This window comes from Bradyrhizobium ferriligni, from assembly GCF_056837965.1.
Map to the genome: position 1 here is coordinate 57,553 of NZ_JBXEJO010000018.1, position 56,615 is coordinate 114,167.

Consider the following 56,615-nt stretch of genomic DNA (forward strand, 5'->3'; position numbering starts at 1 on the left):
GAGGATCGTCCAGTTTCACTCTTGCCGGTTCCGCGCTTGCCGATCATGCCTCAGTTGCCCGGCACCGTGGTGGCAAAAGTGGTCATGTCCCCCTTCGGGCGCTTGTCGGTGATCTGCTGGCCCTCGATCATGTAGAACACGGTCTCTGCGATATTGGTGGCGTGATCGCCGATCCGCTCGATGTTCTTGGCGCAGAACATCAGATGGATGCAGAACGAGATGTTGCGCGGATCTTCCATCATGTAGGTGAGCAGTTCGCGGAACAGCGAGGTGCAGATCGCATCGACCTCCTCGTCGCCCTTCCAGACGTTCATCGCCGCCGGCAGGTCGTGCGCGGCATAGGCGTCGAGCACCGACTTGACCTGCGACAGCACGAGGTCGGTCATGTGCTCGAGGCCGCGGATCAGCTTCAGCGGCTGGAAATCGCTCTCCAGCGCCGCGACGCGCTTGCCCATGTTCTTGGCGAGGTCGCCGATCCGCTCGAGGTCGGTGGCGACGCGCATCGCGCTGACGATCTCACGCAGGTCGATCGCCATCGGCTGGCGGCGCGCGATCGTCAGCACCGCGCGCTCTTCGATGTTGCGCTGCAGATTGTCGATCTCGATGTCGGCGGCGACCACGCGCTTGCCGAGCGCGACGTCGCGACGGATCAGCGCGTCGACCGACTCGGTAATCATCCGTTCGACCAGGCCGCCCATCTCGGCGACCAGGCGGGTCAACTCCTGCAGGTCGCTGTCGAATGCCTTGGCGGTATGTTCAGAAGCCATCGCTTGTCTCCCTCAACCATGTTCCCGGGGATCATGGTTTCGTGTCCTGAATTTTAGCATGACCTGATCGGAAAACCGGTTTCCACTTTTCCGGATCATGCGCCGGTCAACCGAACCGGCCGGTGATGTAGTCCTGGGTGCGCCGATCGCTCGGTGAGGTGAAGATCTTGTTGGTGTCGTCGAACTCGATCAGCTCGCCGAGATACATGAAGGCGGTCTTGTCGGAGACGCGCGCCGCCTGCTGCATGTTGTGGGTGACGATCGCGATCGTGTAGTCCTCGGAGAGCTCCTGGATCAGCTCCTCGACCTTGGCGGTCGAGATCGGGTCGAGCGCCGAGCACGGCTCGTCGAACAGGATCACCTCGGGGCGCACCGCCACGGTGCGCGCGATGCACAGGCGCTGCTGCTGGCCGCCGGAGAGCGACAGGCCGGAGGCGTTCAGCTTGTCCTTGACCTCGTTCCACAGCGCGCCGCCGCGCAGCGCCTTCTCGACCCGGTCGTCCATCTCGGACTTCGAGATCTTCTCGTAGAGGCGGATGCCGAAGGCGATGTTCTCGTAGATCGTCATCGGGAACGGCGTCGGCTTCTGGAACACCATGCCGACCCGCGCGCGCAGCAAGTTGAGGTCGAGCTTGGGGTCGAGAATGTTGGTCTGGTCCAGCATCAGCTGGCCGACCGCGCGCTGGCCCGGATAGAGGTCGTACATCCGGTTGAAGATGCGCAGCAGGGTCGACTTGCCGCAGCCGGACGGGCCGATGAACGCCGTGACGCGGTTGGTGCCGAGCGTCAGGTTGATGTTCTTCAGCGCGTGGTGCTCGCCGTAATAGAAGTTGAGGTTGCGCACCGTGACTTTCGGCGGCGCTTCCGGCAGCGGAACCTGGGGAACGTGGCCCGCGGCAGTCGTGGAGACGGAAAGCTCGGTCATTTTGCGGCCCTTTCGGCACCAAGGATACGCGCGCCGATATTCAACGCGAGCACGGTGAATGTGATGAGCAGCGCACCGCTCCACGCCAGCTCTTTCCAGTAGGCGTAGGGGCTCTGCACGAAGTTGTTGATGGTCACCGGCAGGTTGGCCATCGTCTTGGTCAGATCTAGGCTGAAGAACTGGTTCGACAGCGCGGTGAACAGCAGCGGCGCGGTCTCGCCGGCGACGCGGGCGGTCGCCAGCAGCACGCCGGTGATCAGACCCGATCGCGCCGCACGATAGGCGATCCGCTTGATCACCAGCGAACGCGGCAGGCCGAGCGCGGAGGCGGCCTCGCGCAGCGGATTGGGCACCAAGAGCAGCATGTCCTCGGTGGTGCGCAGCACGACGGGGATCACGATCACCGCGAGCGCGAGACTGCCTGCGATCGCCGAGAAGCCGCGCATCGGCACCACCACCGCACCATAGATGAACAGGCCGATGATGATCGAGGGCGCGCTGAGCAGGATGTCGTTGATGAAGCGGATCACCGAGGTCAGCTTGTCGTGCTTGCCGTATTCGGCGAGGTAGGTGCCGGCGAACAGGCCGAGCGGCGCGCCGATGCCGACGCCGATCGCGGTCATGATGACCGAGCCGACGATGGCGTTGAGCAGGCCGCCTTCGGTCGAGCCGGGCGGCGGCGTGTTCTGGGTGAACAGCTGCACGCTGAGGCCGGCGAGGCCGTTATAGAGCAGCGTGATCAGGATCAGCGCCAGCCAGGTGACGCCGAACAGCGCGGCGCCGACACAGAGTGCGCGGATGACGATGTCGCTGCGGCGGCGGGATTTGTAGATCGGGTTCATGGCGTTACTTCCCCGCCTTCTTTTCAAGCCGCATCAGCATCAGCCGCGCGCCGGCGAGCACGAAGAAGGTCAGCACGAACAGCAGCAGGCCGAGCAGGATCAGGCCGGACTGGTGCAGGCCGTCGCTCTCGGCGAATTCGCTTGCGATCGCCGCCGAGATCGTGGTGCCCGGCGCGAAGATCGACGACGAGATGCGGAACGAGTTGCCGATGATGAAGGTCACCGCCATGGTCTCGCCGAGCGCGCGGCCGAGCGCCAGCATGATGCCGCCGATCACGCCGACGCGGGTGTAGGGGATCACGACGCTGCGGACGACCTCCCAGGTGGTGCAGCCCATGCCGTAGGCGGCCTCTTTCAGCACCGGCGGCACGGTCTTGAACACGTCGACCGAGATCGCGGTGATGAAGGGCAGCACCATGATCGCAAGGATCAGCGCAGCGTTGAACAGGCTGAGATAGGACGGCGGGCCGGCGAACACCGCGCCCAGCACCGGGACGCCCTCGAAGATCCGGATCATGAAAGGCTGGAACGTGTTGGCCAGGAACGGGCCAAGCACGAAGAAGCCCCACATGCCGTAGATGATCGAGGGGATGCCGGCGAGCAGCTCGATCGCGATGCCGATCGGGCGGCGCAGCACTTGCGGGCAGAGCTCGGTGAGGAACACGGCGATGCCGATGCCGACCGGAATGGCGATCAGCATCGCGATGACCGAGGTGATCAGCGTGCCGTAGATCGGGCCGAGCGCGCCGAGTACCGGCGGATCGGCCGAGGGTGCCCAGCGCTGCGTCCAGAGGAAGGCGAAGCCGTATTCCTTCATCGCCGGCCAGGCGCCGACGATCAGCGACAGGATGATGCCGCCGAGGATCAACAGGACCGAAATCGCCGAGATGCGGGTGATCCAATAGAAGGTGAGGTCACCGAGCCTGAAGGCGCTGAGGGCCTTGGCGCGATCGTAAGGTCCCGCGGCTTCCATCACATCGCTCTGAACAGCCATGTCTGCCACGCCAATCCCCTCTTTAGTATGCAAAAGCCACGCAAACCGCTACGCCCCGAAGCGATCTTCACTGACGCATTTGGCCGGGCGTCGTCGTTCCAGCCACGCCCCTTGAGGCGCGAACCCCGGCCTCGATCCCGCGCTTGTTGCCGCGGTGATGGAGACCGGGTCTTGGTCGCTCAACCTGTGCCGCGATCGAGTCGGCACAGGTCCTGCCGCAAAGTTGGACTTAGCTCTTGATGTCAGAGGACCAGGTCTTCTCGATCAGCTTGACGACCGCGTCCGGCATCGGGATGTAGTCGAGCTCTTCGGCTGCCTTGTCGCCCTTCTCGAAGGCGTACTTGAAGAACTTGAGCGCTTCCTGCGAGGCCGCCTTGTCGGTCGAGTCCTTGTGCATCAGGATGAAGGTCGCCGCGGTGATCGGCCAGGAGGCTTCGCCCGGCTGGTCGGTCAGGATCACGTAGTAGCCGGGAGCCTTGGCCCAGTCGGCGTTCGACGCGGCGGCCTGGAAGGCAGCGATGGTCGGCTGCACGGTCTTGCCGGCCTTGTTGACCAAGCCGGTGTAGGTCAGCTTGTTCTGCTTGGCATAGGCGTATTCGACATAGCCGATCGCGTTCTTGGTCTGGCTGATGTTGCCGGCAACGCCTTCGTTGCCCTTGGCGCCGACGCCGACCGGCCATTCGACCGCGGTGCCGGAACCGACCTTGGACTTCCAGTCGGCGTTCGACTTGGAGAGATAGTCGGTGAAGTTGAAGGTGGTGCCCGAACCGTCCGAACGGCGCACGACGGTGATCGCATCGCCCGGCAGGGTCAGCTTCGGATTGAGCTTGGCGATCGCCGCGTCATTCCACTTGGTGATCTTGCCGAGATAGATGTCGCCGAGCACTTCGCCCGACAGGATCAGGTCGCCCGGCTTGATGCCTTCGAGGTTCACGACCGGGACGATCGCGCCCATCACCATCGGCCACTGGACGAGGCCGTCCTTCTCGAGCTGCTCGTGCTTGAGCGGCGCGTCGGTGGCGCCGAAGGTCACGGTCTTGGCCTGGATCTGCTTGATGCCGGCGCCGGAGCCGATCGACTGGTAGTTCAGACCATTGCCGGTCTCCTTTTTGTAGGCGTCAGCCCACTTCGAATAGATCGGGAACGGAAACGTCGCGCCCGCGCCGGTAATATCGGCAGCGAAGGCCGACGTCGAAGCGGCGATCATGCCGGCTGCGACGATTGCTTTGATGAAATTCATGGGTTGTCTCCATCCAGTGAGCGAAGCGCCGAATGCGCCCGATCGCGCTCACGCCGGTCCATCTAGGAGCGGTCGGTGCTGCTTTTACGAAGGTTGGATGACAGTTGGATGACAGCGCTAAGCAGCTGAAAATGCTTAGCTTTGGGTTGGCAACGGGGTCTTCGGCCGGGGAAAACAGGCGGTAAAAGTGGCGCCGTTCTTCGGCACGCTCTCGATCAAAAGACGCCCGCGATGACGGTTAAGAATATGTTTCACCAGCGATAATCCAAGGCCCGTTCCGCCCTGGTTACGGCTGTCGCCGACGTCGACCCGGTAGAAGCGCTCGGTCAGCCGCGGCAGGTGCTCCGGGGCGATGCCAGGGCCGAAATCCCGTACCATGACACGGATTTCGGGGGTCCCCTCGCCCGATGCACCCGAAACGGCCTGATTCAGCGACACTATGACGCGGCCCCCGGAGGCGCCGTATTTGAGGGCATTCTCGATCAGGTTCTCGAACAGGCGGAGCAGTTCCTCGCGGTCCCCGGCGATCATGACCGGGGCCTGAGGCAGGTCGACCTCGATCTCGACCTGGCGCTCGCTGGCCAGCGCCTCGAGCCCGTCGGCCACCTGGCGGATGATCGGCACGATATCGATCGAGGCCTCGGGCCGCACATGGGCCGACAGTTCGACCCGCGACAGCGACAGCAAGTCGTCGATCAGCCGCGCCATGCGGGTCGCCTGGGTGTGCATGATGCCGAGGAAGCGCTCGCGCGCCCGCGCGTCCTCGCGCGCCGGCCCCTGCAGCGTGTCTATGAAGCCGGACAAGGCGGCGAGCGGCGTGCGCAGCTCATGGCTGGCATTGGCGACGAAGTCGGCACGCATCTCCTCGACTCGGCGCAGCGGCGTCAGGTCGTGGAAGGTCATCAGCATGCACTTCTCGGTGCCGCCGAACTGGGTCGGCACCGGCACCGGCGTAATCACCAGTTCCATCCAGCGATCGACCGGAACGTGGTCGGTATAGGTGGCGCGGCGGGGCTCGGTGGTCGCGATCGCCTCGCGCAGCGCGGTGATGATCTCCGGCGAACGCAGGGCAAATTGCGCCAGTTCGTTCTTGCGCAGCGCCGGCGCGAGCTGCGCCGCGGCGGTGTTGAGATGGATGACGCGGCCGGCGCGATCGAGCAGCACGGCGGGATCCGGCATGCCGGCGACGACCGCGCTGACCGCGGCGGCCTCGACCGGATTGACGCCGCGGACATCCTCGCGCGAGGTTCCGGCATCATGCAGCCGCCATGGCACCAGCGCCGCGGCCGCGATGCAGACGAACACGGCGCAGGCGCGCACCAGCGACAATTCGCCGAGCGCGACCACCACGCTCAAGGCCAGCGCTGCGGCAAGCAGGATCAGCGCGGAGTGGCGCAACCGGTCTGGCCAGGGCGAGAAGATGGAGGAATGCGAATCGTCAATTGCCATCGCGGCGGCTTTCATCCCGTCGGTTCATGTCTCGCCCAGGCGCGGTCACATCGACCTACCCTCGGGAGGCATCGGGCCGCTTCATCAGACCCCGGAGTCACCGCGCTTGCGAACCAGAACCGCCTCATGGTGCGGCTCGGCGCGGGGACCCGAATCAGCCTGCGGCAGCCGTTTGAGTCGGGCGCCGACGATAACCTCCCGAAACGTCAGCAAGATTACAGATATGACGAACGGCGCAATATAGTAGAGCAGCCGGAACAGCAGCATACCGCCGAGCAGGTCCTCGCGGTCCATCTGCCAGAGGCCGACCAGCATGGCGGCGTCGAACACCCCGAGGCCGCCGGGGGAGTGGCTGGCGAAGCCGAGCAGGGTTGCGGACACAAAGATGACCGCGACCACGACGAAGCCGAGATTTGGCTCGTCCGGCACCAGGACGTACATCGCCAGCGCGCAGAAGCCGAGGTCGAGGATACCGATCGCGATCTGCAGCAGCGTCAGCGGGCCGCCCGGCAGGGTCACCGTCCAGGGGCCGCGGCCGACCACCCGCGGCTGGGTCCAGACCCAGACCACATAGGCGACCAGCGCGGTGATGATCGCGAATGCCAGCGCCCGGTTGAGCCAGGGCGGCAGCTGGTCGATGTTGGCGGCGGCCTCCGGGTGGTAGGCGATACCGAGCCCGAGCACCGCGGCATTGCCGAGCCAGAAGGTGAGCCCGGCGAGAAAGCAGATCTTGGCGACGTCGATCGCGTTCAACCCCCACGCCGAATAGATCCGGTAGCGCACCGCGCCGCCGGTGAAGACGCTGGCGCCGACATTGTGGCCGATCGAGTAGGAGGTGAAGGCCGCGAGCGCGTTGATGCGATAGGGCACATGGGCGTGGCCGATCGCGCGCACCGCGAACAGATCGTAGAAGGTCAGCGTGAAGTAGCCCGCCGCGACGAACAGTCCCGCCAGGGCAATCTGCCGCGGCTCGGTGCTCTTGATGGCCTCGAGCACCTCGTTGGTGTCGATGCCGCGCAGCATGTGATACAGGACGTAGCAGGCGATGCCGATGACGGCGATGCTGATGACAACACCCAGCCGATGCAGGATTTGCTTCTGGCGCAGAAACGCCATCGCCCTGCGTATTGCTTCCAGCATCTAGACCTCGAATTGCGATCCCGCGACGACGGCTCCCGGGCGAACTCCGCCGGCGCTTCGCTGTGCCCTGGCCCGTGTAGCGCGTTTTAAACCGGAGTGGAATTCGTCAAAAGACAATAAAACGCGCATCTTCAAGATATTACGGATGATTCATGACAGCGGGTGCACAAATATGCGCGTTTCCCGCCGCCTTCGACAAGACTTGACATGCGCGTGCGGCAGTTAGCCCGCCGAACGGTCCGCAAGGCCATCCGGGAAACTACGGTGAAGCATCGGCACGGCCGAATAAAGAATGATCTTCCGCTACCCGGCCGACAGGCGCTCCGCTGATCGTCAATCCCGCGCGGCCGTGACCGCGGCGACGATCTCGGCGGCATCGGGAAAATGTCCCCTGGCGCGCCTGGCGACAACCTCATCGCCAAGCTTGACCTCGAAGATGCCGCCCTTGCCGGGGATCAGCGTCGCGTCGACGCCAAGGCGCTCGCGCAACAGCGCCGCAGCCTCTTTCGCACGCTTCTCATAGCCGCATGGCCGGCAATAGGTGATCGAGACATTCGTCATGTCATGCCCTCCGTGCTCTCATGCGGCATGGCGCTGCGCGGAGGCGGCCTCGACGCCGGCGATCCAGCCGGCCACGGAGCGGCCGATCGCCTCCGGATGATCCTCCTGCAGATAATGCGCGCCCGCGCCGAGTTGAATGACCGCGCAATGCGTGAGCGTCTTGGCGAATTCGGCGGCAAAGGCCGGTGACACCAGCGCCCCGGGCGACCCAACGAACAGCAGCTTGGGATAGGTCGATGCCGCGAGCGCCGCATGCGCCACCGTGAGCGCCTCGGCGACATCGGCCGGCTCGCCCGCGATCGGCAGCTCGCGCGGCAGCATCAGGGTCGGCTTGCGGCTCTCGCGCGTCGCAAACGGCGCGCGGTAGGCGGCCATCTCCTCCTCGCTGAGCGTGCGCAGGATCGAACCGGGCAGCACGCGTTCGACGAACGCATTGTTGTCGAGGACCATCGCCTCGCCCACGCCCGGGGTACGGAATTTCCGGAACGTCTCCCGCGCGGCGTCGTGCTGGTGGAAGTCCGACCAATCGCGCATCGGGCGGATGAACTCCATGAAGGCGAGCCCGCGCACCAATTGCGGACGGCGTGCCGCGAGGTGGAAAGCGAGCGCCGTGCCCCAGTCCTGGGCGACGAGATAGGCCGAGGTAATGCCGAGCTCGTCGACCAGCGCGTCGAGATAGTCCGCCTGGTCGAGGAAGCGATAGCCGATGTCGGGCTTGCCGGACTGGCCATAGCCGATCAGGTCGGGCGCGATGCAGTGCCCGACGGGGGCGACCAGCGGCATGATGTTACGCCAGATGTAGGACGACGTCGGATTGCCGTGCAGGAACAGCACGTGCGGCGCGGCGCTGCGGCCGGTCTCGCGATAGGCCATCGTGCTCCCGAGCACGGCGCGATGATGCAGGCTGATATCGGCGGATATGGTCATGGCAACTCCTTGAACACGGTTTGGAATGCGATCGTCTTGAAACGCGTCAGCGCGGCTTCGCTGCGTTCGACCTTCATGCGCAGCATCGCGCCCTGCCAGGATGCGAGCAGGAAATCGGCCAACTGATCGGGATCGAAGTCGGAGGCGATCTCGCCCGTGGCCTGAGCCTCGGCGATGCAGGCCGCAAACGGCGCGCGCCATTCCCGGAAGATGTCGTCGAGCTGCTCGCGCAGCATCTCGCTCGAGCCCGACGCCTCGAGGCTGAAATCGCCGATCAGGCAGCCGCGGGTGAAGCCGTCATGCGCAAGCTTGCCGGTGATCAGATCGAGATAGCTTCTCAGCCTTTCGCGCGGCGTCAGTGTCGTGTCGCCGAGGGCTTCCGCGACCAGGCCACGGACATAGAGGAAGTAGCGGTCGAGCACCTCGGACGCGAACAGCTCCTTCGAGCGGAAATGGTTGGTGAAGGAGCCCTGCGGCGCGCCGGCGGCGGCGGTGACGTCGCGCACGCTGGTGCCGTGATAGCCGGTGCGGAACATTTCCTTCAGGCCGGCGTCGAGGATGGCATCGCGGAGAGAGGGTTTTGGCATGGACAGGATTTAATACGTACGTACGTATTAATGTCAAGCGCTAAAATGAATGCGGCTCGCCCGTGCGCTTGGCGGCGCCGCTCAGGCCCGTCGGATCAGGAGATTGAGGTCAGCTCGCGGGCTTGCTGCGCGAAACCACCCAGTCGCGCAGCCAGGAGCCGATCGCGCAGCCGACGAGATAGAGCGCGAACATGACCAGGAAGAGATCGAGCCAGTAGCCGAACCGGCCGGGCACGATCCGCGCGAACGACGCCGCCACCAGCGCGGCGGCGAGCAGTGCCAGCCAGCGCATCCAGACCTTCGAGACGCCCTGCGCCCGATGCACCACCGCGATCCAGCCCATGCAGAAGCCGAGCAGCGCCGCGCCGAGCAGCCAACCCCAGAAGAATGTCGCGAGCACGGTCATCGCTACTTCACCACGAATTCGATGCGGCGGTTCTGCGCCTTGCCGTCTTCACTCTCGTTGCCGGCCAGCGGCTGCGTGCTGCCATAGCCGATCGGCGTGAAGCGGCTGGCGGGCAGGCCGGCGCGCACGAGATAATCCACCACGGCCTGCGCGCGCCGCTCCGACAGCGCCTGGTTGGCGGCCTCCTCGCCGTCGCTGTCGGTATGGCCGGCGATCTCGATCGTCGCATTGGGGCAGCGCAGCGCGGTCTCGATCAGGCGGTCGAGCAGGCCGGCTGAATCCGGCACGATGTCGGCCTTCCCCGACTCGAAGCGGATCTTGCCCTTTGAGAGGATTTCGGAAAACAGCTGCTGGCACACCGTGGGATCGACCGGGGCCGCCGCCGGCTTGACCGTGACCTCGGCCTTGTATTGCCAGCCCTGCGGAAAATCCTTGCCGAGCCCGTCGCGGATCTGGCCGGCGGCGGCATCGTAGAGCGCATCACCCGACAGCTTCACCTCGCGGTCCGATACCACCAGCGTTCCGGTCGACAGCCGCGACAGCGCGCCGAGCGCGGGCACCACCGCGGCCGCGAAACCCGACGGCGCGCCGATGCTGGCCTTGAGATTGTCGACCACCTTCTCGCTGAAGAACTTGCGGCCGGCGGCCGCGACCAGCGCGGCATGCACGTTGTTGTCGGGGACGTAGCCGGTCAGCGTCAGCGTCACCGCGACCGGGTCCTTGTAGGCCTGGAACACGTAAGGCGGCGCCTTGATGTCGTTGGCGGCGATCGAATAGCCTTCCGGCAGGTTCTTCAGCGCCGCGGCGACCGCTTCGCGTCCGCCGAGCTCGCGCGCCATGCCGGCGAGGGCAACCTTGTTGTCGGTCAGCGTGATCTTGCCTTCCTTCAGCTTGCCGATCTGGTCGAGCAACAGCAGCGCCGCGGCGTCGAATCGCAACGGCGCGCCGCGGGCGAGCACCATCTGATCCACCACCTCGACACCGCCGAGACTGGCCTTCGCGGCCTCGGTCAACTTGCCCTTGCTCGACGGCAGCGGCGCATTGCCGCCGAGCGTGACCCGCACCACGTCGCGTTCGGCGGACCAGACAAAGGGCTTGGCTTCGGGAACAAGGCGTGTCTCGTCGTTCACCAGCCGCACGCCGGGGACGGCTTCGACCGACGCCACCGCGCTGAGGCGGCCGTCTTCGGAGAAGGCGTTGGCCGCGAACGTCACGTCGCGCCCGTCGACGCTGATGCGGCGCTTGTCGAGGACAGTGTCCTTCAGTGCGGTATTAGAGCGCGCGGCAAGGTCCGCTTCGACCGTTGTGGTGCTGGTCCAGGCCGCAATACCCCAAAGCACGACCAGTGGAATCACCCCCGGCCACCACTTGCTACTCCACTTGAAAAGTCCGTGCATTCAGCGTCCTGCGGGGTCGGGAACCAGAGAGAAAACAAACCCTTGGCTGACTGTCAAACCCCAAATGACGCCCATGGCGGGGGCGCCATGTCGGACCGGGATAACAGTTTCTTCAGTGGTCTTTCGCTAAGTTTGCCGCGGAATGCAAATCGGCCGGCCCGCGCCCTCATGAAACAACTCCGCAACACCGTGATCCGTGCCGGCATGGAGGCGTTGTATTTCTCGGGTGCGCATATCCTGCTGCGGCCGATCTTCGCCGGCGTCGGCGCCATCTTCATGCTGCACCACGTCCGCCCGCGGCGCGGCGATGCGTTCCAGCCGAACCATCATCTCGAGGTCACGCCGGACTTCCTGCGCGCGATGCTGACGCATCTGCGCGCGCTCGACGTCGACGTTATCAGCATCGACGAGGCGCATCGCCGTCTCAGCGAACGGAATTTTGCGCGACGCTTCGCCTGCCTTACCTTCGACGACGGCTATCGCGACAACCGTGATTTCGCGCTGCCGGTGATGCGCGAGTTCGGCGCCCCGTTCACGGTCTATGTCGCGAGCGATTTCGCCGAGGGCTGCGGCAGATTGTGGTGGATCGCGCTGGAGCGGGTGATCGCGGCGGCGTCCGCGATCGAGGTGCCGATCGACGGCACCATGACGCGGATCGACACCGCGACGGCACCGGCCAAGCGCACTGCCTTCGGCCGCATGCACGACTGGCTGCGTTCCCTGCCCGGCGAGCAGGAGATGCAGGCCGAGATATCAGCGCTGTGCGCCCGTCACGGCGTCGACGAGAGCGGCATCGCCCGCGAGCTCTGCATGTCCTGGGACGAGTTGCGCGGCTTTGCCGACGATCCGCTGGTGACGATCGGCGCGCACACCATCACCCATTGCAATCTCGCCAGGCAGAGCGAGACGATCGCATCGTTCGAGCTCGCGACCAGCCGGGCGCGGATCGAGGATGCGCTGCAGCGGCCGGCATTGCATCTCGCCTATCCCTATGGCGACCGGATCGCCGCCGGGCAGCGTGAATTCGCCCTCGCCCGGTCGATCGGCTTTCGGACCGCGGTGACGACGCGGCCGGGCATGCTGTTTCCCGAAAGCGCCGACCATCTGACCGCGCTGCAGCGGGTGTCGCTGAACGGCAATTACCAGGACACGCGCCTGCTGCCGGTGCTGACATCCGGTGCCGCCACCGCGGTGTGGAACGGCTTTCGCCGCATCGACGCGGCGTAACGCGTTTCCCGTTTCCATCCCGGCTCGACGCAACCCAATTTCGGTCTGACTTCCCCTTCCCCCTGAAAGGGGGAAGGTCGGGATGGGGGTCAGCCACAAGCGACGGTGCCTGGGGAGAGAGCAGATCCCCACCCGCTTTGCTCTGTCGAGCAAAGCGACCTCCCCTTTTCAAGGGGAGGTACCGATCCCTCCCTATCCTTGACTCGTTCCCCGGCCGCGCCCAGAACCACTGGCAACGCAATGGAGGAGCGCATGTTCAAGGATCTGTTTTCGCTGAAGGGCCGCGTCGCACTGGTGACCGGGGGATCGCGCGGCATCGGCAAGATGATCGCGGCCGGTTTCCTCGCGCAGGGTGCCGCCAGGGTCTACATCACCGCGCGCAAGGCAGGTCCCTGCGAGGCGACCGCGCAGGAGCTGTCCGCCGCCTATGACGGCGAATGCATCGCACTGCCGATCGACATCTCGACCGTCGAGGGCTGCGAGAAGCTCGCCGGCGAGATCATCAAGCGCGAGCCGAAGCTCGACATCCTCGTCAACAATGCCGGCGCGGCCTGGGGCGCGGACTTCGACGAATTCCCGGAGAGCGGCTGGGACAAGGTGATGAACCTCAACGTCAAGTCGATCTTCTTCCTGACCAAGGCGCTGGCCAAGCCGCTGCGCGCGGCGGCGACGCACGACAGGCCGGGCAAGGTGATCAACATCGCCTCGATCGACGGCATCTTCGTCAACCCGATGGAGACCTATTCCTATGCCGCGAGCAAGGCCGCGGTGATCCATCTGACGCGCCGCATGGCGACCCGCCTGGTCAAGGACAACATCAACGTCACCGCGATCGCGCCCGGCGCCTTCAAGTCGGACATGAACCGCGCCGCGCGCGACCACGCCGACGAGGTCGCCAAGCGCGTGCCGGCGAAGCGCGTCGGTACCGACGAGGATATGGCGGGTACCGCGATCTACCTCGCCTCGCGCGCCGGCGACTATGTCGTGGGCAACACCATCGCGGTCGATGGCGGCGTGGTCTACGCCACGGCAGGGCTGGAGATCGCGGGCTAACCGGCCGCGCGACCGACCTACGGCAACGGCTCCGCTGAAGGGCGGGGCCGTTTTTGTAGCTGGTTCACCTGCTTCCATAGGGCTGCCCCTCTGGCGCATGTCATTCAAATGCATTACATTGGATGCGAGTGAAGGAGATCGCTATGGCTTCGAATGCCCTGGTCCAGACCCGCATCGATGCGGAGGTAAAGGAAAAGGCCACCGAGGTTCTGGAGAACATGGGTCTCACAGTATCCGACGCCGTGCGGATCCTGCTGACACGCACGGCCAATGAAGGAATGCTTCCACTGGAGCTCGTGAGCAACAGCCAGGCTTACGACGGCTGGTTTCGCGAGAAGGTGCACCAGGCGTTGGCGGATACCCGGCCCGGTCTCGACGATTCCGAGGTCGAAGCGCATTTCGCGCAACGCCGCGCCGCCGCGCTTCGAAAAGCGACAGGGCGTAAGCGGTGAAACTCGTCTGGTCGCGCTTCGCGTTATCCGATCGCGACGACATTTTCAGCTACATCGAGGCCGAGAATCCTCGTGCGGCGGTCCATGTTGACGAACAGATTGCCGATGCTGCGCGGCGCCTGCTCGACTTTCCTGACAGTGGCCGGCCCGGGCGCGTCGCCGGCACGCGCGAGTTGGTCATCCCGCGCACACCTTATGTCGCGGCGTACCTTGTCGACGGCGAGACCGTTCGCATCTTGCGCGTGCTTCACGGCGCGCAGATGTGGCCCGACGAACTTACAAATGACGATTGACGCCGGGCTCCGTACCGGCATCTGACCAAAAGAAAGGGACGAGCCCGGGACCTTTTCGGCTCGCCCCTTCCTGTTCTCTCCCTGCGGAAAGAAACTCAGGCCCTCAGCTCTCGATCCTCACATACTCGAAGTCGCCCGGCTTGTTGTCGATGCCGACCTTGGGCGGCGAGATCCAGGAGGCGAACTCGCCCGGTTCGGTCACCGGCTTCATCAGCGAGGCGATGAAGTCGCCGTCCGCGGTCGACGGCAGCCAGTCGTTCTTGCGCTTGGCCCAGGTGGCGTCGTCGATCAGGAGGCCATCGGGCGTCGCATGGACGTCCTTGAACTCGCCGATCTGGCGGTGGAAGGCGGTGTTCGGCACCGCGAGCTTGTAGTCGATGCCCGCGGTCGAGATCACCTTGTTCCAGCGCAGCATGCCCTTGACGCAGTCCTGCGTGTAGTCGTCGCGCAGCCGCATGTTGAGCGCGGTCAGCGCCGGCTCGTCGACCATCTTGATCTGGCCGTCCACCATCTTCATGACCGGATAGGTCGAGCTCTTGAGCTGGTGGTCGTCCTCGATCGTGGTTTCCTTGTAGCGACCCTTGATGCCGGCGTTGAAGGCGTTGGCCGCGTTGGTCGACACTTCCGAGCCGAACAAATCGAGCGACAGCGAATAGTGCAGGTTGAGCTTCTTCTGGATCGTCGGCAGATCGATCACGCCGAGCGCGCGGATCCTGGCGATGTCGTTGGGATCGGTGATGCCGGCTTCCTTCATCGCATCGCAGGTGCGCTGCACGACGCGGGTGATGCCGGTCTCGCCGACAAACATGTGGTGGGCTTCCTCGGTCAGCATGAAGCGGCAGGTGCGCGACAGCGGATCGAAGCCCGACTGCGCCAGCGAGTGCAGCTGCATCTTGCCGTCGCGGTCGGTGAAGTAGGTGAACATGAAGAACGACAGCCAGTCCGGCGTCGCCTCGTTGAAGGCCCCCAACATGCGCGGGCTATCCGCGTCGCCCGAGCGGCGGCGCAACAAATCATCCGCCTCCTCGCGGCCGTCGCGGCCGAAATACTTCTGCAGCAGATAGACCATCGCCCAGAGATGGCGGCCTTCCTCGACATTGACCTGGAACAGGTTGCGCATGTCGTAGAGCGAGGGCGCGGTCTTGCCGAGATGGCGCTGCTGCTCGACCGAGGCCGGCTCGGTGTCGCCCTGGATCACGATCAGGCGGCGCAGCATCGCGCGGTGCTCGCCGGGGACTTCCTGCCACGCCGGCTTGCCGTAATCCTCGCCGAACGGAATGACCCGGTTCTCTTCCTGCGGCGCGAGCAAGATGCCCCAGCGATATTCGGGCATCCGCACGTAATCGAACTTGGCCCAGCCGCGCGGATCGACCGAATAGGCGGTGCGCAGATAGACCAGCGATTCCTGGAAGCCGTCCGGACCCATATCTTTCCACCAGTCCATGTAGCCGGGGTGCCAGCCTTCCAGCGCCTTGAGCACCTGGCGGTCCTCGGCGAGATTCACATTGTTCGGAATCTTGGTCGAGTAATCGACGTTCATGATGTTCATGTTCATGTTCATGTTCATGGCAGCCTCCTTAGGGCAGATTTCTCTCGTCATGGCCGGGCTTGGCCCGGCCATCCACGTCTTGCTTCGTTGACGGAAGGAAGACGTGGATGCCCGGCACAAGGCCGGGCATGACGCAGCAAAATTCCTACACGCGCGTCATGTCGAATTGCGCCTTCTGGCCGGTGCCGTAGCGGCGCAGCGCGCCGTCCTCACCGACCGCGTTCGGCCGCTGGAAGATCCAGTTCTGCCACGCCGTGAGGCGGGAGAAGATCTTCGATTCCATGGTCTCCGGGCCGACGAAGCGCAGATTGGCTTCCATGCCGGTGAGGCCGTCGGGCGAGAACGAGGTGCGCTCCTCGAAGAACACGCGGACCTCGTCGTCCCAGTCGATGTCGTCGAGCGCGAAGGTAACGAGACCGAGCTCCTCGGCCTCTTCCGCGTCGAGCGCCTTGCCGATCGACGCCTGCGCGCGCTCCAGATCCGACGGGTCGGCCTGGAAGCGCGATTGCAGCCGGGTCAGGCCGTGGCTCATCGGATAGGGCCCGAAATTCATCGCCGTCAGCTCGATCGCCGGCGGCGGGCGGTTATCGCCCTGCTTCTGGCCGATCAGCATGTAGGAGCGGTCGGCGGCGAACACGAGCTCGGCCAGCGTGCCGACAAAACAGGAGCCGGGCTCGACCAGCGTCACCAGCGTGCGCGAGGTGACGTCGATGCGCTTGAGCACGCGCTTCCAGTAATGCCTGACCTCGTTGACCAGCCAGTGCGCCTTGTTGGCCTCCAGGAGCGCGTCATAGGACACGACATTGGCGCGGTCGCCATGGCTCTTGAACACCAGCATCGCGATCTCGAGCTCGTTGATGCGCAGATGCAGGATCGCATCATCAAGCTCGCGGGCGACCTGCAGCGGCCAGAACGCAGCGCCCTGCGCGATCATGCCGTCGATGTCGGCGGGAGCCGTGGTTTCCGGCGCCTTGATCGAGATGGTGGCGATGCGCGCCGCGCGATCGATGTCGACGCTGACGAAGCCATAGCGGATGGCGCTGTCGTCGATGGTGCGCGTCAGCGGCGGCAGCGTGATACCTTTGCCGGCGCCGTTGCGCTTCGACCTGGCGGCGAATTCCTTGACGCGCTCGGCGAGCTTGCCCTCGAGCTTGGAGTTCGGCGCGATCTCGTCGACCAGGCGCCAGGAGACGGCGCGCTTGCCCTTGATGCCTTCCTCGATCGTGCAGAAGAAATCGGCATGGTCGCGGCGCACCTTGCGCTTGTCGACGACGCGGGTGAGCCCGCCGGTGCCCGGCAACACCGCGAGCAGCGGCACTTCCGGCAGCGCGACGGCGGCGGCGCCGTCGTCGGCCATCATGATGTGGTCGGTCGCGAGCGCCAGCTCATAGCCGCCGCCGGCCGCGGTGCCGTTGACGACGGTGATGAAGCTCTGCCCGGAATTCTCGCTGGAGTCTTCCAGGCCGTTGCGGGTCTCGTTGGTGAATTTGCAGAAGTTGACCTTGTGAGCGTGGGTCGAGCCCGCCAGCATGCGGATGTTGGCGCCGGCGCAGAACACGCGGTTCTTGCCCGAGCGCATCACCACGACCTTGACCTCGGGATGCTCGAAGCGCAGCCGCTGCACGGCGTCCGCAAGCTCGATGTCGACGCCGAGATCATAGGAATTCAGCTTGAGCTGATAGCCCTCGAACAGGCCGGCGTTCTCGTCGACGTCCATGGTCAGCGTCGCGACGTCGCCGGCGACGTCGAGCTTCCAGTGCCGGTAGCGCGACGGATCGGTCTGGAAGTCGATGTACTTCGCCCCGCCTGCAAGGACGCGATCGTCACCAGCCATGGGCCACCCTTATCTGTTGTCTTGCTGTTGTTCGTTTGAAGTTCGTCGTCGAGGTCTTCATGCACAATAATGCATGTTTTTGATCTGGTCTAGTTCAAAACGCAAAAACATGCATTTTGTTTCATGTTTGCGAAATTCATTCGCTCGGCCAATGGCCTGGCACCGGCACCAAAGGTCAGGCCGCCAGTGCCGGGTCGTCGCGAAGCGCCGCGCTGGCGAATTCGGTGACCGCTTCCAGCGTGACTGCGGGCGCCTCGCGATGCGGCGAGTGGCCGGCGCCAGCGATCGCCACGACGTCGACCGGGCAGTAGCACTCGTCCTGGGCGATCTCGGCCTGGCGCATCGTGCCGTACTGGTCAGCCGCGCCCTGCACGATCAGCACCGGCACGCGGATATAGGCGAGATATTCGGAGATATCCCAGTCGCGGAATGCCGAATCGAGCCAGGCGCCGTTCCAGCCATAAAAGGCGTTGTCGACGTCCTTGTGCCAGCGCGCCAGCTTCTCCTTCAGATTGGTGGTCTCATACGCCGTCTTGATCTCGGCGATCGACTGCACCGAAATGTCCTCGACGATGAAGTGCGGCGCCAGCAGCGCCAGGCCGTGCAGGCGATGATCCTGATGCGCGCCGGCATAGATCGCCGCGATCGACGCGCCGTCGGAATGACCGAGCAGCAGGCCGCGGCGGAAGCCGATCCGGTCGAGGAGCTGCGGCAGCACCTCGAGCGCCTCGCGATGCATGTAGTCGACTGGGCGCGGCAGCTTCGCCGGCGACGAGGCGCCATAGCCCGCGCGCGAATAGGCAAACACGCCGGCGCCGGTCGCCGCCTGCAGCTTCTCGGGAAAGTCGCCCCACAGCCCGACGCTGCCGAGGCCTTCGTGCAGCATCACGATGGTCGGCGCCGCGTCTGGCGAGGGACCGATCATGCGGTATTCGAGCTCGGCGCCGTCGATGCTGAGGAAGCCTGTGGGGGTTAGATTCGTCATGATCACGATAAGCCTTCCTCACTCGTCGTCCCGGCGAAGGCCGGGACCCATACGCCGAGGCCTTCGTTTTGAGAGATGCTGTTCAACGGCTTTCGCACAACAACTAACGCCAGTGGTTATGGGTCCCGGCCTTCGCCGGGACGACGTGGGGAGCTAGTGCTCGTGCTCCCGCAACTTGAACCGCTGGATCTTCCCAGTCGCGGTCTTCGGCAGATTGTCGACGACGTCGATCCAGCGCGGATATTTCCACGGGCCGATCTTCTGCTTGACGTGCTCCTTCAGCGCCTCGTGCAGGCCGGCGGCCGAGCTCTCGGGCCGCAGCACGACATAGGCCTTCGGCTTGAGCAGGCCTTCCGGATCGGCCTCCGGCACGACGGCGGCTTCGAGCACCGCGGGATGGGTGATCAGCGCGCTCTCGACCTCGAACGGCGACACCCAGATGCCGGAGACCTTGAACATGTCGTCGGCGCGGCCGCAGAAGGTGTAACGGCCGTCGGCATCGCGCGTATATTTGTCGCCGGTGCGGGTCCAGGCGCCCTCGAAGGTGGCGCGGCTCTTGGCGCGTTGATTCCAGTAGCTCTCGCCGGCCGAGGGCGCATCGACCAGGAGCTCGCCGACCTCGCCGTCGGCGACGTCGGCACCAAGCTCGTTGACCAGCCGCACCTTGTAGCCGGGCACCGGACGGCCGGAGGAGCCGTATTTGATGTCGCCGGGCGCGTTCGACAGGAAGATGTGCAACAGCTCGGTCGAGCCGACGCCGTCGAGAATGTCGACGCCGAACCGCGCGCGCCAGGCATTGCCGACCGATTCCGGCAGTGCCTCGCCGGCCGAAGTGCAGACGCGCAGGCGATTGCCGCCGGACTGCGCCTTGGTCGCCTCGTCGTTCAGCATCGCCGCGAACAGGGTCGGCACGCCGAAGAAGATGCTGGGATGATATTTGTTCATCAGCGCGAACATCACCGCCGGCGTCGGCCGCTCGGAGTTCAACACCGTGGTGGCGCCGACCGACATCGGGAACGTCAGCGCATTGCCGAGCCCATAGGCGAAGAACAGCTTTGCCGCCGAGAGGCCGACATCATCCTCGCGGATGCCGAGCACCTGCTTCGCGTAGGTCTCCGCCGTCGCCGCGAGATTGGAATGCAGATGGCGCACGCCCTTCGGCATGCCGGTCGAGCCCGACGAATAGAGCCAGAACGCCGGCTCGTCGGCATGGGTCGGCGCGGTGGCGAACACGTCGCTCTCGCGCGCGATCTCGTCGGACAGCTTCTTGTGCCCGTGCGCATCCTTGCCGGAGACCACGACATGCTCGAGGTCGGGCATGCGCGCGATGATGTCCTTGACGACCGGCAGCAGCGCTTCCGACACGAACAGCACACGCGCGCGGCAATCACCGAGGATGTAGGCGTATTGCTCCGCGGTCAGCAGCGTGTTGAGCGGCACCGGCACCACGCCGGCGCGGATCGCGCCCAGGAACACGATCGGGAAATCGATCGTGTCCAGCATGATCATGGCGACCCGCTCTTCGCGGTGGACGCCGAGCCGGCGCAGCATGTTGCCGACGCGGCGGGTCTGCTGCTGCAACTGGCCATAGGTGATTTGCGAAACCGTATCGTCGAACACGACCTTGTCGCCGCGGCCTTCATCGACGTTGCGGTCGAGCAGCCAGGAGACCGCGTTGTAAGTCATGCTCCGCTCCTCGGACCCGGACGTGCCACGCTTCCCTCTCCTGTGAATTTAAGAATTATAATTCATACAAAGCCACTACGTTGGCTTGCTGTCAATCCTTATCGGCACTATGTTTCCTAGAACCTCGGTCTGATTCAGTCAGGACCGCGCGTCGCACAGGGATCATGACCGCAGCCAACGACCCGGAAACCGACTTCCTTGAGCAGCTCGGCCAGCGCGTGCGCACGATGCGCGCCCTGCGCGGCATGTCGCGCAAGGTGCTCGCCAAGGTTTCCGGCATTTCCGAACGCTACATCGCCCAGCTCGAAAGCGGCAAAGGCAATGTCTCGATCGTGCTGCTGCGCCGTGTCGCAGGCGCGATGGGGGCGCATCTCGAGGACCTGATCCCCTCCAGCGAGCCCGTGCCGGACTGGGCCGTGATCCGCGATCTCCTGCGCAAGGCGTCGCCGAACCAGATCGCGCAGGCCAAGGACATGCTCGCCGGCAGCAGCCCGCTGGCGCCACGCCGCGCCTCCTTCTCCGGCATCGCGCTGATCGGCCTGCGCGGCGCCGGCAAGACCACGCTCGGGCGGATGCTAGCGAAGAAGATCGGCTGGAGCTTCGTCGAGCTCAACAAAGAGATCGAGGCGCAGAACGGCCTCTCGGTGGCCGAGATCATCGCGCTGTACGGCCAGGAAGGCTTTCGCCGCATGGAGCAGGCCGCGCTGACGCAGCTGCTGGCGCGCAAGGAATTGATGGTGCTGGCGACCGGCGGCGGCATCGTCTCCGAGGCGCTGACCTTCGACCTGATCCTGTCGTCGTTCTACACGATCTGGCTGAAGGCCGAGCCGGAAGAGCACATGGCCCGCGTTCGCCGCCAGGGCGATCTGCGCCCGATGGCCGACGATCGCTCGGCGATGGCGGAATTGCGCAACATCCTGGTCAGCCGCGAGCCGCTCTATGCCCGCGCGTCGGCCGTGGTCGACACTGCTGGGCTATCCGTCGATGCCGCCGCCGCGCGGCTGATCGATTCAGTGCGGCCGGTGCTGCAGAACGAGGCGCGCAGCTTCGGCCTGCGCAGCGTGGCGCTTTAGGCGTACCACAACTACTGCGTCGCAACCGGTTTATCCCCTCATCCTGAGGAGCTTGCGCAGCAAGCGTCTCGAAGGACGAGGCCACTAGTCGGGCCTCATGTTTCGAGACGCGCTTCGCGCTCCTCACCATGAGGGACCTCCCACGCATTAAAACTACAGCAACCGGCTTTTCACATCCTCAGCGCCGTCGCGCAGCAGCGGCAGGAAGCGGTCGATCAATTCCTGCATCGGCACGCGATCGACATGCGCGCCCATGTTGATCGCGGCGACGATGGTGCCGTCGTAGCGGTGCACCGGCACCGAGATCGAGCGGAAATGCGGCTCGGCCTCGCGGTCGACCAGCGAGAAGCCCTGCGCGCGATCGGCGATGATGGCGGCGAGCAGCTTCTTCGGATCGGTGACGGTCTGCGGCGTCACCGGATCGCGGCGCATCGCCTTCAGCCGCGCCGCGAGCTCGGCATCGGTGAGCCGGCCTAGCATCGCGCGGCCGACCGAGGTGCAGAATGCCGGGAGCCGGTAGCCGATGTCGAGACCGGCGGAGAACACCCGCGTCGGGCTCGAGCGCGCCACGAATACGACGTCGTCGCCGTCGAGCAAGGCGAGTGAGGCAATCTCCTGCGCTGCCGTCGCGATGCGATCGAGCACCGGCTGCAGCACCGTCACCACCTGGTTGGATTGCAGGAACGAGCCCGCGAGCGTCAGCACATGCGGCGTCAAGGTGAACAGCTTGCCGTCGGTGGCGACGAAACCGCCATGCGCGAGCGTGAACAGGATGCGGCGCGCGGTGGCGCGCGGCAGCTCGGCGGCACGCGCCAGATCACTCAGCGTCGCAGGACCCGTAACGGTGCCGAACACCTGCAACAGGCGCAGGCCGCGATCGAGCGCCTCGACGAAGTCGGTGGCACGCTCGTCCTGGTCGGTCCGCTTCAGCTTGGGCATGAGGCTCGGCTTTGAACGGTTCAAAAATTGCGCTTGCTGTCCGGAACAGACATGGCATAATTCGCACATTCGTTCAATAGGCGAACAAATCCAAATCCGGGAGACGCCGCCATGATGAGCCAGGAAGCGAACGATCTGATCACCCGCACCGGGCGCAAGGACCCCTGCGGCAGGCTGATGCGGAGCTACTGGCAGCCGGCGGCACTGGTCGACGAACTGGAAGGGCCGCGCCCGGTACGGCCGGTGCGGCTGCTCGGCGAAAACCTGGTGCTGTTCCGCGGCGAGGACGGAAGCTATGGGCTGATCGATCGCCACTGCGCGCATCGCGGCGCCGACCTCGCCTTCGGCCGGCTGGAGAATGGCGGGCTGCGCTGCGCCTTCCACGGCTGGCTGTTCGACACCAGCGGCCAGTGCATCGAGACGCCGGCGGAGCCGGCCGGCTCGCAGCTCTGCAAGGGCATCAAACAGCGCTCCTATCCCGTGGTCGAGAAGAGCGGCATCCTGTGGGCCTGGCTCGGCGAAGGCGCCCCGCCCGCGTTTCCGGAGCTCGACTGCTTCGTCGCGCCCTGCAGCCACACGTTCGCATTTAAGGGCCACATGAACTGCAACTGGCTGCAGGCGCTCGAGGTCGGCATCGATCCGGCGCACGCCTCCTTTCTGCATCGCTTCTTCGAGGACGAGGACACCTCGGCCGCCTACGGCAAGCAATTCCGCGGCGCCTCGGCCGGCAGCGACATGCCGATGACCAAGATCCTGCGCGAATATGATCGCCCCATCATCAATGTCGAGCACACCGAATACGGCCTGCGCCTGATCGCGCTGCGCCAGCTCGACGACGAGCGCACCCATGTGCGCGTCACCAACCAGCTATTCCCGCACGGCTTCGTGATTCCGATGTCGACCGAGATGACGATCACGCAGTTGCACGTGCCGGTCGATGACGAGAATTGCTACTGGTATGCGATCTTCACCAGCTATGCGGCGCCGGTCGACAAGCAGAAGATGCGCGACCAGCGACTCGAGCTCTATACGCTGCCCGACTACAAGTCGCGCAAGAACAAGAGCAACGATTACGGCTTCGATCCGCACGAGCAGGCGACCGAGACCTATACCGGCATGGGCACCGACATCAACGTGCATGACCAGTGGGCGGTAGAATCGATGGGGGCGATCCAGGACCGCACCAACGAGCATCTCGGCCAGAGCGACAAGGCGATCGTGCAGTACCGTCGCCTGCTGCGACAGGAGATCGAGAAGGTTGCAGGCGGCGAGAAGCCGATGCTGTTCCTCGACGAGGCCTCCGCGCGCAGCATCCAGGGCCCGGCGACGATGGACGGCATCGGGCCGACCCAGGGCTGGGAGCTCTACTGGATGGAGGTCGACGTCAAGCGCCGCCGCGGCGCGCCATGGGCCGCCCCGGTGCCGCGCGAGATCGCCGGCAAGGTGCATCATCTGACGGCGGCGGAGTGATGATGGCTTCTGTCGCGCAGCGTTCAGACAAGGAGTGACGCGGTGAGCTTCGTCGAGCGTCACGGCCTGTGGTCGGATGAGCAGAAGGAGGCCGCGAACCGCCTCCGCCGCATCGTCGAGGAGAAGAACCTCGAAGTCATCCGCCTGTCGTTCCCCGACCAGCATGGCATCCTGCGCGGCAAGACGCTGATCGCCGGCGAAGCGGTGCGCTCGCTGGAGGGCGGCTGCTCCATCACCACGACGATGCTCGCCAAGGACACCTCGCACAAGACGGTGTTTCCGGTGTTCACATCAGGCGGCGGTTTTGGCATGAAGGAGATGGAGGGCGCGGCTGACGTGCTGATGGTCGCCGACCCCACCACGTTCCGCGTGCTGCCCTGGGCTGACAACACCGGCTGGCTGCTCTGCGACCTCTATTTCAGCGACGGCCGGCCGGTGCCGTTCGCGACCCGCAACCTCTATCGCAAGGTGCTCGATCAGCTCGCCGGCCGCGGCTACGATTTCGTCGCCGGCCTCGAGGTCGAATTCCATCTGTTCAAGCTCGACGACGCCCACATGGCGCCGGAGGATGCCGGCCAGCCCGGACGGCCGCCGTCGGTCAGCCTGCTGTCGCACGGCTATCAGTACCTCACCGAGCAGCGCTACGACCTGATGGAGCCGGCGCTCGAGATCATCCGCCGCGACATCATCGCGCTCGACCTGCCGCTGCGCTCGGTCGAGGTCGAGTTCGGCCCGAGCCAGTGCGAATTCACCTTCGCGCCGACGGTCGGGCTCGCGCCCGCCGACACAATGGTGCTGTTTCGTTCGGCGGTGAAGCAGATCGCACGCCGCCACGGCTATCACGCGACCTTCATGTGCCGGCCGAAACTGCCGAACGTGTTCGCGAGCGGCTGGCACCTGCACCAGTCGCTGGTGTCGCGCGCCAATGGCGAAAACGTCTTCATGGCCAAGGAAGCCGGCGAGCCGCTGAGCGCGCTCGGCCGCGCCTGGCTGGCGGGCCTGATCGAGCACGCGCGGGCCTCGACCGTGTTCACGACGCCGACCATCAACGGCTACAAGCGCTACCGCTCCTACTCGCTGGCGCCGGACCGCGCGATCTGGGGCCGCGACAACCGCGGCGTGATGATCCGCGTGCTCGGCGGCACGAACGATCCGGCGACCCGGCTGGAGAACCGGATCGGTGAACCCGCCGCCAATCCCTATCTCTACATGGCGAGCCAGATCCTCTCCGGCCTCGACGGCGTCGACCGCAAGCTCGACCCTGGCCCGTCCGCCGACACGCCCTACGAGACCAAAGCCGCGCTGTTGCCGAAATCGCTGCGCGAGGCGGTGTTCGCGCTCAACGACGATCCGTTCTTCCGCCAGGCGCTCGGGCCGGAGTTCGTCGACTATTACGTCTTCATCAAGAACGCGGAGATCGAACGCTTCCAGGCCGAGGTGTCGGACTGGGAGCACCGCGAATATTTCGAGATGTTTTGACGGAAGCGTCGGCGCACGTGCGCCGACGCTCTAGAGCATGATCCGGAAAAGTGTGAAGCGGTTTTCCGAAAAGATCATGCTCGAACAAAGAGCCAAAGCGCGATGACGATTCAACTCAATCTCATCGCGCTTTAGACGCTTATAAGGTGAGCCGCAACGGCCGCCTCGTTCCATTCCAGACCGACACCAGGCGTGTCTGGAATATGCAAGAAACCATCCTTGATTTCATATGGCCGTTCGAGAATCGGATCGGCCCAGTCCTGCCACTCCAACCAGTGTGCGGTCTCGGTTGCGCGCATGACGTGAGCGGCGACTTCCGGATAAAGATGCGTTGAGATGGGGATACCCGCCGCGCCGGCGATCGCAGCCGCGCGCATCCAGCCCGTCACTCCGCCGATGCGCATGAAATCCGGCATCACCAGGTCGCAAGCCTTTTTCGCGATCGCCTTATGCATCTCCCTCGGGCCATAGAAGTTCTCGCCGATCTGGATCGGCGTCTTCAGCTCCGCCGCAAGCTGGGCGTGCCCGTCGAGATTGTCGTAGAGCACGGGTTCTTCGATCCAGTCGAGGCCATAATCATCGATCGCATGGCACCGCTCGATGGCTTCGGCGAGATTTAGCCCCTGGTTGTAGTCCACCATCAAATGCATGCGATCGCCGACTGCTTTTCGAACGGCGTCGAGGGTCGCCAGATCCTCGCGCGGATCGCTTCTGCCGAGGCGCAATTTCAGGGCTGAGAACCCTCCCTCGTCCCGCAATTCCAAAGCCTCGGCTGCGACGGCGGCCGGCTCCTTCAGCCAAAGGCCGTTGCTGTTGTAGGATTTCACGGCGCCGACCGTCGCCCCCAACAGCACGCACAGCGGCTTGTTTGCGGCTTTCGCCAACGCGTCCCACGCGGCCATGTCGAGGCCCGACGCCGCGATCATCGACAATCCCTCATAGCCGACAAAGTGAAGCGATTTGCGCGCCGCCGCGAACAACTCGACAGGCGCCACGCTCCGACCTCTGAGCAATTCGCCGAGATCATGCAACGCCGGAACCAGATATCGCAGCGATTTCACGATGTAAGGCTCGAGATAGCTTCGCCCGACAATGCCCTCCTCCGTCACCAGATCGACGAGAACGAGCGGCCACTCCGAGAGCGTGGCAATGCGCGCGACCACGGGCCGCTTCAGCTTGAGCACCACCGGACGAGCTTTGATCTCTCTGAGTGTCAATGAATCGGGCATGGCATTGCCTTTCGCAGCGCGAGGAAGCTGACTGGCGTGGGCCGAAAAATCCCGGAAACCATTCCAATTGGTTTTTCAACCGATGTAAATTCACTACCCGGTATATTTAAGAGGTGACTGCATGGCGCGATCTGCAGAACCGACCCGGCGGCGCATCCTTGCTGCCGCATACGTCCTGTTTCGCCAGCGCGGATACAGCCGCGTGAGCATGGACGAAATCGCATCGGCGACGAGGGTTACGAAGCGCACGCTCTACAATCATTTTCAAAGCAAGGATCAGCTGCTCGCCTTCGTGCTCGAAGCCCAGAACGAACTGGCCTTGGCCGCGTTCGCGACGTTTGGCGACAAGCTGTCCGGCTCGCCGGTGGCGATCATCGACGGCCTGTTCCGCGACCTCGCGGTCTGGGCGGACAGGCCGCGATGGGCCGGCTCGGGGTTTACCAGGCTGGTCATCGAGCTGGCCGATCTCCCTGGCCATCCCGCACGCGCAATTGCGCGACGGCACAAGGCCTTGCTCGAAACCCATCTCGGCGCGCTGCTGAAGCGCGCTGGCGTCCGCGAGGCTGACCGCCGGGCCCGCGAGATCTGGCTGCTGTCGGAGGGCGCGATCTCCCTGATGCTGGTGCATGGCGACCGAGCTTATGCAGCGGCTGCCGCCGACGCAGCGAAGCGCTTGCTGCGGGGCTCTTCACGGTAAGCCACGGCAGCCCGCCTCTCTGATCCGTCATCCTGAGGAGCGCCAACGGGTCCGCGCGAAGCGCGGCCCGATGACAGGCTCCGCGCGTCTCGAAGGATGCACGGCCACCAGCCGGGCCATCGATCCTTCGAGACGCCTGCTACGCAGGCTCCTCAGGATGACGGCGATACGGCAATGCTTGCTGCTCAAATCCCGAGATACTTGTGCTGCAGATCCGGTTCGGCAAGCAGCTGCTCGCTGGTGCCGCTCCACACCGTGCGGCCGCGCTCGATGATGTAATGGCGATCGGCGATGCGGGCGAGGTTTCCGACGTTCTTGTCGATCACCAGCACCGACTGCCCGCGTCCCTTCAGCATCGACAGGCAGCTCCAGATCTCGTCGCGGATCAAGGGCGCAAGGCCTTCGGTCGCCTCGTCGAGGATCAGCAATTTCGGATTGGTCATCAGCGCGCGGCCGATCGCGAGCATCTGCTGCTCGCCGCCGGACAGCGTGACGCCCATATTATTCGTGCGTTCGGCGAGCCGCGGAAACAACGCATGGATCTTGTCGATGGTCCAGGGGTCGGAGGCACTGAAGCGATTGCCTGACGCGGCGACGAGATTTTCGCGCACCGTGAGGTTCGGGAAGATCTGGCGGCCTTCCGGCACCAGGCCGATGCCGAGCTTCGCGATCTTGTAGGACGGCAGGCCGCGCACCGCCTCGCCGGCGAAGCGGATGGCGCCTGATCGCGCCGGCGTCAGGCCCATGATCGAGCGGATCGTCGTGGTCTTGCCCATGCCGTTGCGGCCCATCAGCGCGACCATCTCGCCCGACTTGATCTTGAGCGACAGGCCGAACAGCACCTGGCTCAGCCCGTAGCAGGTCTCGATCGCGTCGACTTCAAGCAGGTTTTCAGCGGTTTTGGTTTCAGCCATCCTGGTATCAGCCATGGCGCGTCACCGCATGCTGTTCGCCGAGATAGGCGCGCTTGACGTCGTCATGCTTGCGGATCGCGTCCGGCACGTCGCAGGCGATGACGCGGCCATAGACCAAGACCGTGATGCGGTCGGCCAGCGCGAACACCGCCTCCATGTCGTGCTCCACCAGCACGATGGTGACTTCCTTGCGCAGCTCCTTCAGCAGCGCGACCATCCGCGCCGATTCGGTGACGCCGAGCCCGGCCATCGGCTCGTCCAGCAGCAAGAGCTGCGGCCTGGTGGCGAGCGCGACCGCGAGCTCGAGCTCGCGCTGCTCGCCATGGCTCAATTGCGACACCACGATATCGGCGCGCGTGCCGAGGCCGACGCGCTCGAGCGCCGCGCGCGCGGCCTCGCGCAGATGCCGCTCCTTGCGCGCATTGCCCCAGAAGCGGAACGAGTGGCCGTCATGCGCCTGCGCCGCCAGCGCGACGTTGTCGATCGCGGAGAAATCCTTCAGCAGCGAAGTGATCTGGAACGAGCGCGCCAGCCCGAGCCGGCTGCGCTTGTAGGACGGCAGGTTCGTGACGTCGCGGCCGGCGAAGCGGATGGTGCCGGAGTTCGGCATCACCTGCCCGGTGAGCTGGCTGATCAGCGTGGTCTTGCCGGCGCCGTTGGGGCCGATGATCGCGTGCAGCTCGCCTGGCACCACCTCCATCGAGAGGTTGTCGGTCGCGGTGATGCCGCCGAAGCGGCGGACCAGATTGTCGACGCGCAGCAGGGGATTTGGCAAGGGATCAACCACGGCGCATCCTCCCGAGCAGGCCCATGATGCCGCCGCGCGCGAACAGCACGATCAGGAGCAGCACCGGGCCCAGGATCAGCCCCGAATATTCGGTTAACTGCGACAGCAGCTCCTCGAGCAGGAGATAGACGATCGCGCCGATGACGGGACCGAACAGTGAGCCCATGCCGCCGAGGATCACCATCACCATGAGATCGCCGGAGCGGGTCCAGTACATCACGGCGGGGCTGACGAAATCGGTATTGTTGGCAAGCAGCGCGCCGGCCAGGCCACAGATCGTGCCTGATATCACGAAACAGACCAGGCGGTAGCGATTGGCATGGAAGCCGATCGCCTGCATGCGCTGCTCGTTGGAGCGGACGCCCTGCACCACGAGGCCGAAGCGCGAATTGACGATGCGCCAGATCAGATAGAGGCCGCCGAACAGGCAGGCCAGGCAGAGGTAATAGAACTGGTTGCGATCCGAAAGGTTGATCAGACCGGCGAAATCGCTGCGCTTGTAGACGGTGAGCCCGTCGTCGCCGCCGTAGCGCGACAACGCGGAGGCGATGTAGTAGGCCATCTGCGCAAAGGCCAGCGTGATCATGATGAAGTAGACGCCGCGGGTGCGCAGTGAGAGCGCGCCGATCAGCAGCGCAAACAGCGCCGAGACGGCGAGCGCCACCGGCCACTGGATGAAGCCGGAGCCGATGCCCTCGGCGGCGAGGATGCCGACGGCATAGCCGCCGATACCGAGATAGGCGGCGTGGCCGAAGCTCATCATGCCGCCATAGCCCATGATCAGATTGAGGCTCGCGGCGGCGAGCGCAAAGATCACGATGCGGGTGAACAGCGTGAGGATGAAGATATTGCCCGTGACCGCCGAATAGAGCGGCAGCAGGATCAGGGCGGCACACATCAGCGCCGCGACCGCATTGGAGACGTTGAGCTTCCCGGTCATCGTTTGGCCGCCGGGAACAGCCCCTCGGGCCGCAGCACAAGGATGATGGCCATCAGGAGGTAGATCAGCATCGAGGACAGCGCCGGTGCCGCGGTGGACGCCGCCGCCCCGCTCAGCACCTTGCGCAGCAGGTCCGGCAGGAAGGCGCGGCCCATCGTGTCGATGATGCCGACGAAGATCGCGGCCATGAACGCGCCGCGGATCGAGCCGATGCCGCCGATCACGATGATGACGAAGGCCAGGATCAGGATGTTCTCGCCCATGCCGATCTGCACGGTGAGGATCGGCGCCTGCATCAGCCCGGCGAGCCCTGCGAGCGCCGCGCCAAGGCCGAACACCAGCGTGAACAGCAGCTTGATGTTGATCCCGAGCGCCCCGATCATCTCGCGGTTGGAGGCGCCGGCGCGGATCAGCATGCCGATGCGGGTGCGCATCACGACGAGATAGAGCATGGCTGCGACCGCCAGCGCGACCACGATGATCATGAGGCGGTAGGCCGGATAGTAGACGCCGGGAATGATCTGCACCGGTACGGTGAGCCAGGCCGGCAGCGGCAGCGCGAGGCCCGCCGGGCCCCAGATCAGCCGGACGGCGTCGTTGAAGAACAGGATCAGGCCGAACGTCGCCAGCACCTGGTCGAGATGGTCGCGGCCATAGAGATGCCTGAGCGCGACAAATTCCAGCACAACGCCGAGCAACAGCGTGGCGCCCAGCGCCATCAGCGCGCCGAGCACGAAGCTGCCGGTCCAGGCCACGAAGGTCGCCGCGAAATAGGCGCCCATCATGTAGAGCGAGCCGTGCGCCAGGTTGACGAAGTCCATGATGCCGAACACCAGCGTCAGCCCGGCCGCCAGCAGGAACAGCAGGAGGCCGAATTGCAGGCCGTTCAGAAGTTGTTCGACGACGAGATACATCGTGAGGCTACGTCACCTTTAAATGAAACAGCGGCAGCGCGCATGCGCCGCCGCTTATACGGCTTGTTGTTCTCCCTCGCCCCGCTCTTGCGGGGCCGGGACGAGCTCGCCCCGAGAGGGTTGGGGTGACGGGCTCTTTCCGCGAGCCGAATTCGCGGAAAGAGCCCCTCACCCAATCGCTTCGCGATTGACCTCTCCCCGCAAGGGCGGGGCGAGGTGAAGAAAGCAAGCCACGGGCCAAAACTGCCCGAAGATCACTTCATCGGACACTTGTCGTGGAAGCGATCCTGGTCGTCCTTGACGATGGTCGCGACCGTCTTCAGCGACAGCTGGCCCTCGGCATCCTTGACCACGTCCTGCAGATAGAAGTTCTGGATCGGAATGTGGTTGTTGCCGTACTTGAACGGTCCGCGCACCGATTTGAAGTTCACCTTCTCCATCTCGGCCTTCATCGCGTCCTTCTTCGTCAGGTCGCCCTTCACTGCGATCACGGCGCTGTTGATCAGGTTGGCAGCGTCGTAGGACTGCGCGCCGTAGAAGGTCGGCCGCAGGCCCGGATACTTCTTGCGGTAGTCGGCGACGAACTTCTTGTTCTCCTCGTTGGGCAGGTCGTTGACCCATTGCTGCGCGCCGGGAACGCCGAGCGCATTGTCCTTCTGCAACGGCAGCGACAATTCGTCGATCGTGAAGGCGGTGTAGAGCGGGATCTGCTGCTTGATGCCGGCCTGCGCGTACTGGTTCAGGAACTGCACGCCGGCCGCACCCGGATAGAACACGAAGATCGACTCGGCCTTGGAGTTCTTCGCCTTGGTGAGCTCGGCGGAGAAGTCGAGCTGGCTCGGCCACACCGTATATTCCTCGCCGACCACCTCGCCCTTGAACGTGCTCTTGACGCCGGCCAGCATGTCCTTGCCCGCGGCGTAGTTCGGGCCGATCAGGAACACCGACTTGACGCCCTTCTGGTTCATGTAGGTGCCGACCGCCTGCGGGGTCTGGTCGTTCTGCCAGGAGGTCGAGAACACGTAAGGCGAGCACAGTTCGCCGGCGAGCTGCGACGGACCGGCATTGGCCGAGATCAGGAAGGTCTTCGAATCGACCGCGGTCTTCAGCGACGCCAGCAGGACGTTCGACCAGATGTAGCCGACGATGAAGTCGACCTTGTCGGACTGCACCAGCTTCTCGGTCTTCTGCTTGCCGACATCGGGCTTCTGCTGGTCATCCTCGTAGATCACCTCGACCGGCTTGCCGTCGATCTTGCGGCCGAGATGGTCGAGCGCGAGTTCGAAGGAATTGCGCATGTCGTTACCGATCACGGCGGTCGGACCGCTGAAGGTCGAGACAAAGCCGATCTTGACGCTGTCAGCCGCCGGCGCGGGCTGCGCCAGCGCCAGAGCCATGGCGCCTGCCAGCCAAAATGCCTTTTTCATATTCACTCCCCTCCTCAACCAAAGATCCCACGAGGCTCGATCACGAGGGCCCGGGGGTCACGCTTTGCGCGCGTCGTTCTGTGACGTATTTTGTGCGCGATATCGCAAGTCTGCAGCAAGCATGAACCGACGGCGCTGACTTAGAACCTTCGGCGCATACCCCAGCACCTTGCATCATAATTCGTCTAAATCGACCATGGCAAGAAATATAATGCCGGTTGCGTGGGCAACGATTGTCGCAGGCACCGGCCTTCCGCAACGACCCACGCCCGCACTGCAGCAGGCTTTAACGATCCGGTAAAGCACCCGGAAACCACGGGCCGGCAAGCGCTCGCGGGCTTCATGGTCCGGAAAGCATCCCTGGCCGAGGCTGCCGCCAAAGGGGTGCGTCACATGCTGAATTACATCTTCGGCTTCAATGCCCGGATGGGCCGACTGGCTTTCTTCTTCTGCACCTTCGTGGTGGGCCTCGGCTTCATGATGCTGGTCTACGGCGTCACCGGCAACGCACCGGCGAGCGGCAGTATGGACGTGCTGCTGGCGCAGGCATCGAGCAACCCCGTGCTCGTCATTGCCTTCTACGGCATGCTCGTCATCTGCTTCATGCTGCAATCGATGCGGGTGCGCGACATGGGCTGGGATCCGGTCTGCGTGATGGCGGCATGGATCGCCCTCCTCGTGCTCGACAGGGCCATCGCCGGACGATTTCCCGAATATGCGCTGACCTATCAGCACACCGAAACGGTGGTCGGCGCGGCCGTCAATGGCGCAATGAACATCGTCCTGCTGGTCTGGCGGAGTGGCGGCTATTACGAGGAACCGCCGCCATTGCCGCGTGAGACCAGCGGCGACGGCCTGTTTCAACGAAACAGCACACCGGCCGCAGGCGGCAGCCGCGTTGCGCGGATCGCCAATGGTGAGTTCGGCGGGAAGACTCGGTAGCGCGCGCTCACCCGCTGTCGTCCCTGCCTAGTGCGCAATTGCGGACGGGAGCAGGGACCCATAACCACAGGATTAGATTGCTGAAGAGAGCTGGGGCCCCAGCGATCCAAGACGATTCCCATTCGTGGTTATGGGTCCCGGATCGCGCTTCGCTTGTCCGGGACGACACGGAATAAGCCGATCACCCCTTGTCCACCGCCCATTCGGCGCCGTCGATCGCATAGGGCGCGTGGCGGAAATCCCTGATCGTCGCGACCTTGTCGGCCGACCAGTCGAGCAGCATGAACGATCGCGGCGGCGCGCCCTGTGCGTTCGGGTCGAACACCAGGATCGCGGGGCGTCCCTCGACCTGTCCGGTCACCAGGTGCCAGTCGTCGATCTTCGAATAATTGCCGAAGTAGCGCGACACCTCGGCCTTGCCGTTCAGCCGTGTCCGGTTGACGAGCTCGAGCCTGATGTCATCGGCGATCATGGCGCGGATGGCATCGAAGTCGCGGGCGTTGAAGCGGCTGACATAGGCGTTGAGCCTGATGCGATCGGCCGGCGACAGGCCGGGCCGCGGCGCATCGTCCGGTTCGCTCGCAAACTCGCGCAGCTGCGTGCGTCCACGGTGCAGCGCGGCTTTCACCGCAGGCAGGCTGAAATCCATAATGCCGCAGATCTCCTGCAAGGAGCAGCCGAGCACGTCCATCAGGATCACGCTGGAACGCTGCGCCACCGGCAGGCGCATGAAGGTGCGCAGGCCGGTCGCGGCGATCTCGCGGCGGCCTACGTCATCGAGCTCTCCGGCCATCATGTCCACCTCCTCCGGCGCGTGGAGCGCTTCCTGGCGGTTGCGTCGCCTGAGGAAATCGAGCGCGGTGTTGTGCGCGATCCGGAACAGCCAGGCCTGCGGATTCTGGATCGGCGCGGCGGCCCCGAAGGCTTCCACCGCCTTGATCAGCGCGTCCTGCAGCACATCCTCGCCGTCGATGACGGATCCGACCATGCGGGCGCAGTAGCGATGCAGCCTTGGCCGCATCGCCGCCAAGAGCGCGTCGACGTCGGTCGCGGCCGGCGCTTGGTGTGGTGACGTCATGATGGCTCCGCCAGATCGGTGCACTGCCCGCCGGTTCACGGCTCATCCAGCATACGATAATTCCCGACAATCACCGCACTGCGAACCAGCGGCGGCTCGGCGCAACGATCGCGGATGCCGTCCTGGAAGGCCTGGAACGCGGCCAGTTTCGGGATCGGGCTCGAGCCGTCTTCGGCCGTGGTCTCGACCATGTGGATGAAGGTATCGTCCTCCAGCCGCAGGGTCAGATAGCGCACGCCGTCGGGCTTCGCCGCCTTCAGCTCGGCGAACACGGCCGACACCAGCGCGGCATTCTTCTCCGCCATCTCCGGCTTCGCCTTGTACCTGATCAGGGTCCGTCTCATCGCAGCCTCCTTGGCCTGGTTCTGCGGCCTGAACCGGCCGCGTCAGATCCAAGGACGTTTGCCAACCGCCAAAGGATGCGGTCCGGCAAAAATAAATTTCGGCCGCATCCTTTGCCCGTTCCGCATCGTCCTTGCCGGCGAAGCGCGCCGCAACCTCGCGGCGCGGCAAGGGAGAACGACCATGCAGACCCCTCAGCAGCGCGCCGAACAGCGCTGGGTGCTCGGCCTCACCGCGCTGGCATCCTTCATGATGGCGCTCGACGCCATGATCATGACCACGGCCTTCGCCACCATCCGCGCCGATGTCGGAAGCGCCGTGGAGACGCTGCAATGGACCGTCAACGCCTTCAACCTGACCTTCGCGGTGCTGCTGTTGACCGGCGCGGCGCTCGGCGACCGGTTCGGGCGGCGCAGGATGTTCGCGGCCGGGATCGGCCTGTTCGTCGTGGCGTCCGCGGCCTGCGCGCTGGCCGGCAACGCCGCGGCCCTGATCGCCGCCCGTGCCCTGCAAGGCGCGGGCGCGGCGCTGGTGATGCCGCTGGCGATGGCGATCCTGAGCGGCGCCTTCGGCCGCGAGGAGCGCGCCCGCGCGCTCGGCATTTTCAGCGGCATCACCGGATGCGCGCTGATCATCGGTCCCGCGATCGGCGGCTTCATCACCGAACATCTCGGCTGGCGCTGGATCTTCTGGATCAATCTGCCGATCGGCCTCGTCGCGATCGCCCTCGTGATCACGCGCCTGCGCGAAAGTTTTGGGCCGACTGCACCGCTCGACATCGCCGGGCTGACACTGGTCGCGCTCGCGGCGCTGGCGCTGGTCTGGGGCCTGCTGCGCGGCAACAGTGTCGGCTGGGCCAGCGCGGAAGTCTCGGGCGCCCTGATCGCCGGCGTCGCGCTGGCGGCGATGTTCGTGCTGTGGGAGCTGCGCGCCACAAGCCCGATGGTGCCGATGCGGCTGTTCGCGGCGAGGCCGTTTGCATCCGGCATGGCCGCAAGCGTGCTGTTCTACGCCGCGATGTATGGCGTGCTGTTCCTGCTGCCGCAGTTCCTGCAGATCGCGCTCGGCTTCGACGCCTTCGGTGCCGGGCTGCGTCTGCTGCCGTGGACGGCGACGCTGTTCGTCACCGCGCCGATCGCCGGCGCCGCGGTCAACCGGTTCGGCGAGCGCACGCTGGTCGTCGCCGGCCTCCTGATGCAGGCGATCGGGCTCGGATGGATCAGCGAGATCGTGAGCCCCACAGTGCCCTATTCCGCTCTCGTCGCGCCGCTGGTGCTTGCCGGCGTCGGCGTGTCGATGGCGATGCCGGCCGCACAGAACGCGGTGCTGGGCGCGGTCATCGTCAGCGAGATGGGCAAGGCGTCGGGCGTCTTCAATATGGGTCGTTTCCTCGGCGGCATGTTCGGCATCGCGGCGCTGGTGGCGAGCTTTGCCGCCAATGGCGCGGCCGATTCATCCGGACATTTCGCAAACGGATTCGCGTCGGCGATGAGCCTTGCCGCAACGCTGTCGTTCGCCGGCGCGGTCGCCGGCTTGTTCCTGCCGATGCGGCGGCGGGCGGTCGCCGCGGCCGCGCCGCAGGATGCGTGAGGCGTGCTGCGATTGGGTTTTGCTATCGGGCGATCGGGCATTTCGTGTTGGAATGGGGCTGCGAATGAATACATAATCAAACGACGAAGCCGTTCGAACCCGAGAGCGACATCAGATGACGCAAGCGCCGGCCAAACCTCATCGCGTGGTGATCGTCGGCGCCGGCTTCGGCGGCTTGGAAGCCGCCTTCGGCCTCGCGGGCGCGCCGGTCGAGATCACCCTGATCGACCGCCGCAACCACCATCTGTTCCAGCCGCTGCTCTATCAGGTCGCGACCGCTTCGCTTGCCACCAGCGAGATCGCCTGGCCGATCCGCTATCTCTTGCGCGACCGGCCCGAGGTGACGACGCTATTCGCCAATGTCTGCGGCGTCGACGCCGCGGCGAAGCAGGTGCAACTCGACGACGGCGGCAGCCTTCCCTACGACACGCTGGTCCTCGCCACCGGCGCGCGCCACGCCTATTTCGGCCATGACGAATGGGAGCCGTTCGCGCCCGGCCTGAAGACGCTGGAGGACGCGACGACGCTGCGGCGGCGCATCCTGGTCGCCTTCGAGCGCGCCGAGCGCGAGACCGATCCGGACAAGCGCGCAGCACTGCTGACCTTCGTCATCATCGGCGCCGGGCCGACCGGCGTCGAGATGGCCGGCACCATCGCCGACCTCGCCAAGGACACGCTGCCGCAAGACTTCCGTCACATCGACACGCGCAAGGCGCGCGTGGTGCTGATCGAGGCCGGCCCGCGCGTGCTGGCAGGATTTCCCGACGATCTCTCGGCCTATGCGCAGGCGTCACTTGAGAAACTCGGCGTCGAGGTGATGCTGGGCGAGCCGGTCACCGAATGCTCGGCCGACGGCGTGGTGTTCGGCGGCAAGCGGCTGGAGGCGCGCACCATCGTCTGGGCCGCCGGCGTGCGCGCCTCGCGCGCCGCCGAATGGCTGAACGCGCCGGCCGATCGCGCCCATCGGCTGCAGGTCGAGCCGGATCTGACCGTGCCGGGCCATCCCGATGTCTTCGCCGTCGGCGACACCGTCACGATCAAGGACCCCGACGGCAATCCGGTGCCCGGCATCGCGCCGGCCGCCAAGCAGGAGGGGCGCTACGTCGCCGCGCTGATCAAGGCCCGGCTCGACGGCAAGACGCTGCCGCCGTTCCGCTACAAGCATGCCGGCAGCCTCGCCCAGATCGGCAAGAAGAAGGCGGTGATCGATTTCGGCTGGCTCAAGCTGCGCGGCTCGCTGGCATGGTGGATCTGGGGCCTCGCCCACATCTACTTCCTGATCGGCGTGCGCCATCGGATTGCGGTGGCGATGAACTGGCTCTGGATCCACACCCGCGACCAGCGCGCCGCACGGCTGATCACGCAAGGCAGCAGCAAGGTGGCGCAGTAGCGCTCTCGCGGAGCTGGGCGCGCTCACGCTATGGCCGCCCGTGGGAACACCGTCATTGCGAGGAGCGATAGCGACGAAGCAATCCATCTCTCAGCAAGCGGTGAGATGGATTGCTTCGCTCCGCTCGCAATGACGTGGCTCGAGATTTTGCGAGTTCCTCACCCCATCACCTGATGCGGCGAGCGGCCGAACGCGGCCTTGAAGGCGCGGCTGAAATGCGAGACGTCGCTGAAGCCGAAGCTCAGCGCGACATCGGTGACATGGCTGAAGCGCCGCTCGGCCAGCGCCTGATAGGCGCCGGCAAGGCGCTGCTGCCACAGCCAGCGGATCGGCGTCGTGCCTTCGCGCGCGAACAGCCGATTGAGCGTGCGCGGCGCCATGTTCTGCGCGGCGGCGATCGCATCGAGATCGAGCCCGGGATCGTCGAGATTGGCCAGCATGTAGGCCTTGACCCGCATGAGCCTTTCGTCGCCGCGCTGTGGCCCTTCGTCCGTCAGCTCGGTCTGCAGCGTGGTCGCGAAAATATCGAGTGCCGCCGCGCCTAGCCGTATCGCCGCAGGTCCGGCCGCATCGTCGAGCCGCGTCAGCCGGCGGATCAGCGATCCCGCCAGCGCTCCCACTTTCGACGCGTTGCCGACCCGCCGCGCCGTCAGGCGCTGCGCATCCGGCAGGCGTGCGAGCAGCAGCGGCCGCGGGATCGACACCATGATCGCGCGCGCGCTCGGGGCGAATTCGAGCGTGAACGGCTGCGCCTGGTCATGCAGCATCAGATCGCCCCGGCGCATGCGGACGTCGCGGCCGCCTTGCGCAAAGCTGACCTCGCCGCGCAGCGTGAGCCACAGCATGAAATAGTCGCGCGGATCCCTGCGGACGTCGCTCGCACTGCGCATCACCCGGATGCGGTCGGCGGCCGGCGTCGACGACCAGATGTCGTTGATGGCAAGCGGGCCGAGATGGCGGATCGAGATCGATGCCTGGAACGCCTCGTCGGCGACGCGGCGGCATTCGGTCAGCGAGAATTCGCGGCAGGTGACGTGATGCCAGCGGTCGAAACTGTCGCCCGGCGCAACAAGCGTTTGCGCGACGACTGTGTGATCTGGGGTCTGCATCGGACCTTGCTCCCGCCCAACCCGGCAGCGGGATATTCTGCGTCCAGCCCCCCATTCTGGCAAGCAGAGACCAGCGGCTGGCCGGCGCAGCCAAGAACGATCGCGGGAACCGGCGTAGACATTGTCTCTCACCAGGAGGAGACACCACATGGGCTACCAATGCGAAATCATCGATCCCGCCCGCACGGTCATGATCGTCGTCGACATGCAGAACGATTTCGTGGCCGAGGGCGCCAAGCTGCGTTCGGCCCAGGCCGCCGCCATGGTGCCGCGGCTGGCGCAGACCCTGAAGGCCTGCCGCGACAAGGGCATCCGCGTCGTCTACACCGCGCATGTGCATCGCCGCGACGGCAGCGACATGGGGCTCTATGACGATCTCTATTCGCCGATCGCCGACCGGTCGTCGCTGGTCGACGGCACCGAGGGCGTCGAGATCTTCGACGACCTCGCGCCCGCCCCCGGCGAGCACGTCATCAAGAAGCACCGCTACAGCGCGTTCTTCGCCACCGATCTCGATCTCATCCTGCGCGAATGGGGCATCACCACGGTGATCATCTCGGGGACCACGACCGAGAACTGCTGCCACGCCACCGCGCGCGACGCCATGTTCCACAATTACAAGGTCGTCTTCCTGTCGGACGCGACGGGCACCTTCGATTATCCCGATGTCGGCCAGGGCGCGCTGTCCGCCGAGGAGGTGCACCGCGCCACGCTGACCATCCTCGCATTCTCAACCGCACATGTGATGACGGCGGCCGAGATGCTGGGGCGGGTCAAGGTGGCTGACGGAGCGGCGAAGGCAGCGTAGCGAGTTCACGAACAGCGCACCGCACATTCGGTCCGCCTCTCCCCTTGTGGGAGAGGCCGGAACGCATGAAGCGAAGCGAAATGCGATCCGGGTGAGGGGTCGCGGTCTCTCCGCGCAGCACGCCGCATGGAGAGATACCCTCACCCCAACCCTCTCCCAGTCGAAGTCGGATTTATCCGACTTCGACAACTTGAAATAGCGCCACTCGGGTAAACCCGAGTGGCGTGGGAGAGGGGGCGCAGCGGTGTTCGCGGCGCGGCTCACTTCACCAGCGAACACCCGCCATCGGCGATCGGCCGGAACGCCTGGTCGGCCGGGATGGTCGCGATCAGCTTGTAATAGTCGTAGGGGTACTTCGACTCGTCCGGCTTCTTCACCTCGAACAGATACATCGGGTGGATGACGCGGCCGTCCTGGCGGATCGTGGTTTCGCCGAACAGTCTGTCCTTGCCCTTGAAGGTCTTCATCTGCGGCACCACCGCCTTGGCGTCGTCGCTGCCGGTGGCGGCAACCGCGTTGAGGTAGGCGAGCGTCGAGGCGTAGACGCCGGCCTGATTGCCGCTCGGCATCTTGCCGTTCATGCCGGGACGCGCGGCAAAGCGTTTTGCGAACGCGCGGGTATCGTCGTTCATGTCCCAGTAGAAGGCTTCCAGCAATTGCAGGCCCTGCGCGACCTTCAGGCCCATGCCGTGGATGTCGTTCACGAACAGCAGGAACGCCACCATGGTCTGGCCGCCCTGCTGGATGCCGAACTCGGCCGCCTGCTTCACCGCATTGATGGTGTCGCCGCCGGCATTGGCGAGCCCGATCACTTTTGCTTTCGAGCTCTGCGCCTGGAGCAGGAAGGACGCGAAGTCCGACGTGCCGAGCGGATGCTTGCTCGAGCCCAAAACCTTGCCGCCGTGCTTCTCGATGTAGTTCGTCGCTTCGGCTTCAATGCCTTTGCCGAGTGCATAATCGACGGTCACGAAGTACCAGTCCTTGCCACCGCGCTGCATCATCGCGGCCGCGGTGGTGTTGCCGGTGGCCCAGGCGTCGTTGACCCATTGAATGGTGTTCGGCGAGCAGGCCTTGCCGGTGAGATCGGAGCTCGCGGTCGACGACGCCAGGAACGTCATCCGGCTATCGCGCAGGATGGTGTTGATGGCGAGCCCGACCGCCGAGTTCGGCACGTCGACGATGGCATCAACGCCTTCGACATCGAGCCATTTGCGCGCGATCGCCGAGCCCACATCGGCCTTGTTCTGGTGATCGGCATAGACGATCTCGACCTTGATGCCCTTGCCGCCGCCATTGAAATCCTCCGCGGCCATGCGCGCGGCTTCCACCGAACCCATGCCGTTGGTGTCCTGGAAGATGCCGGAAATGTCGTTGAGCACGCCGACGCGCACCACATCGCCGGAAATCTCCGCGCGTGCGCTGCCCGCGGCGCAGGCCAATGCCAGCGCAAGTCCGATCCTCAATCGCCCAACCCCGAAGCCCCTCATCGTCTCCCTCCCATGTTTCCTCAATCGACCTTTTGCCGGTCTTGAGCGTCTCGTCAGGCCGGCGTGATCTCGACCGGCAGGCTGCTGAGCCCGCGCAGCGTGTTGTTGAAAAGGCGCTTCGGCTCGCCGGTGATGTCGATCCTGGCGACACGACGCGCCAACGCCGCCATCATCACCTCGCCTTCGAGACGGGCGACGAGCTGGCCGACGCACATATGGATGCCCGAACCGTAGCCGACGTGACCCGACGTGCGACGGGTGATGTCGTAGCTGTCGGGCGCCTCCCAGCGGCGCGGATCGCGATTGGCCGCAGCCAGGAACATCAGCACCTTCTCGCCTTCGCCGATGCTGGCCCCACTGAGCTCGACGTCGCGGGTCGTGGTGCGGAAGAAAGTCTGGACCGGACTTTCGAACCGCACGGCTTCCTCGAAGGCGTTGCGCGCCAGCGTCGGATCGTTGCGCAGTTTCTCGAACTGTTCGGGGAAGCGGGCGAGGCAGTAGACGGCGGCGCCGATGCCGTTGACGGTCGTGTCGAGACCGGCTGACAGCAGCGAACGCACCAGCAGGGGCGCCTCGGTCGCGGTAATGGCGCCGGTATCGACATGGGCGTGAATACAGGCGCCGATGCCGCCCGGGGTGAGATTGTCGCGCTGGCATTGCTCGGCGACATAGGCCTGATGCGGCGCCGAGCGCTCGATCGCCTCCTTGCGGAGCTCGTTCGGCGGGCCGAAGGCGTTGAACACAAGACTGGCATAGGGCAGCAGATGCTCGCGGCCCTCCGGCCTCAGGCCGAGCGCATCCGGGAATATCGACAACGGATAGGCTTCCGCAAGGTCCGTGATCGCGTCGAACCTGCGCTTCTCCAGCAGCGCATCGAGGCGGGCCTCCGCGGCGGCGGCAAATTGCCCGCGAAGCTGCTTCATCACGGTCGCCGACAACACCGTGCTCAGCACGGTGCGGGTCCGGGTGTGCGCGGGCGGGTCGGCCTCCAGGATCAGGCTCGGCGGCCGCCACGGCTTCTCCTTGGAAAAGTCGCTCAGGCCGACGCCACGGCTGGAGCAGAAGGTCGCGGGATCGTTCAGCACCGCATGGACCTCGGCGTAGCGCGCCACGCCATAGACATTCCACTTGTCGAGATAGACCACCGGCCCGGCCTCGCGCAGCCGCTCATGGGTCGGGAATGGATCGGCGAAGAACTCGAGCGCGAACGGATCGACGTCGAGATGCGGGACGGACGCAGCTTCTGTTGCAGTCATCGGGACCTCCCGAGGTTTGATCTTGTCGACACGGGCCGCATATCTATTGCTCCCGGACAGTTTCGCAGCGATGATTTGAGAGATGAGCAGCCAGCCCCTCCCCCGAAAGCCGCGCCGGCCGAGACCGGCCGATCCCGCAGACGCCAGCGACGGCCCGCTGCTGGACCTTGATCGCTATGTGCCGGCGTTCATCACCTTCATCGGCAACAAGCTGTCGAACAGCGCCACCGCGTTTTACCAGAAGAATTTCGGCGTCAACGTCACCGAGTGGCGGATCATCTCGCAACTGGCGATCGAGCCGGGCATTCCCGCCTCCCGGATCTGCCAGGTGATCGGCTTCGACAAGGGGCCGGTCAGCCGCAACCTCACCGCATTGCAGAAGCGCGGCCTGCTGACGATCCGCACTGCGCCGGACGACGGCCGCACCCATTCGATCACGCTGACCGCGCGCGGCCGCGCCATCCACGACAAGGTCATCGTCGCGGCGCTGGAGCGCGAGCGGCGGCTGCTGGCGTGCCTGAAGAAGGACGAGCGCGAGGTGCTGATCGAGCTGCTGCGCCGGCTGCACGAGAATCTCGGCGCCGTCACCGGGCAAAGCACGACCTGACGGCGCGGCCGGGCCACGGGCGGCGTCCGGCACCCCCACGGTCTTCGCCCGATTGTCCATGCGTGCCGCTCGCGCCGTGCTGCGCAACATTTTCCTCCCAAACGCGTGGCCGTTGACCGGCCCTGTCCCTATGGGTGCGGAAACTCGCACAGACTAGTTGCTAGGGCAACTAAAAACAGATGATGCACTGCGTCGTCGGGTCGCAAGCGGAGGGACGTGACGCCGCCATCAGGTCAGGCGAGCACACTCCTCAGGCTCCCTCCCCCCTTGCGGGGGAGGGCTGGGGAGAGGGGTGGCCCCGGGCTCAACTCGAGCCGTTGCGCAACGCCACATCAACGACTTGGCTCACCGACGAACGCGTGTCCTCGTGTTCAATCGGCAGCGGAGCAAGCGGTACCCCTCTCCCTAACCCTCCCCCGCAAGGGGGGAGGGAACCCTTCCGCTGGTGCCTTCCTTACGTCCGCCTTTTCTACCCCCAATCTCACCCCGCGCAGCGGATCGGCTCACCCGACCCGTCGTCCTCCAATACCGCCACCGCTGCGGCGCGGCGCGTCAGCACGGCGCGCTGGTTGATGTAGCCCTTGTCGGTGATCTCCCCGCCGTCGACCGAGGCGGGCTCGGCCAGCAGCAGCGCGCGGGCGGCGTGGCCGGAGGAATGGCCGCCTTGCGCCTTCAGCCGTGCCAGCCCCTGCCCGATCGCGGAACGGACCGCCGGATGACCGATCACCTCCCGCGCATCGGCGCCATCGGGCAGCCCAGCCAGCGAACGGCAGGCGGCGAGGTTCGGAAACACCAGGAAGCGCACCTCGTCGCGGCCATGGCCGGTGACGACGATGTCCTGCGCGAGCGGCGCCAGCGCCGCGATGCCGGCGACGCGCAAGGTGCCGACGCTGACCCAGGTGCCGGAATTGAGCTTGAAATCCTCGGCCACGCGGCCGTCGAAGAACAGGCCGAGATCGGGCCGTGCGGGATCCGCGAAGGTGACGGCGTCGCCGATCTTGTAAAAACCCTCGTCGTCGAAGGCCTCAGCGGTCAGCTCGGGCGCCTTCCAGTAGCCCGGCGTGACGTTGGGCCCGCGCACGCGGACCTCGAGCTTGTCGCCCGACCGCACCAGCTTGAGCTCGGTGCCGGGGATCGGCACACCGATATTGCCGGAGCGTTTGGCCAGTAAGTGGCAGTCGGTCGCGAGCGGCGAGGTCTCGGTCGAGCCCCAGGCCGACACCATCGGCAGCCGGCGGCCGACGGTCCGCAGCGATAAGTCCTCCAGCGCGTCCCACAGGTTCTGCGGCAGCGCCGCGCCGGCATAGAAGGCGAATTTGGTGCCCTCGAAGAATTTTCTGCGCAGTTCGTCGTCGGTGCGCAGCGCCGCGATCAGCATGTCGAAGCCGCGCGGCACGTTGAAATAGACCGTCGGCACCACGCTGCGCAGGTTGGCGAGCGAGGTCGCGAACAGGCCGGGCGCCGGCTTGCCGCCGTCGATATAGAGCGTGCCGCCGTTGCGCAGCACCAGGTTGAAATTGTGGTTGGCGCCGAAGGTGTGACTCCAGGGCAGCCAGTCCAGGATGAGCAGATCATCGCGCGACTGCTCGAGGAACGTCCAGGTCTGCGCCTTGGCCTGCTGGCTCGAGGTCAGCATGCGCTGGGTGTTGATCACGGCCTTCGGCGTCCCTGTCGAGCCCGAGGTGAACAGGAATTTTGCGATCGTGTCCGGTGTCACCGCCGCGAACGCCGTGGCGACCCCGGGCGCTTCCGGCGTGGCAGCGACGGTGCGGAACGGCAATGCGTCGGCATCGTCGGGATTGCCGCTGACGATGGTTGCGCGATGCAGCGGCCTGATTGCGCCAAGCGCCGCCGCGAACAACCCTGTGCCCGTGACGTAGATCGCGCCGGGGTCGAGCAGGCTGACCATGCTCTTCAACTTGTCGAAGTCTTTCGACATCAAGGAGTAGGCCGGCGAGATCGCGGCCGAGGGCACGCCGACATGCTGCGCGGCGAGCGCAAACAACGCGTGGTCGATGCCGTTGTCGGCGAGGATGACGAGCGGCCGTTCCGGGCTCAGCCCCTGCGCGAGGACCCATGATGCGGCCCGCCGCACGATGCCGAGCGCGTCGCGATAACTGACGGTGCTCCAGGGCGCCTCGGCATTGGCGCGCTCGCCGAGAAAGATGCGATCCGGGGCCTGCCGCGCCCAATGCTCCAGCCAGTCGCCGATGCAGCGGGCACCCTGCTTCAGCGGCGTGGTGGAGCGGACCAGGATGCTGCCATCGTTGCGGCTGACCGCAACGATCGCGGGCGTCGCGAACAGGCTGCTCGGATTGTCTCCGCTGGCGGCGGCCATCGTCATGGTTTCCTCCTCGCCCAAGTCTTGTCACCCAAGTCTTGTCACCCGTGTCTTATCGGGATCGCGCCGCAACATGGTGCGGCGCCGCGGTCCCGGCCGGGCTCTTTGATCATAATGTTGCGGACATCAATTGTTGTCGTCAACAACAATCTTTCCATCCCGCCTTGGGCGCGCTAGCCTTGCGGTCATGGCAGTCCAGCAAAAGACATCGCGCAAGCCGGCAGGAACGGCAGCAGCAATCCGCCCCCGGGTGCACACGGCGAATGGACAGGCGCCCAACGGCGACGACATCGGCCTCGACGCGCTGGTCGGTCACGCCGGCTATGCGGTGCGGCGCTTCCAGCTCTGGATCTTTCAGGACTTCATCAAGACGCTGGCAACCGTCGATATCCGCCCGACCCAATATTCGGTGATGACCGTGATCGGGGCCAATCCGGGCCTCAGCCAGATGGCGGTGGCAAAGCGGCTCGGGATCGAGCGCGCGCGGCTGGTGCATCTGCTCGACAGCCTGGAAGACCGCGAGTTCGTCAGCCGCGTCCCCTCCGCCACCGACCGCCGCTCCCACGCGCTGCATCTGACCGGGCGCGGCAAGACCGCGCTGGCGCAGTTCAAGCGGCTCGCGGCCGAGCATGAACGGCATGTCGCCGAGAAGATCGGCAAGGAAAATCGCGAGCAGCTGCTGCAGATCCTCGCCTGCTTCACCTGACCTCGCGACGAGATTTCGGCTTGATCAGACCTGCCTCTAAATTGGGCAGATACTCTCTCAAGCGAGCCGGCATCCATTCCCGACAGGCATTTCAAGCGACTGATATTGTGTAATAATCCGCCTCGCAACAGACGCGGGCGAATTGTACACAATGGCACATTGCTTGCTTCGCTCAGGCTGCAATTCCCTTGCGGATGGCTTCCGACGCCTCCCGCCCACGAGATGAGGCCAAGCACGTGACTGAAACTGTCGCCGCGATCGTCGCCGCGCACCGCGCCGGCACCATGACGCCAGCCCAAACCGTGGCGCGCTGCTACCAGCGCATCCGCGAGCACAACGATCCCGCCATCTTCATCAGCCTGCGCGACGAGAAGGATGCGCTTGCCGAGGCCTCGCAGCTCGCAGATCCGACGTTGCCGCTCTACGGCGTGCCGGTCGCGGTCAAGGACAATATCGACGTCGCGGGACTGCCTACCACCGCCGCCTGCCCGGCGTTCTCGTATGTGCCGGCACAGGACTCCACCGCAGTGGCAAAACTGCGTGCGGCCGGCGCCATCATCATCGGCAAGACCAATCTCGACCAGTTCGCCACCGGCCTGGTCGGCGTGCGCTCGCCCTACGGCATTCCCAGGAATCCGGTGCGCGGCGATCTGGTGCCGGGCGGATCGAGCTCGGGCTCCGCGGTCGCGGTCTCCGCGGGCCTCGTGCCGCTTGCGCTCGGCACCGACACCGCAGGCAGCGGCCGCGTCCCGGCGATGCTCAACAACATCGTCGGGCTCAAGCCGAGCCTCGGGCTGATCTCGACCAGCGGCGTCGTGCCGGCCTGCCGCACGCTCGACTGCGTCTCGATCTTCTCGCTCACCGTCGACGATGCGCTGGCGGCACTCGCCGTGATGGCCGGGCCGGATGACGCCGATCCGTTCTCGCGCGACCGGCCGCTGGCGTCTCTCGCGAGCTTTCCGGCGAAGCTGAAGCTCGGCATTCCCCAAAGCGGTCAGCTGAAATTCTTCGGCGATCATGAGGCCGAGAAAGCCTATGGCGAGGCGTGCAAGCGCTGGCAGGCGCTCGGCGCCGACCTCGTCGAGTTCGACCTCGAGCCGTTCTACGAGACCGCGCGGCTGCTTTATGAGGGCCCGTGGGTGGCGGAACGCTATCTCGTGATCCGCGACTTGCTGGCGTCGTCGCCCGAGGCGGTCCATCCGGTGACGCGCGAGATCACCGTCGGCGGATCGCGTCCCACCGCTGCGGATACCTTCTCGGCGCTGTATCGCCTCGAGGCGCTGCGCCGCGTCGCCGAGCGCAGCCTCGCACACCTTGATGCGATCGTGCTGCCGACCGCTCCGACCGTCTATTCCACCGCTGATGTGCTCGCCAATCCGATCGAGCTCAACTCGCGGCTCGGCAGCTACACCAATTTCGTCAACCTGCTCGATATGTGCGGCCTGGCGCTGCCGGCCGCGATGCGGCCCGACGGCGCGCCGTTCGGCATCACGCTGCTGGCCCCCGCCGGCCGCGACGCCCAGCTTGCCGGCATCGGCCGTGTCTTCCATGCCGACACCGGACTGGCGATCGGCGCCAATTCACTTCCGCAGCCGCCGCTCGCCGCCGCGCCGATGGAGGCCGGCTCCGGTGAGATCACCATCGCGGTGGTCGGCGCGCATCTCTCCGGCATGGCGCTGAACCACGAGCTGACGACGCTCGATGCGCGCCTGATGGAAGAGGCGGTCACCGCACCGGACTACAAGCTCTACGCACTCGACACCACGCCGCCCAAGCCCGGCATGCTGCGCATCGAGGCCGGCGCGGGCGCATCGATCAAGCTCGAACTGTGGGCGATGTCACCGGGAGCGTTCGGAAAATTCGTCGCCGCGATCCCGCCGCCGCTGTCGATCGGCACGATCAGGCTCGCCGACGGCCGGCAGGCCAAGGGCTTCATCGTCGAGCCTGCCGCGATCCATGGCGCGAGCGATATTTCATCCTATGGCGGCTGGCGGGCGTTCATGGCGGAGAGGGCGAGAGCCTAGCCGCTCCGGCGGTGCGCTCCCTCGCCCCGCAAGCGGGGCGAGGTAAGAAGAAGCTACACCGACACCGCGTAGGTCTCGTACTCCCCGCGCACCTGCTCGATATGGGCGCGCATCGCCGCGGCGGCGCCTGTCTTGTCGCCGCGCATGATGGCGACGACGACGCGGTCGTGCTCGGCGTGGGATTTTGCCAAACGCCCGAGGTTGCGGAACTGGGCGCGGCGGAACGGCTGCACGCGCACCCGCGTCGCCAGCGTGATCTCGGCAATATAGGCGTTCTGCGAGCCGGCATAGATTGCGTTGTGGAAGCGCTCATTGACCTCGTGGAAGCGCTCGGGATTGCCGGTATAGCTCAGCACCCGCAATTCCTCGTGGATCGCTTCCAGCGCGTGGCGCTCCGCCGGCGTCATCCGCTCGGCGGCAAAGCCGGCGCAGATCGCCTCCAGCTCGGCCATCGCCTCGAACATGCCGGTGAGCCGTTCAAGGGAGGGCCGCGCCACCACGGCGCCGCGATGCGCGCGGGCATCGATCAGGCCGCTGGCGGCAAGCTGCCGCAGCGCTTCGCGCACCGGGGTGCGCGAGACGTTGAATCGCCGTGCAAGGTCGGTCTCGTCGAGCCCGGCCCCCGGCGGCAGCGTGCCGCGCACGATCTCGTCGGCGAGCTGCAGCCGCAGCTCTTCGGCACGGGTGATCTTGTCGACCAGCGACGACGGCCGATCGATGCGGCGCACCGTCATCTCGGATTCTGCGCCCTGCGGCAGATCGTCCAGGCTCATCCTCGAGCGCCCTTCAAGCACCTTTGGGTTCATCGATGACGCTGACATGGGCCGCGACGATTCTCCAGCCCTCGGGGAAGCGAATCCAGGTCTGCATCTGCCGCCCCACTCTACCCGGTGCGCTGTCCCGGTAGAACAGCGTCGAGGCAATTGCGGTGTCGCGGCCATAGGTCGTGATCACGGTGCGCTCGATCTTGCGCATCAGCCCGACCGGCGAGCGTCCGGCGCGAAACGCCATGATCTCGGCATAGCCATAAAGGTTCTCGCCAATGCCGTAACGCAGCGTCCGGCGGTCGTCGCGGAACAGTTCGTCGAGCACCGCAACATCGTTCGAGACCAGCGCTTTCTCATATCGCTGGAACTGCGCGGTGACCTCAGCGACGACGTCGGGAAGATCGATATCCATATCAGAGTCCTCTCGGCGCCGGCGCGGCCACGACGCCCATCTGTTCCAGCGCGTAGGCGACCCGCAGCGCGACGTCCTCGCGCCAGGGCGCCGCGATGATCTGCACGCCGATCGGCATCGGTTCGAGCGGCACCGGCACGGCGACCACCGGCAGGCCGATGAAGGAGATCGGCTGGGTGTGGATGCCGATATTGGCGCGCACCGGAAGCTCGACGCCGTCGAGCGTGAAATTGGCCTGGCCGATCTTCGGCGCGGTGCACGGCGTCGCCGGCGCCAGGATCACGTCGACCGACTGGAACAGCTCCAGCACCCTGGCGCGATACCAGCGGCGGAATTTCTGCGCCTTGTCGACATAGACCGCCGGGATCATCGCGCCCGCAATGAGACGGTCGCGCACCGCCGGATCGAAATCGTTGGGACGCTCGCGCAGGTGATCGAGATGCAGCGCGGCACCCTCGGTCGTGGTGATGATGTAGGCCGCGGCACGGGCGCGCGCCGCTTCGGGAAGCTCCACGGTGCGCGTGGCACCGAGCGCCTTCGCGACGCGCGCGACCGCCTCTGTTGCCTCCGGAAACAGATTCTGCTGGAAATAGCCGCCGGCGATCGCAACCCGCAGCCCACCGATATCATTGGCAAGCAACGGCACGGTCGGCTCGACCGACTGCACGATGCAGGCCGGATCATCGGCGTCAGGTCCCTGCATGGCGTCATAGGCGAGCGCGAGATCCTTCACGCCGCGCGCCAGCGGGCCGAGGTGATCGAGGCTGGCGACGAACGGATACGACCGCGCGCGCGACAGCCGGCCATAGGTCGGCTTCAGGCCGAACGTGCCGCAGAACGACGACGGCACGCGGATCGAGCCGTTGGTATCGGAGCCGAGCGCGATCGGCACCAGCGCGCCGCCGACGGCGCTGCCGGAGCCACCGGAGGAGCCACCGGTCATCCGCGCCGGATCATGCGGATTGCGCGACGGACCGTCATGCACGTTCTCGCCGGTGAAGTCGTAGGCGTATTCGCCCATGTTGAGCGCGCCGACCAGCACCGCACCGGCCGCTTCCATCCGCTCGATCAGCGTCGCGTCGCGCGGCGACGGCGGCAGGTCGCGGTTGATCTTCGAGCCGGCGCGGGTCGGAAGACCCTGCACATCGAACAGGTTCTTGACCGCGAAGGGCACGCCGGCGAGCGCGCCGACCGGCTGACCGGCGGCGATCGCGGCATCGACCGCGCTGGCCCTGGCACGCGCGCGATCGGCGGTGACGTCGGTGAAGGCATTGAGGACCTTGTCATGCGCCGCGATCCGCGCGAGCGCAGCCTCGGTCGCGGCAAGAGCCGTGATCTTGCGGCTCGATACGGCCTGCGCGATCTCGGCGGCCGACATGGAAGCGGGAGTTTCGGACATCGCGATCTCAGGTCGAATAGACGGCGGCCGACACGACGTCGTCCGGCAGCGGGAAGTCATCGACCAGCCGCGCCAGCCGCAGCGAGACGTCGAGATTGGCGCGCACCGCCGGACGCCAGGCGTCCTCCAACGGCAACGCCATCGCGCGGGCGACGGCGTTCATATAGTCGTCGAGATGATCGGTCATTTCGCTCCCAATAACGATTTTGCGCATGATCTCCGCGCAAACGCGTTCCGCGTTTGTCGCGAGGAAAACCGGTCCCCACTTTTCCGGATCATGCGTCAAGACACCGGCAGAGGTGGATGCGGGATCGCCGTCAGCAACTCCCTTGTATAGGCATCCTGCGGATTGCCCAAGACGTGTTCGGATGTGCCCTGCTCCACGATGCGACCGGCGCGCATCACGATGACGCGATCACACAGCAGGCGCACGACATTGAGGTCGTGCGACACGAACAAATAGCTCATGCCCATCGACTGCTTGAGGTCCTGCAGCAAATTGAGCACCACCGCCTGCACCGAGACATCAAGTGCCGCGGTCGGCTCGTCGAGGATGACGAGCTTCGGGTGCAGCGCGATGGCGCGCGCGATGCCGACGCGGGCCTTCTGGCCGCCGGAGAGCTGGTGCGGGAAGCGGTCCAACAGATTGACCGGCAGGCCGACCAGCCGCGCGAGTTCCTCGCAGCGGTCGCGGAGCGCGTCACGCCCCTTGATGTCGCCGAGCTGCATGATCGGGTCCGCGATCGCGCGCGCCGCGGTGAAGCGCGGGTTAAGGCTGTCGGTCGGATCCTGGAACACCATCTGGATCTGGCTGCGCCCCGGCAATCGCGCGAACGACTGCGGCGCGATGCCGCCGATGTCCTCGCCATCGAACATGATGCGGCCGGAAGTCTGGTCCAGCAGCCGCATCACCATCATCGACGTCGTCGACTTGCCGCAGCCGGATTCGCCGACCAGCCCGACGCTCTCGCCATGGTCGATCGAGAAACTGATGCCGTCGACCGCACGGAAGATATCCTCCTCGACCGGCGGCTTGCGCCCGAACAGCTTTGCCAGCACCCCGCCCGCGCCCTGGCGCGGATAGTCCTTGACGAGCTTTTCGACTGACAGGAGGGGCTGCTTCTGCTCCCTCTCCCCGCCCTTCGCGGGGTCGAGACGAACGTAGCTCGCTCTGAGAGGGTCGGGGTGAGGGGCTGTATCCGCGCGTGCAGTATGCGGAGAGTCCCCTTCACCCGCCACGCTCTGGCGCGCAAGTGCGCTGCCGAGCGTGTCGGCCTCTCCCCGCGCGCGGGACGAGGCGGAAGAGTCTTCCTCCGGCAACAGATCCCGGAGCGACACCCCGACCCGCGGCGTCGCGCGCATCAGCTTCCGGGTGTAGGCGTGCCGGGGCGCGGCGAAGATGTCAGCCGACTTTGCGGTCTCGACCACGCGGCCCTTCTCCATCACCACGACGCGGTCGCAATAGGCGGCGGCGAGGCCGAGGTCATGCGTGATCAGGATCGTCGACATCGATCGGCGCCGGGTCAGCTCGACGATCAGATCCATCACCGCCTTCTGGGTGGTGACGTCGAGCCCGGTGGTCGGCTCGTCGGCGATCAGAAGCTGCGGATTGCAGGCCAGCGCCAGCGCGATGACGACGCGCTGGCACATGCCGCCCGACAGCTCGAACGGATAGGCATGGTAGCGCTCGCGTGCGCGCGCGATCTTGACCTGCTCCAGCGCCTCGATCGCCTTCTCGCCGCGATCGGTGACCTGCGCCTGCTGGACGTGCTGGCGCAACACGTCCTCGATCTGGTGCCCGACCTTGCGGATCGGATTGAGCGCGGCGCGCGGGTTCTGGAAGATCATCGAGACTTCCCGGCCGCGCAGATCGCGCATCTGGCTCTCGGTCGCCGACTTGACGTCGATGCCGGAAAACTTCACCGAGCCCTCGGCGATCCGGCCGGCGCGATCGAGAATCCGCATCACGGCATAGGAGGTCACCGACTTGCCGGAGCCGGACTCGCCGACGATGCCGACGGTCTCGCCCTTGCCGATGGATATGTTGACGTGCTGCACCGCCTTGACGATGCCGCGGCGGGTGGTGAACTCGACCGTGAGGTCGCTGACGTCGAGCAGCGGCTGGGCGGTCATGCGCACCTCCCCTCATGGGATGCGTCATCCAAAAATCCGCAAAACAACCCCATGCAAAGGAGTGAAGTGGTAATATAATACCTGGATGGGACAGGCATCACGTCCTCCGCTTCGGGTCGACGATGTCGCGCAGGCCGTCGCCGAGCAGGTTGAAGCAGAACACCGCGATCATCAGCGCCAGGCCCGGAAACAGTGCGATCCACCATTCGCCCGACACCATGAACCCTGCGCCCTCGGCGACCATGATGCCCCACTCCGCGGTCGGCGGCCGGACGCCGAGCCCGATGAAGGACAGGCCCGCGGCGTTGAGGATCGCATAGCCCATGGTCAGCGACATCTGCACGATCATGATCGGCATGATGTTCGGCAGGATGTGCCCGAGCAGGATGCGGTATTCGCCATTGCCCGAGAGCCGCGCCGCCTGCACGAAGCCGGCGTTGCGGCGGACATTGGCCTCGGCGCGCGCGACGCGGGCATAGAGCGGGAAGTTCACAATCGCGGTGGCGATGATGATGTTCTGCACGGTGTTGCCGAGCGCCGCGACGATGCCCATCGCCAGCACGAACAGCGGAAATGCCATGATGGTGTCGGCGATGCGGCCGACGATGCGGTCGGTCCAGCCGCCGAAATAGCCGGCGGCGATGCCGGCCAGCCCGCCCATCAGGAACACCAGCACCACGGAGGCGACCGCGATGAAGGTGTCTAGCCGTGTCGCGACGATGACGCGGCTGAAAATGTCGCGGCCGAGCTGATCGGTGCCGAACCAGTGCGCGGCGGACGGCGGCTTCAATGCTGCGGCGGTGTCCGATGCGAGCGGGTCGTACGGCACGACATAGGGCCCGAACAGCGCGGCAAACAGGATCAGGACCAGCAGCGCGAAGGCAAAGCCGGTGACCTTGTTTTCGCTCAAGACGTAGCGGGTCTGCTCAAAAGCAGCGGCAAGCCCCGACGTGCGGGCGGGGCCTGCGGGTTCGACGGTTGGAGCTACGGTACTCATGCTCTAGCCCTCCAGCCTGACGCGCGGATCGATCACGCCGTAGAGAATGTCGATCATCAGATTGAGCAGCACGTACATGACCGCCATGGTCAGCACGAAGCCCTGCACCGGCGCGAAGTCGGACGCGATCAGCGCCTCGACCGCGTAGGAGCCAATGCCGGGCCAGGCGAACACCTTCTCCACCAGCACATTGGCGCCCAACAGGAAGGAGAACACCATGCTGAGCGTGGTGATGACCGGCAGCATCGCGTTGCGGAAGGCGTAGGTGACGATCACCTTGCCGGGCGACAGGCCACTCGCGCGCGCGGTGCGGACGAAGTCGGACGCCAGCACCGCCAGCATCGAGGCCCGCGTCATCCGCGCGATCGGCGCCAGCGAGAAGATCGCGAGCGTCACCGCCGGCAGGATCAATTGGCTGAGCGCCGAGCGAAACGCCTCGAAGTCCCGCGCGATCAGCGTGTCGATGAGATAGAAGCCGGTGACCGTCGGCGGCGCGCTGGCGAACACGTCGAGCCGGCCGAGCGGCGCCGGCGACCAGCCGAACCGGAAATAGAACACATAGACCAGCACGAGCCCGGTGAAGAACACCGGCAGCGACACGCCGGCCGTGGTGGTGACGCGGCAGAGATGGTCGATCCAGGAGCCCGGCCGCGTCGCCGCCAGCACGCCGAGGGGGATCGCGATCACGATGGAGACGACGAGGCCGAGCAGGGTGAGCTCGGCCGACGCCGGCAGGCGGTTGCGCAGTTCGGCTGCCACCGGCTGGCCCGTGGTCAGCGACGTGCCGAGATCGCCGTGGGCGAGATCGTTGGTGTAGCGGACGAACTGCTCGATCAGCGGCTTGTCGAAGCCGAGCTTCTTCCGGATCTGGTCGACCGCCTCCTTGGTGGCCGCCGGCCCGGCAAAATACGCCGCGGGATCGCCCGGCAGCGCGCGCGTCAAAAGGAACGTCACGATCACGACCCCGATCAGCGAGGGGATCGCGAACAGCAGCCGCTTGCCGATCAGGGTCAGCATGGCGTGCTCCCGGCTGGATCGCGCAAAGCCACAACGGGACTGGACGGGCTCCCTCCCCCACAAGGCAGGACAATCGCATATGGGACGCACGAGCTTATCGGCTGGCTTACTTCGCCTCTCCCGCTTGCGGGGGAGGCTGACGCGATCGAAGAGCGCGGCGGGTGGGGGCTCTCTCCACTCAGGGATTCCCAATGTGGAAGCACCCCCACCCCGCCCTCCCCCGCAAGCGGGAGAGGGAGCCTGAGAAGCGTGCTCACCTCACTAACGAGGTCGACACACGCGAGTGGGTCGCGCGCGCTCATCACCGCCTCACCCCTTCGCCATCGCGCGATAGTCCAGCCGGCGGTGAAACCAGTATTCGTAGCCGGTCACGTTCTTCTGCATCGCGACGTTGACGAAGGGCTGATAGAGCGGAATGCGCGGGATGTCGGCGAAGGCGAGATCGACGAAGCCCTTCACGTCGGCGTCGTAGGCCGCGGTGTCGCCATTCGCGGCGGCGATGCGCGCGCCGTCGATGAGCTTGTCCATCTCGGGCGACTTGTAGCTCATCGTATTGAAGATCGAATTGTTGCCGTGATAGCACCAGTAGAAGAAGTACTCGGGATAATCGAGCCAGCCCGAGAACACGTTGGTGAACAGCGGCATTTCCTTCTTGGTGAGCTCGGTGCGCCAATTGGCGCCGGGCACCTTGTTGATCGTGGTCTTGATGCCGAGCTGCGCGAGGCTCTCCTGCACCAGCACGCAGAGCGGCTCGTTGACTCCAGCGAAATTCAGGTCGAACGAGATCGTGGTCTCGAAACCGTTGGCGTAGCCGGCCTCAGCGAGCAGCGCCTTGGCCTTCTCCATGTCGGTGTAATATTTGGTCGGCTGCGGCCAGGCGACCTCGGTCGGCTTGTCCTTTGCTGCGCCGAACATCGGGTTGGCGAGACCGAACAGCACCGCATCCATGATCTTCTGGTACGGCATCGCGTAGGCCATCGCCTGCCGCACCTTGGGATTGTCGAACGGCGGCTTGGTCACGTTCATGCCGATATACTGGATGCCGTTGGAGAACGGCAGCGAGACCACGTTGAGCTTGCCGTTCGCCTTCATCTCCTGGAAATCCTTGAACGGCAGCTCGTAGGAGATGTCGGCATCACCGCGCTCGAGCAACGCGCGGCGGTTGCCGGCCTGCGGCACCATGCGCCAGATCACGCGCTTGATCTTCGGCAGCGGACCGCAGACCCAATCGTCGTTGCGCTCCATGACGACTTCGGTGCCGGCGGTCCACTTGGTCACCTTGTAGGCGCCGGAGCCCGCGGTCTGCTGCTTGGTGAATTCGAGGCCCCACGGATCCTTTTCGCTGGCGTTCTTCTTCACCAGTTCGGAGTTGACGACGCAGGGCACGATCACCGCGAGGTCGGGGATCGTCAGCTTGTCCTTTTTCAGGAAGTCGACGCGCACCGTGGTGTCGTCGACGATCACGAACTGCTCGGGCTTGGTCAGCGAGCCCGCGCTCATCTGGAAGGTCGGGAAGCCGCCGACAGAGACGGCACGATCAAGCGACCACTTGACGTCCTTCGCCGTGACAGCCGCGCCGTCGTGAAATTTGGCGTTCTTGCGCAGCTTGAAGGTGACCGACATGTCGCCGATGTTGATGTCCTCGGCGAGCTCGGGCTTGAACTTGTCGCGGTCGTAATAGGGCACGCCGCCCGGACCGCTCTTCATCTCGTGGCTGATCAGACGGTCGTAGCAATTCCACGACACCTCGTAGCCCGGCACGTTGGTGCCGACGCCGTGGATATCGAGATTGTTGGGACCGCCTTCGGAGACGATGAGCAGCGTCTCGGAGCGCGCGTCGGCTTTGGCCGGTGACCAGATCGCCGGCGCGGTCGGCGCCAGCGCCCCCGCGGCCAGTCCGGACACCGATTTGAGGAAATCGCGACGCTTCATGTGATGCTCCAACGCCTTGGGAAACGGCCTTGGAACTCAGATCGCAAGGATTGTGCCAACCCTTAACGAAATCTTATGTCCTGCTAATGCCTTGC

General features: G+C 65.5%; 52 protein-coding genes. 15 read left to right on the forward strand and 37 right to left on the reverse strand.

Features of this window, described 5'->3' with window-relative positions:
* Positions 1-50 precede the first annotated feature (50 nt).
* The 12 genes from phoU to AC1VNY_RS13130 all read right to left on the reverse strand — a co-directional run bounded on the left by phoU (position 51) and on the right by AC1VNY_RS13130 (position 11,235).
* On the reverse strand, positions 51-767 hold the full coding sequence (gene phoU / locus AC1VNY_RS13075) for a phosphate signaling complex protein PhoU (RefSeq protein WP_016844066.1): 717 nt from the start codon (positions 765-767) through the stop codon (positions 51-53).
* Positions 768-873: 106 nt separating this feature from the next.
* Complete coding sequence (pstB, locus tag AC1VNY_RS13080; RefSeq protein ID WP_016844065.1) at positions 874-1,692, reverse strand: phosphate ABC transporter ATP-binding protein PstB; 819 nt, start codon at positions 1,690-1,692, stop codon at positions 874-876.
* On the reverse strand, positions 1,689-2,534 hold the full coding sequence (gene pstA / locus AC1VNY_RS13085) for a phosphate ABC transporter permease PstA (RefSeq protein ID WP_482405433.1): 846 nt from the start codon (positions 2,532-2,534) through the stop codon (positions 1,689-1,691). Before pstA ends, pstB begins: the two co-directional genes overlap by 4 nt.
* A 4-nt stretch (positions 2,535-2,538) precedes the next feature.
* Positions 2,539-3,528 carry a phosphate ABC transporter permease subunit PstC gene (gene pstC, locus AC1VNY_RS13090; protein WP_482405434.1) on the reverse strand — a complete coding sequence of 330 codons (990 nt, stop codon included), beginning with the start codon at positions 3,526-3,528 and terminating at the stop codon, positions 2,539-2,541.
* 229 nt (positions 3,529-3,757) lie between these two features.
* On the reverse strand, positions 3,758-4,768 hold the full coding sequence (pstS, locus tag AC1VNY_RS13095) for a phosphate ABC transporter substrate-binding protein PstS (protein WP_038384874.1): 1,011 nt from the start codon (positions 4,766-4,768) through the stop codon (positions 3,758-3,760).
* A gap of 135 nt (positions 4,769-4,903) precedes the next feature.
* Positions 4,904-6,217, reverse strand: a complete 1,314-nt coding sequence (locus AC1VNY_RS13100) for an ATP-binding protein (RefSeq protein WP_038384878.1) — start codon at positions 6,215-6,217, stop codon at positions 4,904-4,906.
* An 84-nt stretch (positions 6,218-6,301) separates the two neighbouring features.
* Positions 6,302-7,357 carry a putative bifunctional lysylphosphatidylglycerol flippase/synthetase gene (locus tag AC1VNY_RS13105; RefSeq protein WP_026192163.1) on the reverse strand — a complete coding sequence of 352 codons (1,056 nt, stop codon included), beginning with the start codon at positions 7,355-7,357 and terminating at the stop codon, positions 6,302-6,304.
* A gap of 333 nt (positions 7,358-7,690) precedes the next feature.
* On the reverse strand, positions 7,691-7,918 hold the full coding sequence (locus tag AC1VNY_RS13110) for a SelT/SelW/SelH family protein (RefSeq protein WP_482405435.1): 228 nt from the start codon (positions 7,916-7,918) through the stop codon (positions 7,691-7,693).
* Between the two features lie 18 nt (positions 7,919-7,936).
* Positions 7,937-8,845 (reverse strand): haloalkane dehalogenase, encoded by a 909-nt coding sequence (locus AC1VNY_RS13115; protein ID WP_482405436.1) that lies wholly within the window; start codon positions 8,843-8,845, stop codon positions 7,937-7,939.
* Entirely contained in the window at positions 8,842-9,432 is a 591-nt protein-coding gene (locus tag AC1VNY_RS13120) for a TetR/AcrR family transcriptional regulator (protein WP_092078500.1), read from the reverse strand. The genes AC1VNY_RS13115 and AC1VNY_RS13120 overlap by 4 nt, the downstream gene beginning before the upstream one ends.
* 109 nt (positions 9,433-9,541) lie before the next feature.
* Positions 9,542-9,838: a hypothetical protein gene (locus tag AC1VNY_RS13125; protein WP_028340517.1), complete on the reverse strand. Its 297-nt coding sequence runs from the start codon at positions 9,836-9,838 to the stop codon at positions 9,542-9,544.
* A gap of 2 nt (positions 9,839-9,840) precedes the next feature.
* Positions 9,841-11,235: an OmpA family protein gene (locus AC1VNY_RS13130; protein WP_461196027.1), complete on the reverse strand. Its 1,395-nt coding sequence runs from the start codon at positions 11,233-11,235 to the stop codon at positions 9,841-9,843.
* Between the two features lie 168 nt (positions 11,236-11,403).
* Here AC1VNY_RS13130 and AC1VNY_RS13135 point away from each other — a divergent pair, with 168 nt between their 5' ends.
* From AC1VNY_RS13135 to AC1VNY_RS13150, 4 genes are all read left to right on the forward strand, one after another.
* A complete protein-coding gene (locus AC1VNY_RS13135) occupies positions 11,404-12,462 on the forward strand; it encodes a polysaccharide deacetylase family protein (protein ID WP_482405437.1) in 1,059 nt (352 codons plus the stop codon).
* A 252-nt stretch (positions 12,463-12,714) separates the two neighbouring features.
* Positions 12,715-13,515: an SDR family NAD(P)-dependent oxidoreductase gene (locus AC1VNY_RS13140; protein WP_028340514.1), complete on the forward strand. Its 801-nt coding sequence runs from the start codon at positions 12,715-12,717 to the stop codon at positions 13,513-13,515.
* A gap of 143 nt (positions 13,516-13,658) precedes the next feature.
* Positions 13,659-13,967 (forward strand): type II toxin-antitoxin system RelB/DinJ family antitoxin, encoded by a 309-nt coding sequence (locus tag AC1VNY_RS13145; RefSeq protein WP_482405438.1) that lies wholly within the window; start codon positions 13,659-13,661, stop codon positions 13,965-13,967.
* Entirely contained in the window at positions 13,964-14,260 is a 297-nt protein-coding gene (locus AC1VNY_RS13150) for a type II toxin-antitoxin system RelE/ParE family toxin (protein ID WP_092078516.1), read from the forward strand. The genes AC1VNY_RS13145 and AC1VNY_RS13150 overlap by 4 nt, the downstream gene beginning before the upstream one ends.
* A 103-nt stretch (positions 14,261-14,363) precedes the next feature.
* On the opposite strand, the gene boxB is transcribed toward AC1VNY_RS13150, so the two are convergent.
* The 4 genes from boxB to AC1VNY_RS13170 all read right to left on the reverse strand — a co-directional run bounded on the left by boxB (position 14,364) and on the right by AC1VNY_RS13170 (position 20,314).
* Positions 14,364-15,815, reverse strand: coding sequence for a benzoyl-CoA 2,3-epoxidase subunit BoxB (gene boxB, locus AC1VNY_RS13155; protein ID WP_482405473.1), 1,452 nt, complete (start codon positions 15,813-15,815; stop codon positions 14,364-14,366).
* A gap of 139 nt (positions 15,816-15,954) precedes the next feature.
* Positions 15,955-17,643 (reverse strand): 2,3-epoxybenzoyl-CoA dihydrolase, encoded by a 1,689-nt coding sequence (boxC, locus tag AC1VNY_RS13160; protein ID WP_482405439.1) that lies wholly within the window; start codon positions 17,641-17,643, stop codon positions 15,955-15,957.
* A 175-nt stretch (positions 17,644-17,818) separates the two neighbouring features.
* The gene (locus tag AC1VNY_RS13165) at positions 17,819-18,628 is read right to left on the reverse strand and encodes an alpha/beta fold hydrolase (protein ID WP_482405440.1); all 810 of its coding nucleotides are present in this window, start codon (positions 18,626-18,628) and stop codon (positions 17,819-17,821) included.
* A gap of 153 nt (positions 18,629-18,781) precedes the next feature.
* Entirely contained in the window at positions 18,782-20,314 is a 1,533-nt protein-coding gene (locus AC1VNY_RS13170; RefSeq protein WP_482405441.1) for a benzoate-CoA ligase family protein, read from the reverse strand.
* A gap of 80 nt (positions 20,315-20,394) precedes the next feature.
* Here AC1VNY_RS13170 and AC1VNY_RS13175 point away from each other — a divergent pair, with 80 nt between their 5' ends.
* Positions 20,395-21,387, forward strand: coding sequence for a helix-turn-helix transcriptional regulator (locus AC1VNY_RS13175; RefSeq protein WP_256521265.1), 993 nt, complete (start codon positions 20,395-20,397; stop codon positions 21,385-21,387).
* A 153-nt stretch (positions 21,388-21,540) separates the two neighbouring features.
* Here AC1VNY_RS13175 and AC1VNY_RS13180 read toward each other — a convergent pair whose 3' ends face one another.
* Positions 21,541-22,326 (reverse strand): IclR family transcriptional regulator domain-containing protein, encoded by a 786-nt coding sequence (locus AC1VNY_RS13180; protein ID WP_482405442.1) that lies wholly within the window; start codon positions 22,324-22,326, stop codon positions 21,541-21,543.
* A 111-nt stretch (positions 22,327-22,437) separates the two neighbouring features.
* On the opposite strand from AC1VNY_RS13180, the gene AC1VNY_RS13185 reads away from it, so the two are divergent.
* Positions 22,438-23,796 carry an aromatic ring-hydroxylating dioxygenase subunit alpha gene (locus tag AC1VNY_RS13185; protein ID WP_482405443.1) on the forward strand — a complete coding sequence of 453 codons (1,359 nt, stop codon included), beginning with the start codon at positions 22,438-22,440 and terminating at the stop codon, positions 23,794-23,796.
* Positions 23,797-23,838: 42 nt separating this feature from the next.
* The gene (locus tag AC1VNY_RS13190; protein WP_482405444.1) at positions 23,839-25,275 is read left to right on the forward strand and encodes a glutamine synthetase family protein; all 1,437 of its coding nucleotides are present in this window, start codon (positions 23,839-23,841) and stop codon (positions 25,273-25,275) included.
* 131 nt (positions 25,276-25,406) lie between these two features.
* Here the strand turns inward: AC1VNY_RS13190 and AC1VNY_RS13195 are convergent, their stop codons facing one another.
* The gene (locus AC1VNY_RS13195) at positions 25,407-26,504 is read right to left on the reverse strand and encodes an enolase C-terminal domain-like protein (protein ID WP_482405445.1); all 1,098 of its coding nucleotides are present in this window, start codon (positions 26,502-26,504) and stop codon (positions 25,407-25,409) included.
* A gap of 121 nt (positions 26,505-26,625) precedes the next feature.
* Between AC1VNY_RS13195 and AC1VNY_RS13200 the strand changes: the two genes are divergently transcribed.
* Entirely contained in the window at positions 26,626-27,201 is a 576-nt protein-coding gene (locus AC1VNY_RS13200) for a TetR/AcrR family transcriptional regulator (RefSeq protein ID WP_482405446.1), read from the forward strand.
* Between the two features lie 185 nt (positions 27,202-27,386).
* Here AC1VNY_RS13200 and AC1VNY_RS13205 read toward each other — a convergent pair whose 3' ends face one another.
* From AC1VNY_RS13205 to AC1VNY_RS13225, 5 genes are all read right to left on the reverse strand, one after another.
* Entirely contained in the window at positions 27,387-28,115 is a 729-nt protein-coding gene (locus AC1VNY_RS13205) for an ABC transporter ATP-binding protein (RefSeq protein WP_482405447.1), read from the reverse strand.
* A 7-nt stretch (positions 28,116-28,122) separates the two neighbouring features.
* Complete coding sequence (locus AC1VNY_RS13210) at positions 28,123-28,890, reverse strand: ABC transporter ATP-binding protein (RefSeq protein ID WP_482405474.1); 768 nt, start codon at positions 28,888-28,890, stop codon at positions 28,123-28,125.
* Positions 28,891-28,894: 4 nt separating this feature from the next.
* On the reverse strand, positions 28,895-29,842 hold the full coding sequence (locus AC1VNY_RS13215) for a branched-chain amino acid ABC transporter permease (RefSeq protein ID WP_482405448.1): 948 nt from the start codon (positions 29,840-29,842) through the stop codon (positions 28,895-28,897).
* Positions 29,839-30,756, reverse strand: coding sequence for a branched-chain amino acid ABC transporter permease (locus AC1VNY_RS13220; protein WP_482405449.1), 918 nt, complete (start codon positions 30,754-30,756; stop codon positions 29,839-29,841). Before AC1VNY_RS13220 ends, AC1VNY_RS13215 begins: the two co-directional genes overlap by 4 nt.
* A gap of 254 nt (positions 30,757-31,010) precedes the next feature.
* A complete protein-coding gene (locus AC1VNY_RS13225) occupies positions 31,011-32,183 on the reverse strand; it encodes an ABC transporter substrate-binding protein (protein WP_482405450.1) in 1,173 nt (390 codons plus the stop codon).
* A gap of 222 nt (positions 32,184-32,405) precedes the next feature.
* Here AC1VNY_RS13225 and AC1VNY_RS13230 point away from each other — a divergent pair, with 222 nt between their 5' ends.
* Positions 32,406-33,125: a hypothetical protein gene (locus tag AC1VNY_RS13230; RefSeq protein ID WP_482405451.1), complete on the forward strand. Its 720-nt coding sequence runs from the start codon at positions 32,406-32,408 to the stop codon at positions 33,123-33,125.
* Between the two features lie 181 nt (positions 33,126-33,306).
* Here the strand turns inward: AC1VNY_RS13230 and AC1VNY_RS13235 are convergent, their stop codons facing one another.
* Entirely contained in the window at positions 33,307-34,203 is an 897-nt protein-coding gene (locus AC1VNY_RS13235) for a sigma-70 family RNA polymerase sigma factor (protein ID WP_482405452.1), read from the reverse strand.
* Positions 34,204-34,238: 35 nt separating this feature from the next.
* Positions 34,239-34,547: a hypothetical protein gene (locus AC1VNY_RS13240; RefSeq protein ID WP_482405453.1), complete on the reverse strand. Its 309-nt coding sequence runs from the start codon at positions 34,545-34,547 to the stop codon at positions 34,239-34,241.
* A gap of 181 nt (positions 34,548-34,728) precedes the next feature.
* Here AC1VNY_RS13240 and AC1VNY_RS13245 point away from each other — a divergent pair, with 181 nt between their 5' ends.
* Entirely contained in the window at positions 34,729-36,135 is a 1,407-nt protein-coding gene (locus AC1VNY_RS13245; protein ID WP_482405454.1) for an MFS transporter, read from the forward strand.
* Between the two features lie 115 nt (positions 36,136-36,250).
* Positions 36,251-37,525: an NAD(P)/FAD-dependent oxidoreductase gene (locus tag AC1VNY_RS13250; protein WP_482405455.1), complete on the forward strand. Its 1,275-nt coding sequence runs from the start codon at positions 36,251-36,253 to the stop codon at positions 37,523-37,525.
* A 158-nt stretch (positions 37,526-37,683) separates the two neighbouring features.
* Here AC1VNY_RS13250 and AC1VNY_RS13255 read toward each other — a convergent pair whose 3' ends face one another.
* Positions 37,684-38,634 (reverse strand): AraC-like ligand-binding domain-containing protein, encoded by a 951-nt coding sequence (locus AC1VNY_RS13255; protein WP_482405456.1) that lies wholly within the window; start codon positions 38,632-38,634, stop codon positions 37,684-37,686.
* A 148-nt stretch (positions 38,635-38,782) separates the two neighbouring features.
* Here AC1VNY_RS13255 and AC1VNY_RS13260 point away from each other — a divergent pair, with 148 nt between their 5' ends.
* Positions 38,783-39,442 carry an isochorismatase family protein gene (locus tag AC1VNY_RS13260; RefSeq protein ID WP_482405457.1) on the forward strand — a complete coding sequence of 220 codons (660 nt, stop codon included), beginning with the start codon at positions 38,783-38,785 and terminating at the stop codon, positions 39,440-39,442.
* Between the two features lie 260 nt (positions 39,443-39,702).
* Here the strand turns inward: AC1VNY_RS13260 and AC1VNY_RS13265 are convergent, their stop codons facing one another.
* Positions 39,703-40,929, reverse strand: coding sequence for an ABC transporter substrate-binding protein (locus AC1VNY_RS13265; protein ID WP_482405458.1), 1,227 nt, complete (start codon positions 40,927-40,929; stop codon positions 39,703-39,705).
* Positions 40,930-40,982: 53 nt separating this feature from the next.
* The gene (locus AC1VNY_RS13270; RefSeq protein WP_482405459.1) at positions 40,983-42,185 is read right to left on the reverse strand and encodes a cytochrome P450; all 1,203 of its coding nucleotides are present in this window, start codon (positions 42,183-42,185) and stop codon (positions 40,983-40,985) included.
* 82 nt (positions 42,186-42,267) lie between these two features.
* Here AC1VNY_RS13270 and AC1VNY_RS13275 point away from each other — a divergent pair, with 82 nt between their 5' ends.
* Complete coding sequence (locus tag AC1VNY_RS13275) at positions 42,268-42,792, forward strand: MarR family winged helix-turn-helix transcriptional regulator (protein WP_482405460.1); 525 nt, start codon at positions 42,268-42,270, stop codon at positions 42,790-42,792.
* Positions 42,793-43,273: 481 nt separating this feature from the next.
* Here AC1VNY_RS13275 and AC1VNY_RS13280 read toward each other — a convergent pair whose 3' ends face one another.
* The gene (locus tag AC1VNY_RS13280; protein ID WP_482405475.1) at positions 43,274-45,130 is read right to left on the reverse strand and encodes a feruloyl-CoA synthase; all 1,857 of its coding nucleotides are present in this window, start codon (positions 45,128-45,130) and stop codon (positions 43,274-43,276) included.
* Positions 45,131-45,320: 190 nt separating this feature from the next.
* Between AC1VNY_RS13280 and AC1VNY_RS13285 the strand changes: the two genes are divergently transcribed.
* Together AC1VNY_RS13285 and atzF are read left to right on the forward strand one after the other, a co-directional pair.
* Entirely contained in the window at positions 45,321-45,839 is a 519-nt protein-coding gene (locus AC1VNY_RS13285) for a MarR family winged helix-turn-helix transcriptional regulator (protein WP_482405461.1), read from the forward strand.
* Positions 45,840-46,033: 194 nt separating this feature from the next.
* Positions 46,034-47,863 (forward strand): allophanate hydrolase, encoded by a 1,830-nt coding sequence (gene atzF, locus AC1VNY_RS13290; protein ID WP_482405476.1) that lies wholly within the window; start codon positions 46,034-46,036, stop codon positions 47,861-47,863.
* A 53-nt stretch (positions 47,864-47,916) separates the two neighbouring features.
* On the opposite strand, the gene AC1VNY_RS13295 is transcribed toward atzF, so the two are convergent.
* From AC1VNY_RS13295 to AC1VNY_RS13330, 8 genes are all read right to left on the reverse strand, one after another.
* Positions 47,917-48,636 (reverse strand): GntR family transcriptional regulator, encoded by a 720-nt coding sequence (locus AC1VNY_RS13295; protein WP_482405462.1) that lies wholly within the window; start codon positions 48,634-48,636, stop codon positions 47,917-47,919.
* A 13-nt stretch (positions 48,637-48,649) separates the two neighbouring features.
* The gene (gene hpxZ / locus AC1VNY_RS13300) at positions 48,650-49,042 is read right to left on the reverse strand and encodes an oxalurate catabolism protein HpxZ (RefSeq protein ID WP_016845830.1); all 393 of its coding nucleotides are present in this window, start codon (positions 49,040-49,042) and stop codon (positions 48,650-48,652) included.
* 1 nt (position 49,043) lies between these two features.
* Entirely contained in the window at positions 49,044-50,441 is a 1,398-nt protein-coding gene (locus tag AC1VNY_RS13305) for an AtzE family amidohydrolase (RefSeq protein WP_482405463.1), read from the reverse strand.
* A 7-nt stretch (positions 50,442-50,448) separates the two neighbouring features.
* Entirely contained in the window at positions 50,449-50,628 is a 180-nt protein-coding gene (locus tag AC1VNY_RS13310) for a DUF4089 domain-containing protein (protein ID WP_018269566.1), read from the reverse strand.
* 95 nt (positions 50,629-50,723) lie between these two features.
* The gene (locus tag AC1VNY_RS13315; RefSeq protein ID WP_482405464.1) at positions 50,724-52,574 is read right to left on the reverse strand and encodes a dipeptide ABC transporter ATP-binding protein; all 1,851 of its coding nucleotides are present in this window, start codon (positions 52,572-52,574) and stop codon (positions 50,724-50,726) included.
* Between the two features lie 97 nt (positions 52,575-52,671).
* The gene (locus tag AC1VNY_RS13320; RefSeq protein ID WP_482405465.1) at positions 52,672-53,571 is read right to left on the reverse strand and encodes an ABC transporter permease; all 900 of its coding nucleotides are present in this window, start codon (positions 53,569-53,571) and stop codon (positions 52,672-52,674) included.
* Positions 53,572-53,574: 3 nt separating this feature from the next.
* Positions 53,575-54,588, reverse strand: a complete 1,014-nt coding sequence (locus AC1VNY_RS13325) for an ABC transporter permease (RefSeq protein ID WP_482405466.1) — start codon at positions 54,586-54,588, stop codon at positions 53,575-53,577.
* A gap of 309 nt (positions 54,589-54,897) precedes the next feature.
* Positions 54,898-56,520, reverse strand: a complete 1,623-nt coding sequence (locus tag AC1VNY_RS13330; protein ID WP_482405467.1) for an ABC transporter substrate-binding protein — start codon at positions 56,518-56,520, stop codon at positions 54,898-54,900.
* Positions 56,521-56,615: the final 95 nt, after the last annotated feature.

Coding starts and splice junctions, on each gene's coding strand:
- phoU (WP_016844066.1), bottom strand. CDS start 767: ATGGCTTCTGAACATACCGCCAAGGCATTCGACAGCGACCTGCAGGAG.
- pstB (WP_016844065.1), bottom strand. CDS start 1,692: ATGACCGAGCTTTCCGTCTCCACGACTGCCGCGGGCCACGTTCCCCAG.
- pstA (WP_482405433.1), bottom strand. CDS start 2,534: ATGAACCCGATCTACAAATCCCGCCGCCGCAGCGACATCGTCATCCGC.
- pstC (WP_482405434.1), bottom strand. CDS start 3,528: ATGGCTGTTCAGAGCGATGTGATGGAAGCCGCGGGACCTTACGATCGC.
- pstS (WP_038384874.1), bottom strand. CDS start 4,768: ATGAATTTCATCAAAGCAATCGTCGCAGCCGGCATGATCGCCGCTTCG.
- AC1VNY_RS13100 (WP_038384878.1), bottom strand. CDS start 6,217: ATGGCAATTGACGATTCGCATTCCTCCATCTTCTCGCCCTGGCCAGAC.
- AC1VNY_RS13105 (WP_026192163.1), bottom strand. CDS start 7,357: ATGCTGGAAGCAATACGCAGGGCGATGGCGTTTCTGCGCCAGAAGCAA.
- AC1VNY_RS13110 (WP_482405435.1), bottom strand. CDS start 7,918: ATGACGAATGTCTCGATCACCTATTGCCGGCCATGCGGCTATGAGAAG.
- AC1VNY_RS13115 (WP_482405436.1), bottom strand. CDS start 8,845: ATGACCATATCCGCCGATATCAGCCTGCATCATCGCGCCGTGCTCGGG.
- AC1VNY_RS13120 (WP_092078500.1), bottom strand. CDS start 9,432: ATGCCAAAACCCTCTCTCCGCGATGCCATCCTCGACGCCGGCCTGAAG.
- AC1VNY_RS13125 (WP_028340517.1), bottom strand. CDS start 9,838: ATGACCGTGCTCGCGACATTCTTCTGGGGTTGGCTGCTCGGCGCGGCG.
- AC1VNY_RS13130 (WP_461196027.1), bottom strand. CDS start 11,235: ATGCACGGACTTTTCAAGTGGAGTAGCAAGTGGTGGCCGGGGGTGATT.
- AC1VNY_RS13135 (WP_482405437.1), top strand. CDS start 11,404: ATGAAACAACTCCGCAACACCGTGATCCGTGCCGGCATGGAGGCGTTG.
- AC1VNY_RS13140 (WP_028340514.1), top strand. CDS start 12,715: ATGTTCAAGGATCTGTTTTCGCTGAAGGGCCGCGTCGCACTGGTGACC.
- AC1VNY_RS13145 (WP_482405438.1), top strand. CDS start 13,659: ATGGCTTCGAATGCCCTGGTCCAGACCCGCATCGATGCGGAGGTAAAG.
- boxB (WP_482405473.1), bottom strand. CDS start 15,815: ATGAACATGAACATCATGAACGTCGATTACTCGACCAAGATTCCGAAC.
- boxC (WP_482405439.1), bottom strand. CDS start 17,643: ATGGCTGGTGACGATCGCGTCCTTGCAGGCGGGGCGAAGTACATCGAC.
- AC1VNY_RS13165 (WP_482405440.1), bottom strand. CDS start 18,628: ATGACGAATCTAACCCCCACAGGCTTCCTCAGCATCGACGGCGCCGAG.
- AC1VNY_RS13170 (WP_482405441.1), bottom strand. CDS start 20,314: ATGACTTACAACGCGGTCTCCTGGCTGCTCGACCGCAACGTCGATGAA.
- AC1VNY_RS13180 (WP_482405442.1), bottom strand. CDS start 22,326: ATGCCCAAGCTGAAGCGGACCGACCAGGACGAGCGTGCCACCGACTTC.
- AC1VNY_RS13185 (WP_482405443.1), top strand. CDS start 22,438: ATGATGAGCCAGGAAGCGAACGATCTGATCACCCGCACCGGGCGCAAG.
- AC1VNY_RS13195 (WP_482405445.1), bottom strand. CDS start 26,504: ATGCCCGATTCATTGACACTCAGAGAGATCAAAGCTCGTCCGGTGGTG.
- AC1VNY_RS13200 (WP_482405446.1), top strand. CDS start 26,626: ATGGCGCGATCTGCAGAACCGACCCGGCGGCGCATCCTTGCTGCCGCA.
- AC1VNY_RS13205 (WP_482405447.1), bottom strand. CDS start 28,115: ATGGCTGAAACCAAAACCGCTGAAAACCTGCTTGAAGTCGACGCGATC.
- AC1VNY_RS13215 (WP_482405448.1), bottom strand. CDS start 29,842: ATGACCGGGAAGCTCAACGTCTCCAATGCGGTCGCGGCGCTGATGTGT.
- AC1VNY_RS13220 (WP_482405449.1), bottom strand. CDS start 30,756: ATGTATCTCGTCGTCGAACAACTTCTGAACGGCCTGCAATTCGGCCTC.
- AC1VNY_RS13225 (WP_482405450.1), bottom strand. CDS start 32,183: ATGAAAAAGGCATTTTGGCTGGCAGGCGCCATGGCTCTGGCGCTGGCG.
- AC1VNY_RS13235 (WP_482405452.1), bottom strand. CDS start 34,203: ATGACGTCACCACACCAAGCGCCGGCCGCGACCGACGTCGACGCGCTC.
- AC1VNY_RS13240 (WP_482405453.1), bottom strand. CDS start 34,547: ATGAGACGGACCCTGATCAGGTACAAGGCGAAGCCGGAGATGGCGGAG.
- AC1VNY_RS13245 (WP_482405454.1), top strand. CDS start 34,729: ATGCAGACCCCTCAGCAGCGCGCCGAACAGCGCTGGGTGCTCGGCCTC.
- AC1VNY_RS13250 (WP_482405455.1), top strand. CDS start 36,251: ATGACGCAAGCGCCGGCCAAACCTCATCGCGTGGTGATCGTCGGCGCC.
- AC1VNY_RS13255 (WP_482405456.1), bottom strand. CDS start 38,634: ATGCAGACCCCAGATCACACAGTCGTCGCGCAAACGCTTGTTGCGCCG.
- AC1VNY_RS13260 (WP_482405457.1), top strand. CDS start 38,783: ATGGGCTACCAATGCGAAATCATCGATCCCGCCCGCACGGTCATGATC.
- AC1VNY_RS13265 (WP_482405458.1), bottom strand. CDS start 40,929: ATGAGGGGCTTCGGGGTTGGGCGATTGAGGATCGGACTTGCGCTGGCA.
- AC1VNY_RS13270 (WP_482405459.1), bottom strand. CDS start 42,185: ATGACTGCAACAGAAGCTGCGTCCGTCCCGCATCTCGACGTCGATCCG.
- AC1VNY_RS13275 (WP_482405460.1), top strand. CDS start 42,268: ATGAGCAGCCAGCCCCTCCCCCGAAAGCCGCGCCGGCCGAGACCGGCC.
- AC1VNY_RS13280 (WP_482405475.1), bottom strand. CDS start 45,130: ATGGCCGCCGCCAGCGGAGACAATCCGAGCAGCCTGTTCGCGACGCCC.
- AC1VNY_RS13285 (WP_482405461.1), top strand. CDS start 45,321: ATGGCAGTCCAGCAAAAGACATCGCGCAAGCCGGCAGGAACGGCAGCA.
- atzF (WP_482405476.1), top strand. CDS start 46,034: ATGGCTTCCGACGCCTCCCGCCCACGAGATGAGGCCAAGCACGTGACT.
- AC1VNY_RS13295 (WP_482405462.1), bottom strand. CDS start 48,636: ATGAGCCTGGACGATCTGCCGCAGGGCGCAGAATCCGAGATGACGGTG.
- hpxZ (WP_016845830.1), bottom strand. CDS start 49,042: ATGGATATCGATCTTCCCGACGTCGTCGCTGAGGTCACCGCGCAGTTC.
- AC1VNY_RS13305 (WP_482405463.1), bottom strand. CDS start 50,441: ATGTCCGAAACTCCCGCTTCCATGTCGGCCGCCGAGATCGCGCAGGCC.
- AC1VNY_RS13310 (WP_018269566.1), bottom strand. CDS start 50,628: ATGACCGATCATCTCGACGACTATATGAACGCCGTCGCCCGCGCGATG.
- AC1VNY_RS13315 (WP_482405464.1), bottom strand. CDS start 52,574: ATGACCGCCCAGCCGCTGCTCGACGTCAGCGACCTCACGGTCGAGTTC.
- AC1VNY_RS13320 (WP_482405465.1), bottom strand. CDS start 53,571: ATGAGTACCGTAGCTCCAACCGTCGAACCCGCAGGCCCCGCCCGCACG.
- AC1VNY_RS13325 (WP_482405466.1), bottom strand. CDS start 54,588: ATGCTGACCCTGATCGGCAAGCGGCTGCTGTTCGCGATCCCCTCGCTG.
- AC1VNY_RS13330 (WP_482405467.1), bottom strand. CDS start 56,520: ATGAAGCGTCGCGATTTCCTCAAATCGGTGTCCGGACTGGCCGCGGGG.